This window comes from Nonomuraea fuscirosea (assembly GCF_003001935.1).
GTDB classification, from domain to species: domain Bacteria; phylum Actinomycetota; class Actinomycetes; order Streptosporangiales; family Streptosporangiaceae; genus Nonomuraea; species Nonomuraea fuscirosea.
In genome coordinates, this window is the sequence record NZ_PVNG01000016.1 from 226,163 (window position 1) to 281,623 (window position 55,461).

Below are 55,461 nucleotides of genomic sequence, written 5' to 3' on the forward strand. Positions count from 1 at the left end.
TGCGGGACAGGCAGTCGATGCGCTCCTGGAGGCGCTCCGCCTCGGCCTCCAGCAGGGCGGCCAGGTCCGGGGTGAGGCACTGCGGATGCAGGTGGATCCGGCTGGGATCGTCCAGGAAAGGCAGGATGCGCCGGATGATCTCCGTGGTGAGGCCGGAGTCGAGCAGGCCGCGGATCTGCTGGACCAGGCGGACCGCCGACTCCGGATAGTCGCGGTAGCCGTTGTCGGCGCGCTCGGGGTGCAGGAGGTCCTGCTCCTCGTAGTAGCGCAGCAGGCGCGGCGGAACGCCCGTGCGCTGCGCCAACAGCCCGATCCTCATGCGTGCTTCCTCCGGATTTGCCTTCACATTGATGTGAAGGTTTCAGCATGGTCGCATGTCTGACGTAACCGCCGCCAGTTCGCGGAGACTTCCCTGGCCGGCGCTGCTGGCGCTCTTCGCGGCGGCGTTCACGGCCGTGATGACCGAGCTGCTGCCCGCCGGGCTGCTGCCGGGGATCGCGGGCGCGCTCGGCGTGCCGGAGGGCCGCGCCGGGTTCCTGGTGACGGCGTACGCGGTGGCGTCGTTCGTGTCGGCCGTCCCCGTGACGGCGCTCCTGCGCGGCTGCAACCGGCGTCCCGTGCTGGTGGGGACGCTCGCCGGGTTCGCCGTGCTGAACGGGGTGACCGCGCTCTCCTCCTCCTACCCGCTCACCTTCGCGGCCCGGATCCTGGCCGGGGTCATGGGCGGCGTCCTGTGGGCGATGCTGGTCGGCTACGCGGCCAGGATGGTGCCCGAGGAGCGGCGGGGGCGGGCGATCGCGATCGTCTCCGCGGGCATCACGGTCGCGCTGTGCGCCGGGATCCCGGCGGGAGCGGCGCTGGCGGCGGTGGCCGGATGGCGCGCGGCCTTCGGCGGCCTGGCCGTGGCCGCCGTCGTCCTGATCGCGTGGGTGCTGTGGCGGGTGCCGGACTTCCCCGGCGAGCCCGCCGCGGCGCGGGTGCCGCTGCGGCGGGTGGTCGTCCTCCCCGGTGTACGCGTCGCGCTCGGCGTGACCCTGCTGACGCTGCTCGGGCACCAGGCGGTCTACACCTACCTGGCGCCGCTGGCGCAGGCGTCGGGAGGCGGGCCGGCCGGCCTGGTGCTGCTGGTGTTCGGGGCCGGGACGGTGGCCGGCATCTGGGCGGTCGGCGCCGTCATCGACCGGTACGCGCGCCGCACCCTCATCGCGGCGCTGGCCGCCGTGGCGACGGCGATGGCCCTGCTCGGGACGTCGGGCTGGGTGCCTGGCGGAGCCGGCGGCGTGGTCCTGGCCGCCGCCGGGCTGTGGGGGGCGGCGTTCGGCGGCGTGCCGACGTTGCTGCAGACGGCGCTGGTGGACGCGGCCGGCGCCGCCAACGCCGACGTGGCCACCTCGCTGCAGACGACCGTCTACAACGCCGGCATCGCCGCGGGCTCGCTGGCCGGCGGGGTGGTGCTGGAGAGCGCCGGAGCCGGGGCGCTGCCGTGGACGGCGTTCCCGGTGGTGGCGGTGGCCCTGACGATCGTCGTGGCGGCCCGGCGGCACGCCTTTCCCGGACGGGCCGCCAGTGCGCGCCACCGCGACCTGCCCGGGCAGCCGGCGCAGGCACTGCGCGGGGCCGTGCGCTGACGGCCGGTGGGTGTCAGAGGCCGTGCCGCGCGAGGGGCTCGACCAGCTCATGCTCCTCGTACGACAGATGCGACAGAAGGGTGTCGGTGAGCAGGTCCACCGCGCCGCGCAGGTCGGCCAGGCCCGCCGGATCGGTGACGAAGGCGACCAGGGCGCGATCGACGCGTTCGAGGACCTTGTGGATGGCCTGGTGCTCCTCCCGCAGGCGGTCGAGCACCGGGGCGAGGCCGGGCTCCACCCGGCGCAGGTGCGGGAAGAGCATGGCGTCCTCGGCCGAATGGTGCATCGTCACCAGGCGGCAGTAGGACTCGCAGTAGGCGCCGAGCGTCCAGTTGTTCTGGCGCATGGTCATGGTGCTGATGTGGTCGCGGGCCGCACCCGCGTCCAGCGTTCCGGCGGCGACCTGGTCGGCCAGGTCGCGCAGCTGGGCCAGCTCGGCGCGCAGGTGGTCGTGCACGTCGATCAGGTGCCGTCCGGCGGCCTGCTCCCTGGGGGAGTAGCGGCGGTGCGGGTCGGGGGCCGGGCCGGCGGGGCGGGTGGACTCGTCCCAGACCCGGACGGAGCTGAGCCGCACCCCGTCGTCCGGCGTCGGCACGGCGGCCAGCGGCGCCCCTCCCGTCCGCGCGGACGGCGGCGGCTTTCCCGGTTCTGCGGGCATCGGTGACCTTCCTGCTGAGGCGGGGGCACGCTCGGAGGCGGCGGAGTGGCGTTCGGGCGTGGTGGGTGCGCGTTCGGAGGTGGCTGGGTGGCGTTCCAGTGTGGCAGGGGGCTCGGGTACGGCGGGGGAGCGGCCGGCGGCGACCAGGGCGCGGACGGCGGGCGCCGTCTCGGCGGCGAAGCGTTCGACGGTGCGCGCGTCGCGCGCCGTCAGGATGAAGACGCTGACGCCGTGGTCGAGGGCGAGCTCGGCGAGCTCCTCCGGCGCCCGCTCGCGGTCCAGGTTGAGCAGGCGGCGGATGGCGGCGGGCGAGCGGCCCGCCTCGGCGGCCGCCTCGTCGATGACCGCGTTGCCCGCCCCGAGCTCGGCGAAGGACCGGTAGCGGGGCAGGGACGGCAGCCAGCCGTCGGCGAGCCGGCCGGTGAGGCGGAGCATGCGCGGCTTGTACGCGCCGAGCCAGACGCCGATGTCGTGCGCCGGTCGCGGCCCCCGTGGCGCGTCCTCCACCCGGTAGTGCTCGCCGAGGTGCCGGATGCCGCCGGGAGCGTCGGTGTCCCAGGCGGCGCGGATGATCGCGATGCCCTCCTCCAGCGCGTCCACGGCCTGGCCAGGGGTGAGACGGGGCGCGCCCATGGAGGCGATGGCGTCCCAGTAGCCGCCCGTGCCGAGGGCCAGCTCGAACCGGCCATGGCTGAGCAGGTCCAGGCTCGCGGCGGCCTGGGCGAGCATCGCGGGCGGCCGGAGCGGCAGCGGGTGCACGTTGCCGGCCAGCCTGATGGTCTCGGTGGCGGCGGCCACGTAGCCGAGCAGGGTCCAGGTGTCGAGCAGGGCCGGCTGATAGGGGTGGTCCTGGAAGGAGACGAGGTCGAGTCCGGCGCGCTCGGCGAGCCGGGCGAGGGCTACGACGCCGTCCGCCTCCTGCGCGGACGGCACCACGCTGACGCTGAAGAGCAGGTCGTGGCCGTAGTCGGGCATGGAAGGGCTCCTGTGGCCGAGACTATAGTTGGCATTACGAACAGTTGGTGATGCGAAGGAAAGTAGTTCGTTTTACGAACTTTTGTCAACTAGACTCGGCCCGTGGTCACGACGAAAGAGCCGACGCTGTCCTTCACCTCCGCGCTGGTCCGGCTCGCGCACCTGGTGCAGCAGGTCTTCGGCGAGGTCAGCCGCGAGCACGACCTGACGCCGCAGCAGGCGCAGCTGCTCTGCCTGCTCGTGGGCGGGCCGGTGGGCATGGGCGAGCTGAGCCGTGCGCTGCACCTGGAGAAGTCGAGCCTGACCGGGCTCGTGGACCGGGCCGCGAAACGCGGGCTCGTCCGGCGTACCCGCTCCTCCCACGACCGCCGCGCCTGCCTCATCGAGCTGACCGGCGAGGGGCAGCGGATGGGCGAGCTGGCGCACGAAGGGGTGGCGGCGCGGCTGGAGACGCTGGCGGGCGACCTTCCCGCCGGTCACCGCGACTTGCTGGCCTCAGCCGTCGAGACCCTCCTGTCGCGGCACACGGCCGGCCCGCCGCGGGCGTGAAACCGTTGGCCCGCGGTCTGCCGCGAACCCGGCCCGCCGCGGGCGTGAAACCGTTTGCCTGCCGTCTGCCGCGAACCCGGCTCGCCGAGCGATTCGCGTGGATAGGGTGGAGCTCCCACCTCCGCGAAGGACGGCGCCATGGCCGAGATGATCGAGGTACACACGAATGTCGAGGGTGAGGACCGGGCCGTCGACCTGGCCCACGACCTCCTCAGCACCGGACTCGCCGTCTCGATCGACCTCGCGCCCGTCGCCGGATCGGGGAGCGAGGGCGGCGGCATGTGGAAGATCTCCGTCCTGACCACCGGTGACCTGCTGGCCGCCGTGGAGGAGCAGTTCGGCCGGGCGCACGGTGGCGCCGTGCCGTCGGTCCTCACGTTCCCGGGCGCCGGCTAGAGGTTCCCGAGAGGCTCGATCCGGGTTGGGCGGGGCCTGGGCTTCAGTAAACCCGGCCGCGCGTCATCGCGGCGTGTAGACGGTCAGGCGGAGACCGGGATCCTCGTTGGCCTGGAAGGTCGCGTAGTCGTAGGCGCGCCCGCCCAGCACCTTGCCGCCCGCGCCGCCCTGGGCGATGTCGTGGTGTTCCCACCAGCGGCCGAACTCGGGCGAGCCGCGCCGCAGCCTGGTGGCCAGGCCGGTGAAGGCCGCGTCGGGCGCCCACAGATCGAAGGCGGCGCGGAACTGGGCGGTGGCGTGCCGTGCCTGCTCGGCCCAGCCGTCGCCGAGCAGGTCGCGGGCCATCGGCGTGAGCAGCAGGTAGACCAGCACGTTGCGGTCGCCGGGCGGCAGCCGGTCGATCCCCGTGAACAGCTCGGCCGCGGCGGCGTTGACGGCCAGGACGTCCCAGCGGCGTCCGGTCAGGTAGGCGGGCCGGGCGAGGCCGTGCACCAGGCGGGCCGAGCCCTCCGGCGCCCGCTCCCTGACGAACGCGGGCCGGGCCGGGCGGCGGGCCAGCGTGCGCAGGTGGGCGTGCTCGGTCTCGTCCAGGCGCAGCGCGCCGGCCAGGGCGTCGATCGTGGCAGTGGAGGGGGTGACGGCACGGCCCTGTTCGAGCCGTACGTACCAGTCGATGCCGATGTCCGCGAGCTCGGCCACCTCCTCCCGGCGCAGGCCCGCCGTACGGCGGCGCGGGCGCGGCGGCAGCCCCACCAGCTCGGGCGTCAGCCGTTCGCGCCTGGAGCGCAGGAAGTCACCGAGCGCACGGCCGGCCGGTGCGGTCATGATCGCCGCCTCCCCGCAAGGTGGTATCGAGCTGTCCCATGACGATACCGGCCCTGGTTGCGCCACCCGCCGACGGCCAGGATGAAGCCCGCCGACGAGAGAGGAGCGTCACGATCATGAAGGCGGCTGTGCTGACGGAGTTCGGGTCACCGTTGTCGATGAAGCGGGTGCCGGAGCCCGTGCTGGGCTCGGGCGAGGTGGTGGTGGACGTCGTGGCGGCGCCGGTGCTGCCGTACGCGGCCGAGGTGTTCGCCGGAGCGCGGCGGTACCTGCTGACGCTGCCGGTGACGCCCGGCGCCGGGGCGGTCGGCCGGGTGCGCGCGTGCGGGCCCGACGCCACGAAGCTCGCCCCGGGCGACTGGGTGCTGTGCGATCCGACCGTACGCGCCCGCGACGACGCGCTGACCCCGGACATCACCTTGCAGGGCCTGAGCGCGCGCGGCGAGGGCGGGCTGCTCCTCCAGCGCCACTTCGGCCAGGGCTCCTTCGCCGAGCGCCTGCTCGTCCCCACGGAGAACGCCGTGCCGCTCGGCCCGCTCGACCCCGCCGAGGCGGGACGCTGGAGCGCGCTGTGCCTGTGTCTCGTCCCGTACGGCGGGCTGCTCGCGGGCGGACTCCAGCCGGGGGAGACGGTGCTGGTCAGCGGGGCGACCGGCAATTTCGGCGGTGCGGCGGTGGCGGTGGCGCTGGCCATGGGAGCCGCCCGCGTCATCGCTCCCGGCCGTAACGAGCGCGCGCTGGCCGCGCTGGAACGCCGGTTCGGTGAGCGGGCCGGCACCGTACGGCTCACCGGCGACGCCGACCAGGACCGCGAGCGCATGGTCGCGGCGGCCGGCGGCGCCCCCGTGGACCTCGTGCTCGACCTCCTCCCGCCCCAGGCCGGGACGGTCCCCGTGCGGGCCGCCGCGATGACCGTGCGGGAGCGGGGCCGGGTCGTGCTCATGGGCGGCGTCGGCATGCTCGGCGGCGACGACCTGGCGCTGCCGTACCCGTGGCTCATGCGCAACAGCGTCACGGTGCGCGGGCAGTGGATGTACCCGCGCGACGCCCCCGTCCGGCTGGCCGCCCTGGCCCGCAGCGGGCTGCTCGACCTCGGTCGGTTCGACGTCACCGAGTTCACGCTCGACGACGCGCCGGCGGCCGTGGCCCACGCCGCCGAGCACGCGGAACCGTTCCACCTGACCGTGATCCGCCCCTGAGAGCTGGTGGCTCGTGACGGTGATTTGTCCGTGTCGGTGTCCTGGGCGGGCCGCACGGCCGGTTGAGCCGGAAATCGGGAAAGATCGGATTCCGGTCCGCCGGTGGGTCCATCCTTGAGGGATGCGGATGACCGACCTCCTTCACCCCCTCTACGCCCGGCGCCTGCGGCGGCAGGTCATGACCGGCCCCCTGCCCCGCCACGTCGGCATCATCACTGACGGCAACCGGCGCTGGGCCAGGCAGATGGGCATGGCCAACCCCAGCATCGGCCACAAGTACGGCGCCGAGCACATCGCCCACGTCCTGTCGTGGTGCGAGGGCCTGGGCATCGACCACGTGACCGTGTTCCTGTGCTCGACGGAGAACCTGCAGCGCCGCGGCGACGAGGAGGTGGCCACTCTGCTGCGCGTCATCGAGCAGCTGGTGGCCGACCACTTCGACCGTCCCGACGCCCGCTGGCAGGTCCACGTGGCCGGGATGCTCGACATGCTGCCCGACACCACCGCCCGCGCGCTGAAGAGCGCCGTCGAGGCGACCCGCGACTGCGCCACCGGCTTCCACCTCACCCTCGCCATCGGGTACGGCGGCCGCCAGGAGGTCGTCGAAGCGCTGCGCGAGCTGCTGTACGAGCGGGCCGAGCAGGGCCAGTCGATGGTGGAGCTGGCCGCGGCGCTGACGGTGGACGACATCGCCCCCCACCTCTACACGGCCGGGCAGCCGGACCCCGACCTGGTCATCAGGACCAGCGGCGAGCAGCGCATGTCGAACTTCCTGCTCTGGCAGTCCGCCTACTCCGAGCTCTACTTCTGCGAGGCGTACTGGCCTGCGTTCCGCGAGATCGACTTTCTGCGCGCCCTGCGCAGCTTCTCCGCCCGGCAGCGGCGCTACGGCGGCTGACGGCGGCGCGGGCGTAAACCGGTTGCCCGGTGGCAGGGGCGGCTGGTGAGGTGTGCGGATGAATTCTGAAGAGGTACTGGCGGCGTTCGACAGGGAGCTGCGGCGCGAGGCCGCGCCCGAGGGCGCCGGCAGCGTGGTGGAGCGGGACGGCGACGTCGTGCGCATGGTCGGGCCCGAGCACGGCTGGAACGGGATCATCTGGTCCGGCCTCGGCGACGCCGGCGCCGACGCGGCCATCGCCGAGCAGGTGCGCTACTTCGGCGCGCTGGGACGGCCGTTCGAGTGGAAGCTGTACGCCCACGACCGGCCAGCCGACCTCGACCGCCGCCTCCTGGCCGCCGGCTTCACCCCGGAACCGGCCGAGACGCTCATGGTCGCCGAAGCCGCCGGCATCGCTGCGGAGCCCGACGCGGTGCCGGCGGGCGTGCGGCTGGTCCCCGTCACCGGTCAGGACGGCGTCGACCTGCTGGCCGACGTGCACGACCTCGCCTTCGACGCCGTCCACGAGCACCTCAGAAAGGCCCTGCCGGCCCAGCTCGCCGCCGGGACCGTCATCGCCGTCGTCGCCATGGCCGGCGACACGCCGATCAGTGCGGCCCGCATGGACCTGCACCCCGGCACCGCGTTCGCCAGCCTGTGGGGCGGCGGCACCGTGCCGGGCTGGCGGGGGAAGGGCGTCTACCGGGCGCTCGTGGCCTACCGGGCCCGCGAGGCGGTCGCGCGCGGTTACCGCTACCTCCAGGTGGACGCCTCCGACCAGAGCCGGCCGATCCTGGAACGTCTGGGCTTCGCATCGCTGACCACGACGACGCCGTACGCCCATCCGTGAGTACGCTGGCGAGCGACCCTACCCGTCACCCGCCAGTACGCTGGTGAGCCGCGCCACCCGTTGACCCCGCTTACCCGTTCACCCCCTTCACCCTCCTTGACCCGTTTAGGAGACCATCGCGTTGCCCGGAACCCATCCGCGCGAGCTCGGCCTGACCGCCGACTGCGAGAGCTGCTTCGGGCTGTGCTGCGTCGCGCTGCCGTTCTCGGCCTCCTCCGACTTCGCCGTGGACAAGGAGGGCGGGCAGCCCTGCCACAACCTGCGCGACGACTTCCGCTGCTCGATCCACGAGCGCCTCAGGGATCGCGGCTTCCCCGGCTGCACGGTGTTCGACTGCTTCGGCGCCGGTCAGAAGGTCTCGCAGGTCACGTTCGAGGGGCGAAGCTGGCGCGAGGCGCCGGAGACGGCCGCGCGGATGTACGCGGTGTTCCCGGTCATGCGGCAGTTGCACGAGCTGCTGTGGTACCTGGCGGAGGCGCTCACGCTGGAGGCGGCCGAGCCGATCCACGCCTCCCTGCGCCGGGCCTTCGACGAGACCGAGCGGCTCACCCGGGAGGAGGCCGGCACGCTGGAGCGGCTCGACGTGTCCGCCCACCGGGCCGAGGTCAACGAACTGCTGCTGCGTACGAGCGAGCTGGCGCGCGCCGGTCTCAAGGGCACGGAACGACGCGGGGCCGACCTCATCGGCGCCCGCCTGCGCGGAGCCCGGCTGAGGGGCGCCAACCTGCGCGGGGCGTACCTGATCGGAGCCGACCTGCGCGGCGCGGACCTACGGCAAGCCGACCTGATCGGCGCCGACCTACGCGGGGCCGACCTGTCGGGCGCCGACCTCACCGGCGCCGTCTTCCTCACCCAGGCCCAGCTCAACGCAGCCAAAGGCGACACCACCACCCACCTACCCCCCACCCTCACCCGCCCCACCCACTGGACCGAGGCATCGGCCAAGCCGACCCAGACCCCCCGCCCCCGGTCGCCCCGCCACCCGTCCCGAGGCCGCCGCCGCTAACCACCCACGTCACTGGGCGGGGGACCCGGCCGCTCCGGCCCCGACCCACCGCGCTCGGTCGAATCGGCGCCCGTCCCAAGGCCGCCGTCGCTCACCGGCCCCCGCACCGGCCCCCGGCGCCGGCCCTTGCGTCCGAATCGCTGCCGCTGTCCCCGCGCCAGCCCTTCCACCGGTGCGCGCATCGGACCTCGGGCTGGACTGGCGCCACGGCTTGACGGTGGTTCGTTCCCGGGGCGCGCGGTAGGGAAGTGGCCGCTGCGCATAAGGTCATGATCTGTACTTCTGCCATCGCCAAGGAGGGCGGCATGACCATCACCGCGCACCCCGTCACCGACCCCGTCGCCGACCACGGTGAAGGGCCCGTGTGGTCCGACCGCTGGGGCCTGCGGTGGGTGGACATGATGGCCGGGGACGTGCTGCAGCTCGGCGACGACGGGAACGTACGCCGGCGCCACGTCGGCACCGTGGCCGCCGTCGTACGCCCGCGCGTGAACGGCGGTTACGTCGTCGCCGCCGAGCGCGAGCTGCTGCTGGCCGACTCCGACGACCTGGACGCCCCGCTGCGCTCCCTCGGCGAGGCGTTCGGCGACCCGACGATCCGGATGAACGAGGGCGGCTGCGACCCCGACGGCCGGTTCTACATCGGCACCATGGGCTACGACGCGGGCCCGGGCCGCGGCTCGTTCTACGTGGCGGGTCCCGGCGGCGAGCTGAGCGTGGTGCTGGCCGGGACGACGATCTCCAACGGGTTCGGCTTCAGCCCCGACGGGCGGCGGGCCTACTACGCCGACACCGGGGTCGGGCGCGTGGACGTGCTCGACTACGACCCTGAGACCGGGCTGAGCGGGCGTCGGCCGTTCGCCGTCGTGGACCCCGAGCAGGGCGGCCCCGACGGCCTGACGGTGGACGCCGAGGGCGGCGTCTGGGTGGCGTTGTGGCAGGGCGGGGCGGTGCACAGGTACGACGCGGACGGCCGGCTCGACGCCGTCATCAGCCTGCCGGCGCGCAAGGTCACGGCGGTCACGTTCGGCGGGGACAACCTCGACCGGCTGTTCATCACCACTTCGGCCCTGGACGTGGATCGGGCGGAGCAGCCGCTGGCCGGAAGCCTGTTCACGGCCGAGCCCGGCGTGCGCGGCCTGCCGGTGCTCCCCACCACCCTCTGAGCCCACCCCCTCTGAGCCCGCACCCTTAAGGCCCGCGTGCTCCGCCCTGACGCTCTCTGAGCTCGCGCGGAAAGGATTTGCACCGCCTTGCCTAGGGGCTCTAGGTTGAAACTAGAGACCTTAGGCTACCGGAGGCGTTCCGTCATGACCCCCATCACCGAAGCCGGCATCCGCGCCAGCTTCGTCAACTGCTCCAAAGGCGAGGCCCGCCGCCTCGGCGTCCCCCGCGACCTGCTCCGCGCCCCCTGGCCCGATCTCGACTTCCTGGGCTGGCGCGATCCGGGGGCGCCAGAGCGCGCCTACCTGGTCGCCGAACGGGACGGCAGCCCCGTCGGCGTGGCATTGCGCCTGGCCCAGGGCGTACGCAGGAGCGTCACCAAGACCACGCTCTGCTCGGTCTGCGTGACACCGCACACCGGCCCCGGCGTCGCCTTGTTCACCGCGCCCCGCGTCGGCCCGGCCGGCCGTCAGGGCAACACGGTCGGCCTCTACATGTGCGCCGACCTGGACTGCTCGCTCTACATCCGGGACAAGAAGCAGACGGAGCTGGGGGAGCGGTTCGAGTCGCTCAACGTGGCGGAGCGCGTCGTCAGGGCCGCCGCGAACCTGGACGCCTTCCTCGAACGCGTCCTCGACGGCGACCTCGCCGGCACGCGCCAGGCGCGCGGGTAGCCCGTCGGCGGGAAGGACGACGCCCAGGCACGCTGGCGAGGTCGACGTTCGGCGCTCGAGACGCTGGCGGGGGCGATGTACGGCGGTTGAGACGCCTGGCGGGGCGATGTACGGCGGTTGAGACGCCTGGCGGGGCGACGTCTGACAGCTGGGACGTTGGCGGGGGGCGACGCTCAGCGCGCGCCCGCGGACGGGAAGGGCCGTCAGCGGCGTCAGCCGGCTCCGCGGGACCCGCGGCCGCTCACAGGCGGACGGCGGGCGGCGGGGCGCCGGCGTGAACGTCGCCCATGACTTGGACCGCCCGTCCACCCCGGCCGGTTCCATCGGTGCCGGTACCAGTTGAAGCTGCCGGTGCCCCGCCTGCCGTCATCGCCACGCGCACCGTCCGCGCGGCGGCGCACCACGCCCCGGGAGCCGGAGGTGCTGGGCCTGCTCGCGACCGGGATGAGCTGTGTCTGCTCGTGACGGGGTGAACTGCTCCTGCTCGCGACCGGGCTGAGCAACGCCGAGTTCGCAGGCCGGCTGAGCCTCAGCCCGACGACGGTGAAGACTCATGTCGCGCGGGTCGGGCTCCCGCTCCGGTGCGACGCCTGACGACATGTCGTGCTGGCAAGGGAAAAGTACGCCCCCGGAGGCGGTATTTGTCCTTCGACCCACCGGCCCGGCCCTTCCTACTCTGAGGTCAGGCCGACGGTGGGGGGAGGGTGTCATGCGAGCTCGTACGTGGACCGTTGTGGCGGTGCTGCCACTGGCGCTTACGGCCTGCTCAGCAGCCGGGATCGATCGTGCCACCCCGTCCGCGATCGACCCCGCCCCCACCTCGGCCCCCGCACCGGGCCGCGAGCCCGCCGCCCGGCCACCGGCACCGGACCCCTCGGGCGCAGGTCCGGCGGCGGGCTTTCCGGACGGAAGCCCTGGAGCGGATCCCTCGGGTGGGAGGCCGCAGGATGGGGCCGAGCCGGTGGCCGGAGCCACGTTCAAGGCCGGGACGGCGGGCAGTGCGGAGGTTGCGGTGATCGCGCTGCGACGTCGCGGCAAGCTGCTCGACCTGGTGCTGTCGATCACCGCGCACGCGAAGGGGGCGGGTTACGTCTCGGCCCAGGAGTTCACCGGCGCCGGCCCTTCGGCGATCACCCTGGTGGACAACGTCAGGCTCAAGCGGTACCTGATCGTCCGGGACTCGGAGAACCGGCCGCTGCAGCCGCCGAACTGGATCGTCAAGGCAGGCGAGCCCAGCGTGCGGACCTACACCTTCCCGGCTCCAGGGCCCGAGGTGAAGGCGCTCGACGTGAGCATCGGAAGCGAACCGCCGCTCCGCGACGTGCCGGTGACGCCGTGAGCCCCCTCGTCTTGGCGCTGGCGATCGCCCTGCTGAGCCCATCATCCGGGGCCGTGCCGCTGAGCCCACCGTCCGGAGTCGCGCCGCTGAGCCCGCCTCTTGGGGGCGTGTCGCTGAGTCCGCTGGCTGGGGTCGTGTCGCTGAGCCCGCCGGCCGAGGTGCCTGAGGAGAATCTGCGGGCCGCGGTGCTCGACCTGACGCTCACCGTTCAGCCGCTGCGGACCGAGACCGCCGAAGGGCGCGGGCGCAGGATCACGATCTCGTCGGACGTGCTGTTCGGCTTCGACCGGGCCACGCTGACGCCGCTCGCCGTCCGCCACCTGGCCGCCGTGGCCACTCGTCTGCGTACGGCCACCGGCACCGTACGGGTGGACGGCTACACCGATGCGCTGGGCACGACCGCGTACAACGTGGGCCTGTCCAGGCGCCGCGCCGAGAGCGTCAAGCGGGAGCTGGACCGCGTCCTCGCCGGCCGGCCGCGCGTCGTGGCGGCGGGCCACGGCGAAGCCGATCCGGTCGCCCCCAATACGGAAGGCGGCGCGGACAACCCGGCCGGCCGAGCCGAGAACCGCCGCGTGGTGATCCACTTCACCGGCTGAACCCCGTGAATCGGCTGGATCCGCGTGGACCGGCTGAGCCTTCGCAGCGGCTGCGAGTGCGGCCGGGTCACCCCCGTGGCCGGGTCACCCCCGTGGGCGGGCGCCGTCAAGGCCGGTCGCGCTGGGACGCGGCCGCGTGGCAGGCGCCGAAGCCCTCCGTGCGCAGGACGATGCGGCCTGAGCGGACCCGGATCGCGACCTCCGTCGTGTCCTCCGGCTCCGGGACCCCGGCCGCCGCCGCCAGCGCGCCCGACTCGTCGTACACGATCCGCAGCCTCGGCCACGCCGGCTTCGGGAACGCCTGGCGCAGGCAGGTGCCGACCTCGGCGATCACCAGCCGGGCCAGCGGAAGCACCTCCGCGGGCGTACGGGTGACGACCACGGCGGTGACCTCGGCCCCGGGCGGCGCGGCGCGTACGGACTCCTCGGCCGCCGAGAGCCGGTGCACCCCGAGCACCGCCACCACCCCGTCGCGCCCGAGCCGCGCCGCCTCGCCGTCAGCCAGGCCACGGACGGCGCGCGGCGGCGACCAGGGCTCGTCGGTCTGCTGCACCTCCGGGATCATGGGCGCGACCGTCCAGCGGTCGTCCAGGTCGAGCTCGGCCAGCCCCTCGCACACCCGGATCACGTCGAACGCGTCGACGAACCCCGGCGCCGCCGCCGAGAGCTGCCCGGCCCCCTGCAGCACCGTGAGCGCCGCCCCGGCCAGCCGCACCAGCCGCCCGTCCGGCTCCTTCGGCTTCCGCAGCCGCTCCATGGCCAGCCCCAGCAGGATCGCGTTGAGCCGGGTGAGCTCGGCGAAGGGCTTGTGCAGGGTCTCGTCGGCGAGGATCTCGGGCATCAGATCGGCCCCGAGCCTGCTGGGCGCGTGCCGGTCCTCGGTCATCAGCGGCAGCCGGGTCACCCAGGCGCGCGCGACCTCCCCGAGTGCCTCCCGTACGGTGAGCGCCGGCTCGTCGAGCGGGATCACCGGGGCGCGCTCGGCCAGGTCGGCGAGGACGGCGAAGTAGAGCGCCCGTTTGCCGGGGAAGTTCGAGTACACCGCACCGCGCGTCAGCTCGGCCCGATCGGCGATCTCGTCGATCTTGGCGTCCCTGAATCCGCGTTCGGCGAACTCCTCCCTTGCCGCGGCCAGCACCTTCGCGCGATTGCGCTCCTGGGCCTCCGCCCTCGTGAGCCGGGCCAACCGTCCTCCACTCGTTGCCGTACGCGCTCGAACCAAGATACCGTGGCCATTCGGATGATGGCATCATCCAAAATCTCTGAACATGTGAAAGTGGAGGCAAGGACATGACCGAAGTGCCGGAGATCGACCTGACCGACCCGGCGGTGCTGGCGGACCCGTACGCGGCGTACGCGCCGGTCAGGGAGGAATCACCGGTCGCGCGGCTGGTGGCTCCCGGGCTCGGCCCGTTCTGGGCCGTGACGCGGCATGAGGAGGCCCGCGCGATGCTGGCCGACCCGCGCATGGAGATCCGCGGCACCAGCTTCATGCGCCCCGACGTGCCCGAGCACTGCCTGCGCTACATGCGCACCATGTCCGAGATGAACGGCCCCGAGCACTCCCGCCTGCGCCGGCTGGTCGCGCCCGCGTTCACGCCGCGCCGGGCGGCCGAGTTCGCGCCGCGGATCGAGGAGATCGTCACCGGCCTGCTGGACGAGCTCCCCCAGGACGAGCCGGTGGACCTGCTGGCGCGCTTCGCCAGGCCGCTGCCGATGGAGGTCATCTGCGAGCTGGTCGGCATCCCCGCCGAAGACCGCCCGGCCTGGCGCGAGTACGGCGCCGCCGTCGCCGCGGGCCACGGCGAGACGTTCGCACGGGCCATCCCCGCCATCATGGAGGACGCCAAGGCGGCCATCGCCGGAGTGCGGGCCGAGCCGCGCGCAGACCTGCTCTCCGACCTGGCCCGTGTCAACGAGGAGGACGGCGACCGCCTGTCCGACGACGAGCTCGTCACCATGGTCTGGCTGCTGGTGCTGGCCGGCCAGACGCCGACGAACCTCATCGCCAACGCCGTCGCGGCCCTGCTCGCCCACCCCGCCCAGCTCGCCGCGCTGCGCGACGACCCCGCGCTCATGCCGCGCGCCGTCGAGGAGCTGGCCCGCTGGTGCACCCCGCAGCCGATGACCGTCCCCCGCTTCCCCGCCGAAGACGTGGAGATCGGTGGCGTACGCATCCCGAAGGGGGAGCGCGTCACCGCCTCGATCCTGTCCGCCGGCCGGGACCCGCGCGTGTTCGGCGACCCCGGCACCCTCGACATCACCAGGGAGCCGGGGCCGCATCTCGCCTTCGGGCACGGGCCGCACTTCTGCGTCGGGGCGTCGCTGGCCCGCGTCCAGACCGGCATCGCGCTCGGGGCCCTGCTGCGCCGCTTCCCCCGGCTGGAGCCGGCCGGCCAGGCCGCGTACCTGCCCGACCCGGGCACCCTGCGCCTGACCTCCCTGCCCGTCACCCTGCGCCCGGCGGACCCGGTCCGAAGTAGATCCGGTCCGAAGTAGATCCGGTCCGAAGTAGATCCGGTCCGAAGTAGATCCGGCCTAAGGGGCGTCCTCGCCGACGAACATGCGGCAGATCGGCACCGTCGGAGGCCCGGCCGCGGCCGCGTACGGCTCGCTGTCGTCGCGCGGCTCGTAGCCGAGCTTCATGGCCGAGGAGATGTCCCAATGCCGCCTCGTGTTCGCCGACATGCCGAAATGGGCGCTCCAGCCGGGACCGGCCCGCAGCGCGGCCGCCATCAGCGCGCCCGCGTCGCGGTCCGACAGCCACACGCCGAGGTAGCGCCGCTCGGACAGGGGATAACCGGTCGCGCCGAGGCGCAGGCAGACCACCGAGGCGCCGGTCCGCTCCGCGTGCAGCCGGCCGAGCGACTCGACGACGAGCTTGCTCAGCCCGTACGAGCAGCAGGGGCGCGGCTCCCACCCGGGGTCCACCGGGCGGTGCTCGGGCCGGTTGTACTCGCCCATCACGTGCACCGAACTAGCCAGGACCACCCGCGGCACGGCACGCGTCGCGGCGGCGTCGAGGAGCCGCTCGGTGAGGGCCACGTTGGCGCGGTAGACCTCCTCCCAGCGGGCGTCCGTCCTGGGATCGGCCGCCAGATGCACCACCGCGGACGCCCCGGCCAGCACCTCCTCGGCCAGCCCCGGCTCGGCCAGGTCGCCGGTCACGACCTCCTCGCCCGGCGCCGCCACGCCCGTCACCCGGTCGACGATCCGCAGCGGGTACTCCTTCAGCAGCGCCGGCCGCACCAGCCTGCCCACCCGCCCGAACCCACCCGTCACCACAACCGGCCCCATGCCCCGCCTTCCTCTCCTCTTCCCGACCGTACGCCGCCCCCCACCCCCTGACCACATTCCTCCGCGCCCGCACCGCCGGGCGGGTGGTCTCCATCGCCCGAACCCAGGAGGTGAGAACGGTTCTGATACTGTGACGGTCGTTCGACGAGATCGGCCGGAGGAGGTGAGCCCCATCAACGCTGTGTCAGGCTGGGTGCTCCCTTCCATCAGCCAAGCGGCCCACCAGGACTGAGGTGGCCGCGGGAGCGCCCATCGGCGTTCCGAAAGGCATTCATGTCGGTTTCTTCGTCATCTACCACCACCGCTGAGATCGTCCTGCGGCTCCGGGCCGCCGGATGCGTGTTCGCCGAGGACGAGGCCGCGCTGCTCGTCTCCGCCGCGCCCACTCCCGAGGCTCTGACCGCCATGGTCGCGCGCCGCATGGACGGGGAACCGCTCGAACACGTCCTGGGCTGGGCGGAGTTCTGCGGGCTGCGCGTCGCCGTGGCGCCCGGGGTGTTCGTGCCCCGGCCGCGTACCGCGTTCCTCATCGAGCAGGCGGTCGAGCTGGGGCGCGCGGCCGCCGGAGCGGCGGTGGTCCTGGACATGTGCTGCGGGACCGGCGCGATGGGCGCGGCGGTGGCGGCCGGCCTCGACCGGGCCGAGCTGCACGCCGCCGACCTCGACCCCGCCGCCGTGGCCTGCGCCCGCCGCAACCTGCCCGGCGCGTACGTCTACCAGGGCGACCTGTACGACCCCCTGCCCGTCACCCTGCGCGGCCGGGTGCACGTCCTCATCACCAGCCCTCCGTACGTGCCGACGGAGTCGGTCGGCCTGCTGCCCCCCGAGGCCCGGCTGCACGAGCCGCTGATGGCCCTCGACGGCGGCCCGGACGGGCTCGACGTGGTGCGCCGCGTGATCGCCGGAGCCCCCGGCTGGCTCGCCCCCGGCGGCCACCTGCTGGTGGAGACGAGCGAACGCCAGGCGGAGGCCACGGCCGGCGCGGTGACGGCGGCCGGGCTGGACGCCCGCGTGACCACCTCGGACGAGCTGGACGCCACCGCGATCATCGGCACGCGCCCTTCCTGATCCCTCGTTGATCGGCGATCATCGTCTCGAGGCCGGACGAAGGAGGCATCGGGTGCGGACCGCAGCGGTGATCGCCGCCGTGCTCGGAACCCTGCTCGCCGGAACGGGAGTCCCCACGGCGGAGGCGTCCACCAACGCGGCACCGGCCGCGACGACGCACGTGAGGACGGACGCGGCCGTGACAACGCATGCGACCGAGACGACGACCGTGACGACGGACGCGACCGAGACGACGACCGTGACGACGGACGCGACCGCGACGACGGACGACTACTGGGTGGTCGGCGGCGACCAGACCGGCAGGCGGCTGACCGCCTACGATCCCGCCGTCGCCGACTGGAACACCGTCCAGGCCGTGAAGTGGACCTGGCAACCCACCGTCACCCCCGGCGGCTTCAGCGCCGACGAGGTCTCGGCCTTCGGGCTGATCGCCGACTTCAAGCTGCGCCGCCGCCCCTCCGGCGCGCAGAGCCTCGTGGTGGCGGCCGGTGGCAGCAGGGGAGTGGCGGCCGTCGTCTCCTACCCGGGCGGCACCCGCCAGTGGGCGCGCGTCCTGCCGGGCAACCTGCACGCCGCCGAGCTGCTGCCCGACGGCAACATCGCGGTGGCCGCCTCCACCGGAGGCTGGATCAGGGTGTACGCCTCCTCGCAGGGGCCGGGCGCGGCCACGTACGCGGAGTTCAGGCTCACCGACGCCCACGCCGCACTCTGGGACCCGGCCGTCAGGCGGCTGTGGGTCATCGGCCGGGATCCCGGCTCCGACCGGCACATCCTCACCGCGCTCGCGGTCGAGGGCACCCCCGCCGCCCCGGCGCTGCGCGAGGACACCGGCCGCCGGGCCGAGCTGCCGACGGGCGGCGGCCACGACGTGTACGCCCACCCGCTCGACCCCCGCAAGCTCTGGCTCACCACCGGCTCGGCCGCCTACCTGTACGACAAGACGGCGAAGACCTTCACCCCCGCGCCCGCCGGGGCGGACAGGAACGCGGTCAAGTCCATCGGCAGCCAGCCGTCCGGCCAGATCGTCCAGACGCGGGCCGACTCCGCCAAGTCGCCGCCCGGCTCGTGCGTGGCCAGCACCTGGTGCACCGACACCGTGGACTTCTTCGCGCCCGCCATGACCCGCAGGCGCGTCGGCGCGGCCTTCTACAAGGCGCGGGTGTGGAGCCCGTACTACGGCGTCGTGGACCAGAGCCTGCGCGGCACCGTCTGGAGCCGTGCCCGCACGGCGTCGGGGGCGTGGGACGGCGGCGCGGCCCTGATCGACGACAACGGCGGCGTCTCGGCGGTGGCGGTGGCGGCGCTGCCGGACGGCGGGCTGCGCCTGCTCACCGTGGTGCCGGGCAGCGGCGTGTGGGACCGGGGCCGCAGCGCGGCCGGCGTGTGGGACGAGCACGCCGTCAAGATCGACGGTAACGGCGACATCACCGATATTTCCGCCGCCGCCCTGCCGGACGGCAGTCTGCACGTGCAGCTCGCCGTGCCGGGCTCGGGGGTGTGGGGCCGCGCCCGCTCCGCCGCCGGGGTCTGGGACGCGAGCGCCGTGAAGATCGACGACAACGGATTCGTCTCCGGGGTCTCGGCCGCCGCCCTGCCCGGCGGCACCCTGCACGTGCAGACCGTCGTGCCGGGGGCGGGCGTGTGGAACCGGACACGCTCCGCCACCGGGACCTGGGCCGCCGCCTCGGTGAAGATCGACGCCGGCCCGGCGGTGACGGCGGTCTCGGCCGCCGGCCTGCCCGACGGCAGTCTGCACGTGCAGCTCGCCGTGCCGGGCTCAGGCGTGTGGAACCTGGCCAGGAGCGCGGCGGGAGCCTGGGGCGCCCGCGCCAGGATCGACGCCAACGGCTCGGTGAGCGCCCTCTCGGCGGCCGGACGGCCCGACGGCGGCCTGCACGTCCAGACCGTGGTGCCCGGCGCCGGCGTCTGGGACCGCACACGCACGCCGGCCGGGACGTGGGGCACGTCCGCGACGAAGATCGACGCCAACGGCAGCGTTCTGGACCTCTCCGCGGCCGGGCCGCGCGACGGCGCCGTGCACCTCGTCACCCTGCCCGACATCGATTAGCGAATTCGCCCCTTTTACAGCGGGGCACGCGGATGTCCGTTCGTGGACTCGGCCGCCGAATCGCGCTTTCATGTCCTCCGTCGATTTTCATGACGGAGGATCAAATGGCTCGTTCGCGGAAAATACTACACCTCGCCATCGCATTCACGGCGGTAATGGCCGCAGCCCCGCCGGCGGCGGCGGAGCGGCGCGAGCCGGTACGGATCACCCGTTTCCTCGGGGAGCAGCGGATCCCGTACATGGAGCGCTTGGACGGCACCGTCGTGGGCGGCCTGTCCGGCATCGACCGCGACCCGCGCACCGGGACGTGGTACTTCGTCTCCGACGACCGCCACCGCTACAACCCCGCCCGCTTCTACACCGGAGAGCTGGACATCGACCGGGTGACCGGCGCGTTCACCGGCGTGCGGATGACCGGGGCCGTCACGCTGACCCGGCGCGACGGGACGCCGTACCCGGGCTACGGCAACCCGGAGGCGGCCGACCCCGAGTCGATCAGGCTCGACCGGTGGAGCGGGCGGCTGCTCTGGGGCGACGAGGGCGATCGGCCCGACCCGGCCCATCCGGATATTCCCCTTTCACGCGCAGCAGTACGCGGAATGGACCTGAACGGGCGGCACACGGGAGAAATGCGGACGCCGCCGAATTTGCGGCTGACGGACACCGAACGCGGCCCCCGGCGCAATTTCGGTTTCGAGGGACTGGCCGTAACAGCGCGTTCCATCACCGCCGTGACGGAAGGCCCGCGCTACGAGGACGGCCCGGTCCCGACCGCCGAGCGCGGCGCGGTCACCCGGCTGACCGTCTGGAACCGCGACGGTGAGGTACGCGGCCAGTACGCCTACCCGCTCGACCGCCTGCCCGCCGCCCCCAACCCGCCGACCGGGCAGACCGACAGCGGCGTGTCGGAGATCCTGGCCATCGACGACTACCGCTACCTCGCCCTCGAACGCGCCTGGATCCAGGGCGTGGGCTACCGGGTCAGGCTGTACGAGATCGACCTGCGCGGCGCCACGAACGTCCTCGACCGTGACTCCCTGATCCGCGGCGGCTACCGGCCGGTGGCCAAGCGCCTGGTCAAGGACCTGGGCGAGTTCCGTCCTCCCGTGCAGAACCTGGAGAGCCTGGCCTGGGGGCCGCGGCTGCGCAGCGGCGAGTGCACGCTGGTGATCGGCTCCGACGACAACTTCGACCAGCGGGAGATGACCCTCATGATGGCGTTCGCCGCCACGGGCTGCCGCTGACGACGACGCCCCGCCGGCACGGGCCGGCTGACGAGGGCCGCCTCGCCGGCATGAGCCGCCGCTGACGACGGCGATCACCACGGGCCGCGGCTGAGGGGCGGGCGCTCACATGGCATGGATGCGGCGGCCGGTGACCCGCTGCGGGATGATCCGGATGAAGAGCTTGCGGTCGCCGCCCGCCCACGGGGTCACCTCCGCCCCGGCCACGCTGGCCGCCTCCTCCTCCGGCACGTGGTGCGCCGGCCCCTGCACCAGCACGCTCCACCCCTCCCGGTTGGCCTCGTCGATGTTGTCGATCTGGAAGGCGATGACCAGTTCGACGCCTTCCGTCCCGGTACGCAGGTCCTGGTCCATGGCCCCGCCGACGGCCGTGACGAAGACGATCGCCCCGTCGTGCATCGTGTAGTTGACCGGCAGCACGGTCGGCCCGTACGAGCCGTTGAACGCCACCCGCCCGATGCCTCCCGGCTCGATCAGGCGCAGGCACTCGGCCTCGTCCATGGCCTCCAGCCTCGGGTGGGCCGTGGCGGGCCCCTGGCCGGGAGGCCGGTCCTGGCCGCCGCCGAGCAGTTCGTCGGTGGTCGTGTCTAGGGCGTCGGCCAGCCTGAACAGAGCTCCGGTGTCCGGGTTGTCGGCGTTCTCCTCCAGATATTTCAGGTAACCGGGTGACATGTCCGCGCGCTCGGCGACCTGCTCCTGGGTCAGGCCGAGACGCTCGCGGTGATGGATGATGCGACGGCCGAGATCGCCGGTGCCTGTCATGATCGGTTCTCCTCGCGTCATGGGTGCGGGCCGCGCCGTCGGCGCTCGCCCTGTGAGGACCCGCCCCCCGGCGGCGGACGCCGCGACCGGTATGCCCCGTTCCGACGGGCATGGCCCCCATGCGTGGACGGTACCCGCGCAGGCGCACCTCAGCCATGGCCGTAGGACCTCGCGGCAAGGGACCTTCGTCCCGCCGTTGGGTACGTCATCCTCGTACCGTCGGCACGTCACTGGAGGTATCCGCATGAGAGTGCTCGCCGTACGAACCCTGCCGCTGCTGATCGTGCTGGGAATGGGTGTGGCGGGCTGCGGGGACCCTCGGCCGGCGGACCCCCGGCAGGCCGAGCCGCCCGCCACCGCCACCTCCTCGGACCCGTCACCCGCCACGCCGTCCACCGCGGCCCCCGACCCGGCCGAGACCGCGGTCTCACCCGACCCGGGTGAGACCGCGGACGCGTCGCCCGGCCCGGGTGAGAGCCTGATCGCCGGGCACTACCACCCCCTGTGGCCGTTCGCCGGCCCGGCGGAGGCCGCCGCGTGGCAGCGCGCCCACCAGGCCGACGGCCGCGGGGCCTGGCACCTCGACGCCGGCCGCACCGCCGTCGCCTTCTCCCGCGACTACCTCGGCTTCACCGAGATCGACCAGGCCGTCAAGGTCGTCAAGGACGGCGAGCACGCCCGGGTGCACGTCGGCTACCGCGCCGAGGAGGGGCCGGAGCCGCTGGTGGCGGCCGTGGTGCACCTCATGCGTTACGGCAAGGGCAAGGACGCCCCCTGGGAGGTGGTCGGCACCGACGACACCTCGCTCACCCTCACCAAGCCCGCGTACGGCGCGTCCGCGTCCTCGCCGCTGACCGTCGGCGGGCGCATCACCGGCGTGGACGAGAGCATCAGGGTCCAGGTGCTCCACCCCGGCGCGGACGGCCCGCTGGGCGAGCGCTGCTGCCTGAGCGCCGGCGGGGAGAAGGCGGCCTGGACGGCCAAGGTGGACTTCACGGCGCAGCCGGGCGGGACGCTGACCGTCGTGGCCTCCACCGGCGGCCACGTCGCCACCGTCGAACGCTTCGCCGTCACGGGCGTGACCCTGCCGAGCTGAGCACTGGACCGGCGGCCAGGGTCGTGGGCCGGGTGTGGTGGTGGCCGTTAGCATCTCGGCCATGGAACTGCGGCAGCTCGAATACTTCGTGGCGGTCGCCGAGGAGGCGGGCTTCACCAAGGCCGCCGCCCGGCTGCACGTCGCCCAGCCGGGCGTCAGCGCGCAGATCCGCCAGCTCGAACGCGAGCTGGGCGAGCCGCTGTTCGACCGGTCGGCCCGCGCCGTGCGGCTGACGGCGGTCGGCGAGGCCGTGCTCCCGTACGCGCGGGCCGCCCTCGCGGCGGTCTCCGGCATGCGGCTGGTCACCGACGAGCTCACCGGGCTGCTGCGCGGCCGGGTCGTGATGGGCGGCGTCTCCACGCCCTCGGTGCTCGACCTGCCCGGCATGCTCGCCTCCTTCCACGACCGCTTCCCCGCCGTGGAGATCGCACTGGTGGAGAACGACCCGGACTCGCTGCTCGACGGCATCACCACCGGGCGGCTCGACCTCGGCCTGCTCGGGCTCGGGGCCCCGCTGCCCCCGGGCGTGGCGGTGCAGGTCGTCGTGGACCAGAAGCTGGTGGCGGTCGTGCACCCGGACCACGAGCTGGCCGGCGCCGGTTCGGTCACGGTGGCCGAGCTGGCGGGCCGGCGGCTGGTCAGCCTGCCCGTCGGCACCGGACTGCGGGCGGCGCTGGAGGACGCGTGCGCGCGGGCGGGGTTCGCGCCGCAGGTGGCGTACGAGGCCAGCGAGCCGTACGTGCTGGGTCAGCTGGCCGCGCGCGGCCTGGGCCTGGCCGTGCTGCCCGAGTCGGCGGTCGCCGGCGCCGCGTCCCAGCTGCGCGTCCTGGAGGTCGCCGAGCCGGCGCTGCGCGGGCGGATGGGCGTCGTGTGGCGCGCGGACGGCCCCATGAGTCCCGCCGCCAGGGCGTTCATCGAGCACGCCCGCCGCCACCTGCCCGACCTCGGGAAGCCCGGCGCCGCCGCCGCCTCCGCCGGCTGACGCGGGCGCGCCTCCGGCACGCGGCTCGGGCCACGGACACGGGCGCCTTCGGCACGCCGCTCGGGCCATGAACACGGGCGGCCCTCGTGAGCTTGATGCTCGACTCCGCGACGCTCCGGTCCGAGACTGGACCCGGACCCCCTCCGACAAGGGATGATCCTCGAAAGGACGACCCGGCGAGGTGCGTATGAGCCACGTGGAAGACCCGGCCCGCGAGTCACTGGCGGAGCTGGCCCGCAAGCACGGGCTGCGGCCCGCCATCGCGCGGCCCAGGTTCACCGTCTACCTCCGCCAGCTCTGGGAGCGGCGGCACTTCGTGCTGACGTACGCGACCTCGCGCAACGTCTCCAAGTACTCCGGCTCGGCGCTCGGGCAGCTGTGGCAGGTGATCACGCCGCTGCTGAACGCCGCCATCTACTACGTGATGTTCGGCCTCATCCTGGGCGGCAGCCGGGGCATCGAGAACTACACCGCGTTCCTGCTGACCGGCATGTTCGTCTTCACCTACACGCAGCGCACGGTCTCCGCCGGCGCCAAGTCGATCTCCGGCAACCTGTCGCTGATCCGCGCCCTGCACTTCCCGCGCGCCTCGCTGCCGCTGGCGTACACGATCCAGGAGCTGCAGCAGCTCGCGTTCTCGATGGGCGTGCTGCTGATCATCGTGGTCGTCACCGGGGAGCTGCCGAGCTGGTTCTGGCTGATGATCCCGCTCGTGCTGGTGCTGCAGACGATGTTCAACATCGGGGCCGGGCTGGTCCTGGCCCGGGTGGGCTCGTCGATGCGCGACCTCAACCAGTTGCTGCCGTTCATCATGCGGACGTGGCTGTACTCCTCGGGCGTCTTCTTCGCCATCCACGACAAGGTGGTCGGGTCCGCGGGGCTGCCGGAGTGGGTGGCCACGGTGATGTACCTGAACCCGGCGGCCTCCTACATCGAGTGGATGCGGGACATCCTCATCCCCGGCCACGCCCCGCCGCCGCTGGTGTGGCTGTCATGCCTGGTCTGGGCGTTCGTCGCGCTCGTGGCCGGGTTCTGGTACTTCTGGCGGGCCGAGGACCGCTACGGGCGGGGCTGAGGCCGCTCGGCTCGTACGGGATGAAGCCCGCGGGGCGGGCGGGTTAACGTTGCGACGCCCCGGGACCGCCCGGGGCCCCTGTCACGAGGAGAGCCCCCATGACCACGAACGCAGACCCCGCGGGCCGGCCCGCCGTCCGGCAGCTCAGGCTGGTCGTCGAGGCCGAGGACTACGAGGCCGCGCTGGCCTTCTACCGCGACGTCCTGGGCTTGCCGGAGGAGGCCGCGTTCACCGCGGACGGCGGCGCGCGGGTGGCCATCCTGGACGCCGGCCGGGCCACGCTGGAGATCGCCAACCCGGCGCAGAAGAAGATGATCGACGAGGTCGAGGTGGGCCGGCAGGTGGCGCCGAAGCTGCGGGTCGCGTTCGAGGTGGACGATGCGGAGGAGGCGACCGGCCGGCTCGTGTCGGCCGGCGCCAGCCAGGTCGCGCCGCCCACCCTCACCCCTTGGCAGTCGCTCAACTCCCGCCTCGACGCGCCCGCCGGCCTGCACATCACGCTCTTCCAGGAGCTGACCACCCAGGAGGAACGGGAACAGATGGACGGCTTCGGCACCGAGTCCTGACGCCGGCAGCCGGCCGGCGGAGGCGATGAGCGCGGCACCTGCGCGGTGCCGCCGGCCGGTGCCATGTCGCGGCACTCCGCGCGACGGCGTCCTGACGCCGCGGGCAGGCGGGTGAGTGCGATGACGCGGGGCACACCTGGGGCGGGTATTTGTGCGCGGTCGGCCGGGGTGGCGGGACGTTACCTTCCTCGGGTGCACGTGAGCCGGTGGGCGCCGCCTCGGCCAGCGACGGGCGTGCCGCGCCTCCCGCGATCCCGCGCGGGGCATCGCATCCACACCCTGGAGATTCGCATGACCATGTCGTCAACCGTTCCGTCCCGCCGTGCCGGGCGCCTGCGCCTCACCGTGCTGGCCGCCGCGGCGACCGCGGTGGCCACGGGCGCGCTGCTGGCGGGCAACGCCACGTCGGCCGAGGCGGTCCCGCCGGAGGTGATCAGCCGCTGGAACAACGAGCTGATCCACTCCGGCAGCCTCAGCCCCGGGTTCAACCAGTTCCTGGCGACCGGGCCGTACACGATCACCGCCAAGCTCACGGCCGTCAACACCGGCTCCGCGGCGATCGACTACACGTGCCTGATCAGCGCCGCCGGCGGCGCCGACACCGACAGGACGGACGTCACCCTGCCCGCCAACGGCAAGGTGAGCGTCTTCCTGAACGTCGTGCACAACTACACCAGCACCGGCCTGCTCAGCTTCGGCTGCACCAAGCCCGGAGGCACGGCGCAGGTGCGGATGCAGCAGGTGAAGATCACCGCGGTCAAGGTCAACTCGCTGGACAACCAGCAGTTCTGACCCGGCCCACCCCGGAGGCGCCGCACCCGGCGCTTCCGGGGCTCCGATCACTTCATGCCCGGGCGCGACCGGTCGGAGTGACCGTTGTGCGGGGTCTCCACGAGCGGCGTGTCCACCAGGTGCTCGACCAGGAACCAGGTCTGCAGCTCGCCCGTCCTGATGACGCCGGAGACCAGCAGGTCGTTGGTGCCGTCGTCGCCCATCTCCTCGGCACGGGCGGCGGCGTCGTGGCAGGCCACGAGGATCGTCTCGTGCGCCTCGATCAGGCGCGAGAGCATCGCCGGCACCTCCTCGGCGCCGTTCGGCGGGCGCGGGATGACCGTGATCTCCGCGACGTGCCGCGGGTCGCCGACCGCGATGCCGCCCAGGGTCTGGACCCGCTCGGCCAGCTGGTCCACGAGTTCGAGCTGCTCGCCGGCGTGCTTGTCCAGGAGCAGGTGGAGCTGGTAGAAGGTCGGGCCGCGCATCAGCCAGTGGTGCTTCTTGTACAGGGCGTACAGGATCTGCGTGTCGGCCAGGATCTGGTTGAGCCGGCCGCACGAGTAGCTGCGGGCCTCGTCCGACAGTCCGAGCGGCCACGATCGGACCGTGCCGAACTCCTGGATCTGGGTGCCGTCCACGTGCAGCCAGGGCTGGCTGCTCGTCGTCTTCCGCGACGCTTTGCTGGTGGTGCTGTTGCCTTTGGCGGGCACGATCATCTCCCGGTGCGGTGGTTTTGAGCCGATCTGCCGACGAACCTGCCCGTATGTCCGCCCTTGGAGCCCAGCCCAGGCTCAACGCCTGGCAAAGCTTGTCCCATCCGCGACGCCCCGCCGGGCCCCGAGCGGTCAGCCGTCGGCGGCGAGCCGGTCGAGCCACTCCTTCAGCAGTTCCCGCTCGGGGCCGCTGAGGGTGGTCTGCTCGGGCAGGGCCGCGCGCAGGGCGCGGGCGGCGCCGGCCGGGCCCGCGTCGCGGACGGCGGGCTCCAGGACGGTCACCGCGGTGACCATCGACTCCCTGAGTGTGGTCAGCAGGACCGGATCGCGCCGTTCCTCGGGCAGGGACAGCCAGGTGAGCACCGCGCCGCGCGCCGTGGCGTGGATGATCGCGATCGCGAGCTCCTCGCCCACGCGCAGCCAGCCGCCCGCGGCCAGGCGGCGGATGCGGCCCTTGAGGATCTCCATGCCGGCCTGGAACGCGGGGGAGGCGAAGGTGCTCGGTTCGCCGTACATCAGCGTGTAGAGGGCGGGGTTGGCCAGGCCGAACTCGACCGCCAGGTCCCAGCCCGCCCGCAGGTCCTCGATGGGGTCCGGCGGGTCGGGGTCGACGCGCTTGGAGGCGAGGAACTTGGTGAAGCCGTATTCGGCGACCGCTTCGAGCAGCCCCTCCTTGTCGCCGAACAGCCGGTAGATGGCCGGCGCCTGCACGCCCGCCGCGACCGCGACGGCGCGCGTGGTGACGGCGTCGCGGCCCTCCCGCGCCAGCAGGCCGGCGGCGGCCTCGATGACGCGGTGCCGGGTCTGCTCACGACCGGCGAGCGTGGCGTCGGACTCGTCCGCGGGCGGAGGTGGTGCCATATATCAACGATATCGCACCCTTGCTTCCGGCGTTATTATCAGTGCTAACGTTGAAGTGTTTCCACTGGAACCAATGCTTGGAGTGCATCATGATCATCGTGACCGGGGCCACGGGGCTGCTCGGACGTCAGATCGTCGAGCGGCTGCTGGCCCGCGTACCGGCCGGCCGGATCGGCGTCAGCGTCCGCGACCCCGAGAAGGCGCGGGCGCTCGCCGATCGGGGCGTACGGGTGCGCCAGGGCAGCTTCGCCGACGCGGGCAGCCTGGCCCACGCCTTCGAGGGGGCCGCCCAGGTGCTGATCGTCTCCGTCGACCTGATGGGGGAGGAGGCCGTGCGCCGCCACCGTACGGCCATCGACGCCGCCGTCGCCGCCGGAGCCCGCCGCGTCCTGTACACCAGTCACATGGGCGCCGCCGCCGCGTCGCGGTTCCAGCCCTGCCGCGACCACGCCGCCACCGAGGACGCGCTGCGGGCCTGCGGCGTGCCGTTCACGTCCTTGCGCAACGGCTTCTACGCCGCCAACGCGCTGCGCTTCCTCGGGGACGCGCCCAGCACCGGCCAGGCCGACCTGCCCGCGGACGGGCCGGTCAGCTGGACCGCCCACGAGGACCTCGCCGAGGCGGCCGCCGCCATCCTGGCCGACGAGGGCCGCTTCGACGGCCCCACACCCCCGCTCACGGCGTCACGGGCGCTGACCTTCGCCGACATCGCCGGCCAGGCCGCCGAGATCACCGGCCGCCCGATCACCAGGAACACGGTGTCCGACGAGCGCTTCGTGCACGGGCTGACCGGCCACGGCGTCCCGGCCGAGGCGGCGGAGCAACTGCTCGGCGCCTTCACCGCCGCCCGCGCCGGCGAGTTCGCCGCCACGGACCCGGCCCTGGCCACCCTCCTCGGCCACGACCTCACCGACCTGCCCACGCTCCTGCGCCGCCACCTGTCCACGCCCGCCCCGAGCGCCGCCCGGTAGCCGTGCGCATGACCACCGGGCGTCAGGAGGTGGCGCTCGATGGGGGATCCGTCTCGTCGATGAGAAAGGCGACATAACCGTCGGAGGGCGTCGTCCCCCGGGTGAGCATCCAGTGGACGCGGCGGCCCCCGTCAGCAGCGGCCAGACCCGGTCCCGCGGGCGGCAGCCCGCCGGCGCAGGCGATCGCACCGCCGCCGCGCCTTCCCTTTCCGGCCGGTTCCGGGCGGCATCCGGGCGGGGACGCGGGTGCGGCCGCGTCCCCGCCCGGGGCGTCAGACGCGGTCGGCGGCGATCAGCAGGTACTGGAAGCTGCCCCCCTTGTACGCCTCCAGGAACGCCTCCTCGATCCCCGTCGCCAGATGCGTCCTGGCCCGCAGCTCCCAGTACGGGATCGTGGCGGGAGTGAGGTCCACGACGCTGACCGGGACGAGGCGGTTGGCCGCAAGCTCCTTGAAGTACGTGCTGCGCGAGTGGATGTCGCAGATGTAGTGGGCGTTGATCTGGCTGATCGCCCTGGACGGCAGGCCGTAGGCGTCGTTGTAGCACCCGGTGATGCACACGTAGCGCCCGCCGCGCCGCAGCAGCCTGGCGTGCTCGGCGAACAGCAGCGACAGCTCCACGTACATGGTGCTCTCGTTGTTCCAGCTCGCCTGGAAGGCACCGGTCTCGAAGCCGGTGTCGAGCATGTTGCGGAAGTGGAAGCGCACCCGGTCGTCCACGCCGCGCTCCTTGGCCTGCTGGTTGGCGAAGGCGACCTGGGACTCGGAGATGGACACGCCGTCGACCTGGCAGCCGAAGCGCAGGTTGGCCAGGATGCTGGAGCCGCCCCGGCCCGAGCCGGCGTCGAGGACGCGGTGCTCGGGGCGCAGCGGCCCGAGGTGGGCCATCAGCGTGTGCGCCTGCGCGCTCTCCAGCCGGTGCAGCTCCTGGACGACGCGTTCCTCCCTGGACTCGGCGGGGGCGTCAAGGACGGACCAGTCCACGTCGCCGATGCCGTAGTGGTGGTGGTACAGGCCGTCCACCTCACCGAGCTTCAGGTTGACGGGATTCTCCTCGGTGTTCCAGTAGTCGGCGACGGACTGCTGATAGAGGCTGCTCAGAACGGGCGAGGCGTTGGACGTGACGGTCACGGCGGGCTCCTTGCGTCAGGTGGATCGTCAGGACTGGTAGCGGCTGGTGCTCTGGTGCCACTCGAGGCCCCCGGCCATCCACGCCTGCGCGCCGCGCAGGAAACGCTTGAGCTCGGGGGAGGGGAGGGCGGCCAGCGAACGCTGGCTCTGCTCGAACCCGCGCACGAAATGGTTGTGCAGGTGGACGGTGCGTTCGGTGGCCTCGCGGATCGAGCAGCCCTCTTCGGCGGCCATCAGCAGGATCACGTTGGAGTCGGGCAGCTCGTCCGCCGCCTCCCGCTCCACCGAGTGCAGGTCGTTGACCAGCACGCTCGCGGTGCCGGCCTGCATCAGCGCGGTGTGGAAGCGCGGCTCGCCGAACAGGTTCGCGGGCAGCTCGTAGCCGCCGACGACGTCGATGAGGACCATGGAGGTGTAGAAGCTGTCGTGCTGGCGGGCCGCGAGATACCGCCAGACGGGCGGCGGCGTCTCCAGGTAACGCCAGGCGGCGTAGGCGGCCCAGCTCACGTACATCTGACTCGTGATGCCGCGGATCCGCATCACCTGCGCCGGGGTGGAGTGGCGGGCCGCGTGGCTGGTGGCCGAGCGCAGCGCGACCAGGACGGGATCGCTCCTGATGTGCTCCTCCAGCTGCGCGGTGTAGCGGCCGGCGTCGGGCGGGGGGTCCATGGCCGAGGTGACCAGCGCCAGCCGGGGCGGCAGCTCCGTGGGGGTGGCGCCGAGGTCGCTCTCGTCGGCGTAGTAGTCGTCGGCGGCCCACCACGCCGCGTTCAGCTGGGCGGCGATCAGCAGGTGGTCGGGGTCGTCGCTGTCGGCGTGGGTGAGCATGGCCAGCCGCCCGTAGCCGGTGGCGGCGAACTGCTCCATCCGCCCCTCGTGCACGCCGGTCCGCTCCGCCCACGCCACCAGCCGCCGATCGACCTCGGCGCCGAGGTCGTCGTCGACGCGGACGGTCTCGGGCACGTAGAGCGGCGGGTAGGTGCCGTCGCCCCACTCCCGCTCGCGGCAGGCCAGCGGGGCGAGGCTGAGGCCGCGGTCGCCGCCCGACGGGCGCGGCCCGCCGGGGACGCCGTCCTCGTGCCCGTCGCCCTCCTCGAAGCCCGGCCGGTACGGCCGCAGCGCCGAACGCAGGCTCAGCGTGTACGCGCCCAGCCCCGTCGGCCCGGCGGGCACCGGCGTCGCGGAGGGATCGAATGCGGAGAAGTCCAGCATGTCGGGTCTCTTCCAGGCTCGGCGGTCAGGATCTTCCCAGGGGTCGGCGGGTCAGGAGCGTGGGGCCGCGATGTCGACGTCCTCCAGGATGCCGATCGCGTCGGGCACCAGGACCGCCACCGAGTAGTAGGCGCTGACCAGGTAGGACATGACGGCCTGCTCGTTGATGTCCATGAAGCGCACGTTGAGGCCGGGTTCGTACTCCTCGGGGATGCCGGTCTGGTGCAGGCCGACGACGCCCTGATCGTCCTCGCCCGTACGCAGGGCCAGGATCGAGGTGGTGCGCCCGGCCGAGATCGGGATCTTGCCGCAGGGGAAGATCGGGATGCCGCGCCAGGCGGGCACCTCGTGGCCGTTCACCTCGATGCTGCCCACGACCAGCCCGCGCTTGTTGCACTCGCGGAAGAACGCGGCGATCGCCTTGGGGTGGGCCAGCAGCAGGCGGGTCTTGCGGCGCATGGCGATCAGCTCGTCGAGGTCGTCCGGCGTCGGCGGCCCCGACCAGGGGTAGATCCGCTGGTCGTAGTCGGTGTTGTGGAGCAGCCCGAACTCGCGGTTGTTGAGCAGCTCCCACTCCTGGCGCTCGCGCAGCTCGTGCACGGTCAGCCGGAGCTGCTGCTCGATCTGGTTCATCGGGTCGTTGTAGAGGTCGGCCACCCGGGTGTGCACGCGCAGGATGGTCTGGGCGACGCTGAGCTCGTACTCGCGCGGGTGCAGGTCGTAGTCGACGAACGTGCCGTCGATGACGGGCTCGCCGGTGTGCCCCGCCGACACGGCCACCGCCGCCTCGCCGCGCCGGTTGACCGGCCGCAGCAGGCTCTCGCGGTGGCGGGCGACGTGCTCGCGCAGCGCGGGGGAGCGCTCGGCCAGGCGGTGCAGCGCCTCGCGCGGCGCGAACAGGATCGTGCAGGCCGTGGCCGCCCGGTACGTGCACGGCCAGCGCGGATCGTCGTCCGTAAGGGCCTCGTCGCCGAACTGGTCGCCGTCGGCGATGACGCCGAGGAACTGGGCGTCGCCGTATCGGCCGGTGGCCAGCCGCTCCACCCGGCCGTGGGCGATCACGCAGGTCTCGCCGACCGGATCACCGGCCCGGGCCACGACCTCGCCTGGACGGTATTCGCGCGCCGTGAACGACTCCGCGACGGCCGCCAGCACGCCCGCGTCACCGAAGCCGCGCAGCGCGGGGATCTCCGTCAGCGTCTCCGGCACGATCCGCACGTCGCCGGCCCCGGCCTGGGCCACCGCGACGCGCCCGCGCCCGGCCCGGTGCGTCAGCCGGCGGTTGACGCGGTAGGTCCCGCCCCGAACGTCCACCCAGGGCAGCATGCGCAGCAGCCAGCGCGAGCTGATGGACTGCATCTGCGGGCGGGTCTTGGTGGTGGTGGCCAGGTTGCGCGCGGCCCGCGTGTCCAGGCTCAGCCGAGTGTCCGTGGGCTCGGTGGGCATTGCTCCTCCGGGGGGTCGGGCAAGCGGTCGCTACTCAACGTAGTTATACGGACACTAAGCGTAGAGTATCTTGGCAGTGAGGAATGCTGTCCCGGCGTAAAGACGATGTGACGTTACGGCCACTTACGGGCGGGGCGGCGGACCGGCCAGGTTCGCGGCCAGGGCGGACACCTGCCGGCGCAGTTCCTCGTCGGCCCAGAAGCCGGTGTGGGCGCCGACCCGCGGCAACGGCTGCCCGTACAGGAAACGGCTGGTCGGCGGGTCGGGCAAGCGCTCGTCCACGGTGCTGTCGCGCACGGGGCCGCCGATGTAGTCGGTGTCGCACCAGAAGTTCCGCCAGCACGCCACCTTGATCCCCGGCCCGTACGCCAGCCGCCGGAACAACGCCTCGCCGAAGTACGCCGGAAAGCCCCAGGCGTAGAGCGTGCGCAGCGGCGAGCCGAAGGTGACCAGGGCCACCCGGTCGCGGACGGGACGCGCGTCCGCCTGCGCCAGCGCCGCGACGGCGATGATCGAGCCCTGGCTGTGCGCGGCCAGCAGCGGGATCCCGCCGTTGTCGTGCAGCCACCACAGCCGCCGCTGCAACTCGGGCACCGCCCGCTCGGCGTACGACGGCGGCGCGAGCGGATGCGAGTGACGCGGCCAGAACGTGGCCACGTCCCACAGCACCCCGATGGAGCGGCGGTGGCGTTCGTCCTTCCAGCCCAGCCGCAGCAGCACGAGCAGCAGGGCGGGCAGCAGCATGGCGGCCCCCGAACAGGCGGTGATCAGCCAGTTGGGGTTCGCCGGCGGCCCGCCGGAGGTGCGCAGCCGCCACTGGATCCACACGAACAGCACGCCCCCGACCACCGCCACCGCCGTGAGCAGCAGATCGAGGTCGCGTGGCGCCCGGGCCAGCCGCCGTGCCCTGGCCACCCGGCCGGGCCAGCGGCGCACCAGCCGCCGCTGCCACTCGGGCACGGGGCCGCGGGCGACCGTGGAGACCCACCACTCGGGGTGCGGCTCGCGGGCGACGTCACGCGGGCAGTAGTAGTCGAACACGGCCTGCCGGCCCGTCCAGCCGCTGATCAGCCAGCGCGCCAGCTGGTGGAGCGCGAAGCAGGTCACCAGCAGCAGGGGGACGGCGACGAGGTAGGGGGTGATGTTCCTGATCAGCGGGAACACCGCGATCGGCGGCTCGCCTCCCGGCGGCGTGGCGACGTCCAGGCAGCCGCCGAGGCGCGGGTCGTGGCAGGGCCGCAGCGTGCCCAGCCACTCGGCGACGAGCAGCAGCGTGGCCAGCATGAACGTGTTGAGCACCGCCATGGCCACCCCGAGGACCACGAACGGCGCCGCCCACCGGAACCTCCCGCCGCCGGACCCGCCGTCAGAGCCGTCCCCGGACCCGGAGCGGCGCTCGGAGAGGGCTCCGACCGCGCCGACGGCGATCCCGAGCCCCGTGCCGATCCAGATCCACAGCGAGTCCGTGCCCCAGATCGCCAGCACGGCCACCCCGGCGGCGAAGGCCGCTGCCACCAGGGCGGTACGCCGGGCGACCCCCGCCCAGTTCTCCCTGGTCCACGCGCCCGCGACCAGCGTGACGGGGACGAGGAAGAGGGTGAGGAAGACGACCCCGTACACCGCGTCCATGAAGACCTGCAGACCGGGCAGCTCGTGCGGGCCCGGCCCCAGGGGATCCCCCGGCGGCCGGGTCACGGCCAGCACCGCCGCCCCCGCCACGGCCGCGCCCGCGACGCCCAGCAGCGCCCACGACCGCCACCGGCCGCCCGCGCCCGCCGTGTCGGCGCGCAGCTCGATCGCGCACAGGGCGACGACCGCCGCCGGCACCGCCAGGAGCGGCCAGAGCCAGGGCCCCGCCACCGGCCTGACGCCGTGCGCCGTCCACGCGACCAGCGCCGCGACGAGCGCGAGCGAGCCGGCGACGTGCAGGCGGGTGAGGACGCGGGTGTGCTGGACGCCGTTCCAGAACGCCGGGTCGGACAGGCCGGGGAACCCGTCCTCCGCGTTGGGGCGGCGCTCCTTGCCCGGGTCGGGGGCGGCCGGTTTGATCTGGTCGTAGCGGTTCTGGGTGGTGTGGGCGAGCAGGTACAGCGCGCCGATCAGCAGCAGCGGCGCCAGCGCCCCCACCAGGATCCGCACCGCGGGCAGGTCCGGCGGCAGCACCCAGGCCGGCCAGCGCGCGCACGAGGGCACGCCGCCGCACTGGTAGGCGACGTAGTCGATCGGTACGGCGGCGGCCAGCAGCACCAGGTTGAGCGTCAGGCCGAACGAGGCCAGCCGGGCCGCCCACCGGAACAGCCGGAACCGCACCGGGCGATCGGACAGCCACGGCGGGAACATGTGGGCCGCCATGTTGGCCAGCGCGAACGGCAGCAGCACCAGCCACAGCACCCGCCACGAGCTGCCCGAGGTCAGGCCACCCCACGAGTACGCCTCGACGTGCCGCCCCTCGTGGTCGGCCGTGCGGTAGAAACCGGCGATGCGGTCGCCCGCGACCTGCGTGGGCGCGAGGTCGCCGAGCAGCGATCCGGGCGAGGTCCCGCCCACCCCGTGCAGGCGCAGTTCGGTCACCCCCGACAGCCCGTCCGGGTGGTGACCTGTGGCGTGGGACGTGTGCTGCGGCATGGCGCGTCACCTCTCCCTCGGCGGGGGGACTCCATGATGAGGCCATCGGGCGCGCGCCGCATGAGTAATGTTCGCCGACCGTCGCTGAGTACGGTCGGCAAGGTATGGCCGAGGTCTCCCCGCGCCCGAGACGAGGCTCCCGCGCGGCTGAAGCCTGGGGGATCACCAGCCCTGGCCGCGCAGGAAGACGGCGCAGCGCCGGGTCCAGTCGGCGGCGACGGGCTCCTCGCCGGCCAGCCCGAGCCCGTGCCTGCCGCTGGGATACACGTGCACCTCCTGGCGGACGCCGTGCCGGGCCAGCGCCGTCGACAGCAGCAGGGTGTTGTCGAGCGGGACCCCGTCGTCGTCGGCGGTGTGCCACAGGAACGTCGGCGGCGTGCCCGGCCCGACCCGGCCGGGCAGCGACAACCGGTCGCGCAGCGACTCGGGCGCGTCCTCCCCGAGCAGGTTGGCCGCCGAACCCCGGTGCGCGGCCGGCCCGGTCAGCGTCGTGACGGGGTAGCAGAGCACGGCCAGGCCGGGACGGTGGTCGGCCTCGTCGATCGCGTCGTACGGGCCCTCCGCGAGCGCCGGGCCCGTCTCGGTGGCCAGCAGTCCCGCCAGGTGGCCGCCCGCCGAGAAGCCGAGCACGCCGACGCGGGCCGGGTCCACGCCGGTGCCGGCGGCGTGGTGCCGGACCCAGCGCACGGCCCTGGCGGCGTCGAGGAGGGGCAGCGGGTGGCGGTGCGGCGCGATCCGGTAGCGCACGACGAACGCGGCGATCCCCAGCGAGTTCAGCCACCGGGCGACCGGGGCGCCCTCGTGGCCGGCCAGGTGGTGGTACGCCCCGCCGGGGAACACGACGACCGCCGGGGCCGGCGCGTCCGCGCGTACGGGGAAGGCGGTGATGGTGGCCGCGCCGGTCGTGGGCCACAGAGGGTGCTCGCTCATGCCGGCCTTTCGTCTCGCTCGACGACGGATGGTAGCGAGCGAGTGAGCCGCGCCCGTACGCCGGGGGCTACGGAAGGTCGTCCTCAGGAGGGACGCCGCTGAGAGCCTCGACCTCGTGCCTGGAGTACGGTGAGCCGGGCCATTCGACCAGCAGGACCGTGGCGTCGTCGCGCAGCCGGTGCTCGTGGTAGTCGAGGTGGTGGTGGATCAGGCGGCGCAGCGTCTCGGGCACCGGCAGCTCGTCGGCCTGGTGCCGGATGAGGAAGTCGGCGAAGCGTTCCATGCCGAACTCCTCGCCGTGCCGGTTGCGTGCCTCGGTGATGCCGTCGGTGTAGAGCAGCAGCCGGTCCCCGCGCTGGAGCTGGGTGTGGCACACCGTCACCGGCAGGCCCAGCCCGGTGCCGGCCGGCGGCGCGGGGGAGCAGCCGAGCTCGACGGTGGCGCGCCTGCGGACGATGACCGGCGGGTAGTGGCCGCAGCTGGCCCATTCGAGGTGGCCGCTCATGATGTCGAGCGTGGCCACCACGCAGGTGGTGAACCGGTCGCCGCCGAACTGCTCGGTCAGAGCCTGGTCGATCCTGGCCGCCGACACGGCGAGCCCGTCGCCCTCGTGGCGGCTGTTGCGCAGCGTCGTCAGCGCGAGGTTCGCGGTCAGCCCGGCGCCGGTGTCGTGGCCCATCGCGTCGAAGATCGCCAGGTGCGCCTTCGTGCCGCCGAAGGAGTAGTCGTACACGTCGCCGCTGACGTCGTAGGCGGGCTCCATCACCGCGCTGATCACCAGCCGGTCGGTGGCGAACGTGCGCTGCGGCATGAGCCGCCACTCCATCTCGGCCGAGACGCTCATCCGCCTGCGGCGCACCAGCTTGGCGTAGACGTCGCTCAGGGTGCGCTTGGACACCACCAGCAGCGCCACCAGCCCGGCCAGCCGTTCCATGTCCAGCAGCGCGTCATGGTCGACGGCGGGCAGGGTCACGCTCAGCACGCCCAGCCGGTCGGTGCCGTCCACCAGCGGCACCCACCACTGCAGCGGGTCGCGTACCGTCGCCGGCATGATCTTCCCGTGCTGGAAGGCCCGCCCCGCCACCGTGCCCTCGATGGCGATCTCGTCGCGCTCGCGCTCGCCGGCCGGGGCCGGCTCGGCGACCAGCGGGGAGAGCACCTCCTGCTGCAGGTCCGCGAGGTAGATCAGCACGTCGCAGAGCCCGACCCGGGCCGCGTGCTCGGACACCAGGCCGGGGACCTGCTCCAGCGTGGAGGTGTGGCTGGCGGAGATCAGCTCGCCGAACATCGCCGCCCGCGCCGCCGCCGACCCTGCCGTCGGGCGGGAATCGTGAGAGGACATGTACTCACCGTAACGATGGGGTACGGCGTTGGCGGCGTCCCGGGCGCGCGAACCGCCGGTGCGGACCCGGGCGGGACGGCCGGGCCCGCACCGGCCTGGCGGTGTCAGCGGCCGTGGCGGCGCTGCACGTACAGGCGGTTGCCCTCAGGCCCGGTCCACTCCACGCGGACGACGCCGGGCACGGCGGCCTCGGCGACGCGCGACGGGTCGGACCAGTAGCCGGCGGCGGGGTTGCGGAAGAACGTGGCCCACAACCGGCCCGCGTGGTCGGCGAACAGGTTGTTGTGGCCGGCCCCGACCCCCGCCGTCCACCTCTCGGAGTACGGCCCCTCGAACTGGTCCGCGACCGCGATCACCGCGTCGTACTGGTACTGCGTGCGGCCCGCGCCGGGCGGATCGTAGGCGTGCCGCTCGCCGCCGCCCGACACCCGGTCCCAGGCGGCGTGCAGCAGGTAGTACTTGCCGTGGTGCTTGAACACGTACGCGCCTTCGAGGTACGGCTCCGGCGTGTACGGCGTCTGCCGGAAGGCCGGCAGATCGGTCGCGGGGACGATGTCCTCCATGTCGTCCCTGAACTTCGCGTACAGGTTGTTGTGCAGCACGAGCCAGGCGTCGCGGCCCTCGGTGTAGAGGCTGCCGTCGATGTGGTGGTACGCGCCCGGCTTGATGAACGCGGGCCCGCCGATGAAGGAGTCGCCGAACGGCTTGTCGAGGTTGCCCTCGGCCAGCCGGTACGGCCCCTCGACGCCACCCTCGCTCACCAGCAGGAACGAGCCGACCTTCTGCGAGTGGTCGCCCATGCACGCGACGATGTACCACTTGCCGCCGAAGCGGTGCACCTCGGGAGCCCAGACGTTGCCGCGCTTGCCGAACTGCTCGTCGGTCCAGTACTCCTGCCACGGCGCCACGACCGTGCGGCCGGGACGGTTCTCGGCGGCGAACTCCGGCGACCAGACCTTGCCCTTCTCGGCGCCGGGCCGCACGCGGGTGGTGTCGGCCAGCCGCCACGGCCCGCGCAGCGACCTGGCCGTCCAGACGAAGATGCCGTCGTTCCACGGCCCGGCCGCGGGCAGGCCGGGGACGCGGGTGGTGCCCGTGGCCACGTAGAGCGGCCGGCCGCCGACGACGAAGCAGTTGACGTAGGTGTCGCGCATCCACACCCGGCCGAGCTCCCTGTCGCGGGGGCGCTGTTCGAGCGGCAGGACGAAGGAGTTGTCATCGCGCGGCCACAGGTCGGGCCGGATGTCGGCGAGGCCGTACGGCTCGGGGGCGGGCCAGTTCGGCGGATACCGCTTGGCCGCCTCGGCGCCCTGCGCCTGCCCCTGTGCTCGGGCCTGTGCGGCCGTGGCGGGCAGTGCGGCGGCTCCTAAGAGGCCGGCGGCGCCCGCCAGCAAGGAGCGCCGGCCGACGTCGGCTCCGGGCTCAGCACCACTCATCAGCCATGTCCCTTCAGATCGGCAACTGCCGGGTCTAGTCCGGCTATGTCCGGCTAGTCTGCCTAATTCGCGCTAATTCGGTCAATAACCCGGATTAATTCGGCGGGGAGCCAGCGGGCGTTGCAGGGTGGCCCGGAAGGCGTTCCCAGGTCTTCGGGTCAGACCCGGTCGAGGGGACGGTGCGGGCCGTCCGGAAGCCGTACCTCGATCGTGTCGCCGGGACGGACGACGCCGCCCGCCTTGACCACGCTCATGACGCCCGCGCGGCGCACCAGGTTCCCGGCCTCGTCGCGGCCGACGACCTCCTTGAGCAGGCCCTTGCTGAACCCGTCGATCTGCGGGCACGGGTTGCGCAGGCCGGTCACCTCCACCACGGCCTCGCCACCGATCAGCAGCAGCGTGCCCACCGGCAGGCCGAGCAGGTCGATGCCCTGGGTGGTGATGTTCTCGCCCAGTTCGCCCGGCGCGACCGCGAACCCGGCCGCGCGCACCTCGGCGAAGAGCTCCTCGTGGATGAGGTGCACCTGGCGCAGGTTCGGCTGAGTGGGGTCCTGCGCGACCCGGGAGCGGTGCTTGACCGTGACGCCCATGTGGGCGTCCCCCTCGACCCCGAGGCCCGCGAGCAGCGTGATGCTCTCGCGGGTCGGCTTGGAGAAGGAGTGCTCGCCGTTGCTGCTGACCGCCGTGACAGCGCCGCCCATCCTGTTTCGGCCCCTTTGTGTGGTGTCGACCCTTAGGGGCGCAGCCTATCGGCCGGACATCTCCGCCCGGCGCCGGCCCGCACGCGTCGATCTGCCGCCCGCACGCGTCGATGGTGCCGTTCAGGGGCGGTCGTCACCGTCGATCGCCGACCGCAGCACCCCGACCACCATGGCGAGCTCCGTCAGCAGCCCCGACACCGTCGTCCGATCGCCGCCGTTGAACGACACCATGCGCAGCTCATCCGGCTTCGGCAGCTTCGCCATGATCTCGGGCAGCGACTCGATCAGCCTGGCCTGCAGGCTGGCCGGCGTCTGCGCGTTGTCGATGTCGGCCCGTAACCGCGCCCGCTCCACCTCCAGCAGCGCCCGCTCGTGGTCGGCCAGCGCCCTGGACTGCGTCAGCCGCAGCTCGCCGTCGAGCTCCAGCCGCCTGAGCTCCTGCTCCCGCTCGATCCTGAGCCTGCCGGTCGCGGCCTCCTCCGCGTGCCGCTCACGCTCCATCCGCAGCCCGTGCCTGATCGTCTCCGCCTCCAGCTCCGCGACCGCCCTGGAGTCGTCGTGCTCGCGCCGGGTCCGCCGCAGCCGCTCGGCGACCTCGGTGTCGAACAGCACCGCCTCGTTGGCTGCCCGCAGCTCGGCCAGCTCCCGCTCGTGCTCCAGGCGCCGCGTCTCCTTCAGCCGGGCCGCCGCCATCTCCCGCTCGGCGATCGCCTCCTCGGAGCGCAGCTCGGCCAGCCGGGCCACCTGCCCCTGCTCGGCCCGGTACGGCTTCTGCAGGTTCTCCCACAGCTGCGCCGAGCTGACCACCGCCTCCTTGATCTGCACGGTGACGATGCGCAGGCCGAGCCCCTGGTCGCTGTGGTCCTCGCCCTCGGCCACCGCGCGCAGCCGGGCGGTCAGCTCCTCGATGATGGGCTGCTTGTCGCTGAGCACGTCCCGCACGCCCATGGTGGCCACCTTGTCCTTGATGGCCGCCTCCGCCTGCTCGCGCAGCTGGAGGTTGACCAGCCGCATCGGGTCCTCGGGGTCGCCGAAGTCCAGCTTGCGGTAGGCGATGGGGAAGGCCTGGATGCCCCACTGCACGTACCCCTGGACGAGGACGCCCTGCAGCTCGCGGCAGACGCAGTACGCGTTGATCAGGATGGTCTGGGTGGCGCCCGGCACCACCAGGAACGAGTCGATCGCCGGGTTGAAGCGGAAGGAGACGCCGAGACCGATGTGCAGCGGCCGGTCCCGCCCGCGCCTGGTGTGGACCACGTACGCGTTGGGCGGCACCAGCACGTTCTTCCACCGCCAGAAGCCCGTGATCCGCACGTCCACCGGGCCCGGCCCGGAGCGGTCCGGCTGCCCGCCGCCGAGCGCGCGCTCCCGCTTGGCCAGCGGGCCGGCGGCCATGGGCGGCTGCTCGGCGGGGGCGCGGCGGGCCCTGAGATCGTCCTCCAGCACCGCCTGCTGCGCCACGACCTGGTCCAGATAGGCGTTGCCCTTGCCAGCGGTGCTCATCGACCCCTCCGCCCACCTCGACTGCGGACGAGTCTCGCCTACGCCGGCGAAGCGCCGCAACCGTCATGCCCCACCGCGATCACGACTGGGTAATGTGAGACCACGGCGCCGCCCGTGTCTTGAGCGCAGGTCAGGAGGTGATCACGGTGCATCCGGTCCCATGACAGCCCCATCCCGGGGTGTCACGGAGCCGAAAGGTGACCGTATGAGCAAGACCGACAAGACCCGGCCGTGGTGGGTGCGGCTGGCCGACGCGCCCATGGTGACCTGCGCGCCCGTGCACGACCACCGCTTCGGGCCGTGCACGCTGACCGAGGAGGTCACCGCCGCGAGCGCGTCACTGAACCGCCGCCTCAGCGGCTGCCACTGGCAGGCCACCTCCTTCTACCTGTTCGACCTCGGCGGCGCGGGCGGGGCCGGGGAGTGGGCCTTCATCCGGCGTGAGGACCGCCGCCGCGACCGCCGCGCCGCGCGCCGTGAGCTGCGCGCCCACCGGCACGGTCGCTGACCGCGACGCGGGTCGGGCCGGAGCCCGCCGTCACAGGGCGGCGGGCTGTCCTGTCCTTGTCGGTACGGACGTCACGTAGCGACAGGAGCCAGACCCTTGCCACCCGCCAGCCCCCCGTCCCGGATCCGGATCCGGATGAGCGCCCGTCCCATCGACGAGCCGCACCGCGTCGCCAGCCAGCTGGAGCTGCTGTTCGACCTCACCTTCGTGGTCGCCGTGGCGGCCGCCACCGCCGAGCTCGCGCACCACATCGCCGGCGGTCACGGCCTCGCCGGGCTGATCCCGTTCCTCCAGGTGTTCTTCGCGATCTGGTGGGCGTGGATGAACTTCACCTGGTTCGCCTCGTGCTACGACACCGACGACGTCGCCTACCGGCTGCTGACCATGGTGCAGATGGCCGGCGTGCTGGTGCTGGCCGCCGGGGTGCCCGCCGCGGCCGGCCACGACGACTACGCGATCGTCACGCTGGGCTACTTCATCATGCGGCTCGGCCTCGTCGCCCAGTGGGCGCGGGCCGGGCTCGAGGACCGGGAGCGGCGTCGTACGGCGCTGCGTTACGCGGCCGGCGTCGGGCTGCTCCAGGTCGGCTGGGTGCTCCGGCTCGTCCTGGACGAGGCGGGCGTGCTGCCGCCCTCGCTCCGGCTGCCGTTCTTCCTCTGCCTCGCCGTCCTGGAGCTCGCGGTGCCGCGCTGGGCCGAGCGGGTGAACCCGACCACCTGGCACCCGCACCACATCGCCGAACGCTACGGCCTGTTCACCATTATTCTGCTCGGCGAGAGCGTCCTGGCCGCGAGCAGGGGCGTGCAGGGAGCACTCGAAGCGGGCCGGGGCGGCGGCGCCCTGGTGGTGGTGGCCGGCTCCGGGCTGGTGCTGCTGTTCGCCCTGTGGTGGCTGTACTTCCTCGTCGAGGCCGGTGAGGGGCTGACCGAGCGCCGCCACCGCTCGTTCCTGTGGGGCTACGGCCATTACGGGATCTTCGCCGCGCTGGCGGCGCTCGGCGCCGGGCTGGAGGTCGCGGTGGAGCAGGGCGGGCACCGGCTGGAGGTCTCGCCCCTGGCGGTCGGCTACGCGGTCGCCGTACCCGTCGCCGTGTTCCTCGTCCTGATCGCGGCGCTGCACGCGCTGCTCACGGCGCGGGCCGCCGTACGCCCGCCCGTGGTCGCGGCCGGCGTCGCGGCGGTCCTGCTGCTGCCCCTGGCCGCGCCCGGGATCGGCGTGACCGCCGTGGTCGCGGCCGTCGCGGCCGTCTGCGTCCTGCTGGTCGCCGTCACGATCGCGCGCGGGCGCCGCTCAGCGGGCCACGTCCATGCGCTGGGTGCCGACCACGGACAGCAGCCTTAGCGCCTGCTCGGACGGCGAGCCGGGAACGGCGGTGTAGATCACGACCCGCTGGTCCCGGCCGGAGATCTCCAGCACGTCGCAGTTGACGGTGATCGGGCCGACCAGCGGATGCTGGAAGGTCTTGCACAGGACGGGCTCGGCGGCCACGTCGTGCGAGGCCCACAGCCGGGCGAACTCCACGCTGCCGGCCAGGAGCTCGGCCACCAGCCCGGCCAGCTCGGGGTCATCGGGGTAGCGGGCGGTGGTGGCGCGCAGGTCGCGGGCCGCGGACCGGGCGAACTCGGCCACGTCGGAGACCCCGTACAGCCGCCGCCCGTCCGGCCGCGGGCCGAGGAAGGCCCGGCGCACCAGGTTGCGGTCGCGCCGCGGCACCGCGGAGAAGTCCTCCATCAGCGCCGCCGCCAGGTCGTTCCAGGCGAGCACCTCGAACGCCGCCGACGTCACGATCGCGGCCGCCTGCGGCAGCCGCTCCAGCAGGTCGAGGATGCTCTGCCGCACCTCGCGCGACGGGCCGGGCGCTGGTCCGGGCGGCGCGCCGGCGAGATGGTGCAGATGGGCGCGCTCGGCGTCCGACAGGCGCAGGGCGCGAGCCAGCCCCGCCAGCACCTCGCGCGACGGGCGCGGGGCGCGGGCCTGCTCAAGCCGGGTGTAGTACTCGGTCGAGATGAAGGCCAGGTTCGCCGCCTCCTCGCGCCGCAGCCCCGGCGTACGGCGGCGCGGCCCGGCGGGCAGCCCCACGTCGGCCGGCGCGATCCGCTCGCGCCTGCTGCGCAGGAAGGCGGCCAGCTCTCTTCTGTCCATGCTCCCAGTCTGCCCGGCCGCCGCCGGCGTCAGCCAGGTACCACCGGTGCCTGGCTAACCCCCTCGCGTCGTGGCCACCGGCGCGGGTCACAGGCCGCTGAGGGCCCGCATGGCCTCCCGTTCGAGGCGGGTCAGGTCGTGCAGGACGGCGCCGGCCTGCTGGAGGGGCGCCGCGTCGCCGCTCTCCCCGGCCTTCGCGACCAGGGCGGCCACCTCCGCCCACAGGACGGCTGCCTCGCCGTACAGCCGGTGGCCGGTACGCAGGGCGGCGGCGTCGATCAGGCCGGCGCACTCGCCGAGGAAGTCCCGGTACAGGGCACGGAACAGGCCGCCGCCGGTTCCGGCCCGTTCCATCAGGTCGGCGGCCAGCGCCAGGTCCCGCCCCGGCCGCTCCGCGCGGGCGAGCCAGCCGGGCAGCAGCCCGGCCGCCTTCTCGATGCCGCGATGACCCAGGTTCGCGATGGGCGGGGCCAGGAACGCCTCCGCGCAGGCCCTGATCGCGGGCACGAGCCGCTCCTGCCAGCGGGGCGCGTCCCCGGGGACGGCGACGGTGAACGACCGGTTCCGCGCGGTCATCGGCCCCCGCTCCGCCCGCGCCAGGGCCAGGGAGGCCAGGCTCGTCCGCACTGCGCCGCCCTGCTGCGCGGTGTCCACCAGGTACGCCTCGTGCTCGTCGTAGCCGTACATCGCCACGACATGACCGCCGAAGTGCGTCCTCGTCCCGAAGTACTCCAGGTGGTAGCAGTCGAGCTGCAGGCCGACCGGCCGGCCCGCGTCGATCGGCCCGGCCACGTTCCGCCACGCCCTGCCCGCCGATGTCGTCTCCTCGGTGCGCGACGTCAGCCCCAGCCGGGCGGCCAGGTTCACGGTCAGCGCGTACGGCTTGACCCGGCCCCCGAGGAACGGGAACGGCTGGTTCCTGCTGTCCCAGTAGACGAACGACAGCCCGGAGCCGAGCCCGAACAGCATCGGCTCGGACAGGTCGAGCCCCTCGTGCCGCAGCAGCACGCCCAGCGCCGTCGTCTCGCAGTGGTGCCCGCCCCGGGCGTCGATGTCCGGCACGATCGTCATGTCCTGCTCCAGTGGTGCGTCGGGTCGAAGGGCACGGGACCGAGCATGCCGTCTCCCCCGGGGGGAGAGTCCAGCCGGGTCCCGCCCCTGGCTCGATCCCCGGTAAGGGATCACCATGGCATGGAGGTGATGAAGGTGAGCAAGCGCACATGAGGAACGAACGACCCAGGCCGGCGCTCTCGTACGAACCCCTGACCCCCACGAGCTTCCTCCAGCGATCGGCCGCCGTGTTCGGCCCCAGGACGGCGGTCGTGGACGGCGAGCTGACGCTCACGTACGCCCGGCTGTGGGATCGGGCGCAGCGGCTGGCCGGCGCCCTGGCGGCGGCCGGAGTGCGGCCGGGGGACCGGGTCGCGGTGCTGGCCGCCAACGGCCACCAGCTGCTGGAGGCCACCTTCGGCGTCCCCGCCGCGGGCGCCGTCATGGTGCCGATGAACATCCGCCTGTCCGCCGCCGAACTGGCCTACATCCTCGGCCACGCCGAGGTGTCCGTGCTGCTGCACGACGACGCGTCCGCGGAGCTGGCCCGCGCGGCGGCCCGCGGAACGGCGGTGCTGCTGGTGCCGTCCGCCGAGTACGAGCAGCGCGTCGAAGCGGCCGACCCCCTCCTCGTTCCGGTCGAGGACGAACTGTCGCCCCTGTCGATCAACTACACCAGCGGCACCACGGGGCGCCCGAAGGGAGTCGTCTACCACCACCGGGGCGCCTACCTCCAGTCCCTGGCCATGGCCCTGCACACCAGGCTCGACGCCGGCAGCGGCTACCTGTGGACGCTGCCCATGTTCCACTGCCACGGCTGGTGCTTCCCATGGGCGGTGACGCTGGCCGGCGCCCGCCACATCTGCCTGCCCAAGGTCGAGCCGGGCGAGGCGTGGCGGCTGATCCGCGCCCACCGCGTCACCCACCTGTGCGGCGCCCCGACCGTCCTCACCTCGCTGCTCGCACATGACGACGCGCCCGCGGCCGAGCTCGACCCCCGCCTGCTGGCCTGCGTCGGCGGCGCGCCCCCGAGCCCCGCGCTGCTGCGCCGCGCCCTGCGCGCCGGGATCGACGTCATCCACCTGTACGGCCTGACCGAGACCTACGGCCCCGCCGTCATCTGCCAGCCGCAGCCCGAGTGGAGCGGCCTGGACGCCGAGGAGTCGGCCGCGCTGACCGCCCGCCAGGGCGTGGGCAACGTGATCGCCCAGCGTGTGCGGGTCGTCGGCGAGGACGGCTGCGACGTGCCGGCCGACGCCGCCACGATCGGCGAGATCGCGGTCCGCGGCAACGACGTCATGGTGGGCTACCACCGTGACCCGGAGGCCACGGAGCGGGCCGCGCCCGACGGGTGGTTCCGTACCGGAGACCTGGGGGTGGTCCACCCCGACGGCTACGTGCGCCTCGTCGACCGCGCCAAGGACGTGATCATCTCGGGCGGCGAGAACATCGCCTCCGTCGAGGTGGAGAACGCGCTGCTCAGCCATCCCGGCGTGGCGGAGGCCGCGGTCGTCGCGCGGCCGGACGAACACTGGGGCGAGGTGCCCGTCGCCTACGTCACCCTCGCACCCGGCGCTCAGGTCACCGAGGGCGAGCTCATCGAACACGTACGCACCCGCCTGGCCCGCTTCAAAGCCCCCAAGGCGGTCCGCTTCGGCGAGCTGCCGAAGACCTCCACCGGCAAGATCCAGAAGAACGTGCTCCGCCGGCAGGCCGCCTCACCTGCGGACATAGGTTAAGGAACACCCAGCGGGGAAGATCGCATCCACGGGGAGACGATCGGCAGTGGGGGCGTCATGGTCACTTCGCGCAGCATGTTCCGGCGCAAACCGGTCGACCGGATCGCCACCGAACACGAGGGAGAGCTGGAAAGGTCGCTCGGCCTGTGGCAGCTCACCGCCATCGGGGTCGGCGGCATCATCGGCGCGGGCATCTTCGCCCTGGCCGGCGCCGTCGCCAACGAGACCGCCGGGCCCGCCGTGCTGGTGTCGTTCCTCATCGCGGGCATCGCCAGCGCCGCCGCCGCGCTCTCCTACGCCGAGTTCGCCGGGCTCATCCCGAAGGCCGGCTCCGCCTACACCTACGGCTACGCCGTCCTCGGCGAGATCGTCGGCTGGTTCATCGGCTGGGACCTGCTGCTGGAGTACACCGCGATCGTCGCGGTCGTCGGCATCGGCATCTCCGGCTACTTCGGCTTCCTGCTCCAGCAACTCGGCCTCGGCCTGCCCGCGTGGATGCTCGGCGCGCCCGGCACCGGCGAGGGACACGTGGTCGACCTGTTCGCGGTGGTGCTCTGCCTGCTCATCGCCTTCCTGCTGAACCTCGGCATCCGCGCCGCCGCCCGGTTCGAGACCGTCGTGGTCGGGATCAAGGTCGCCGTCGTGCTGCTGGTCATCGTCGTCGGCTTCTTCCACATCAACACCGCCAACTACACGCCGTTCTTCCCGTTCGGGATCGGCGGGGCCATCACCGGCGCCGCCACCGTCTTCTTCGCCGTCTTCGGCTACGACGCGATGAGCACCGCCGCGGAGGAGTCACGCGACGCCACCCGCCACATGCCGAGGGCCATCATCTACTCGCTCATCATCGCCATGATCCTGTACGTGCTGGCCACCCTCGTCCTGACCGGCATGCAGAACTACCGGGAGATCGACCCGGAGAGCGGCTTCTCCACGGCCTTCGCCTCGGTCGGGCTCTCCGGCCTGGCCACCCTGATCGCGGTCGGGGCCATCATCGGCATCCTCACCGTCATGTTCACGTTCATGCTCGGCGTCACCCGCGTCTGGTTCTCGATGAGCAGGGACGGGCTGCTGCCCGCCTGGTTCGCCAAGCTGCATCCGGTACGGCGGGTGCCGACCCGGGTCACCTGGATCGTCGGGGCCGCCTCCGCGGTGATCGCCGGCTTCCTGCCGATCCGCGAGGCGGCCGAACTGACGAACATCGGCATCCTGCTGGCGTTCGTGGTCGTGTGCGTGGCCGTCATCGTCCTCCGCTACCGCCAGCCCGACCTGCCCCGCTCCTTCCGCACACCCTGGATGCCTGTGGTGCCGGCCGTCGGGGTCGTCTTCTCGATCTGGCTCATCACCTTCCTCGCCCCGGAGACCTGGCTCCGCTTCGGCGTCTGGTTCGTCATCGGCCTGATCATCTACTTCACCTACAGCCGCCGCCACTCGGCACTGAACGCCACCCCACCCGATTCCAGCGGCCCCACCCCCTGAGCACCCATCCTCCTCTTCCGCCGGTGGCCGCTGCCGCGGGCTCGTCACATCGGGGCGGTCGGGAACGTCAAAGCGGTGAAGGATCGCTATGACGAGGTAGGGCGCCATGAACGACGACGAATTCCTGGCCGGCCGGTTCGAGGAGCACCGGGGACACCTGAAGGCGGTGGCGTACCGGATGCTGGGGTCGCTCAGTGAGGCCGACGACGCCGTGCAGGAGGCGTGGTTGCGGCTCAGCCGAGCAGGTGCGGGAGATGTGGAGAACCTGGGCGGGTGGCTCACCACGGTCGTCGGGCGGGTGTGCCTCGACATGCTGCGCACCCGCACGTCGCGTCGTGAGGAGTCGCTTGAGTCGCGGCTGCCCGATCCGGTGGTGAGCCCGCCCGACGGCCTCGACCCCGAGCAGGCGGCCCTGGTCGCCGACTCCGTCGGGCTGGCGTTGCTGGTGGTGCTGGAGTCGCTCAGCCCGGCCGAGCGGCTGGCGTTCGTGCTGCACGACATGTTCGCGGTGCCGTTCGAGGAGATCGCGCCGCTCGTGGGGCGCTCGCCCGCCGCGGCCAGGCAGCTGGCCAGCCGGGCGCGGCGGCGGGTGCGCGGGTCGGCTCCCGTGCCCGACCCCGACATGGGCCGGCAGCGGGAGGTCGTCGAGGCGTTCGTGGCCGCCGCGCACCGGGGTGATCTGACCGCGCTGGTCGCCGTGCTCGACCCGGACGTGGTGCTGCGGGTCGACGCGGGCGCGCTGGCCGAGGCCGCGGGGCCGCGGGCCAAGGTGGGCGCGCTGGCCCAAGGCGGCTACGCGGAGCTGCGCGGCGCGGAGCAGGTGGCCGGGCAGGCGGTCACGTTCCGCCGCCATTCGCCGTCGTCGGCGCACCCGGCGCTGGTCAACGGCCAGGCTGGGCTGGTCAACACCATCGACGGCCGGCCGTCCGCGGTGATGAGCTTCACGATCGAGAACGGGCGCATCGTCGGGATCGACATCCTGGCCGACCCGGACCGCCTGGCCACCCTCGACCTGACCGTGACGAGGTGATGACCGACTGACCGTGACAGTCGGCTGACCGGTGCCGGGGTGACCGGTGCCGGGGTGACTGGTGCTGGGTTGACTGGTGGCGGGTCGATCGGCCGCGGGTCGTGTGGCGGACCAGGTGGCGGGCTTACTTGGCGGGGTTACTTGGCGGTGGGGCGGGCGCGGACGTGCATGCGTTCGCCCTGGGGGCCGAACAGGGCCAGGACCTCGCTGGGCTCCTCGTCCGGGTTGACGAACGCGTGTGGCGTCCGCGTGTCGAACTCCGCCACCTCTCCCGCTGCCAGCGTGACGTCATGCTGCCCGAGCAGCAACCGCAGCCGCCCCGACAGCACGTAGAGCCACTCGTAACCCTCGTGGACCTGCTGCTCGGGCTCGTAGCCGGGCCAGCGCGGGGGATAGATCTGCTTGTACGCCTGCATCCCGCCCGGCCGCCGGCTCAGCGGGATGTACGTCATCCCGTGGCGGTCGATCGGGGTCATGTGCACGCGCGGGTCGCCGGTGACCGGGGCGTCGATCAGTTCGTCGAGCTGGACGTGGTAGGCCCTGGCCAGCAGGAGCAGCAGCTCCAGGGTGGGTTTGCGGCCGCCCGACTCCAGCCGCGACAGGGTGCTGACCGAGATGCCGGTGCTCTTGGAGACCTGCGCCAGCGTCGTGTCCCGCTTCTGCCGCAGCGCCTTCAGCCGGGGACCGACCGCCCGCAGCACGTCGTCGAGTTCCATGCGCTCCAGATTGCCATTTCGGCAATGAAGTTTGTCAAGCGGGCCCCCACGGACGGAAAGTGGCCGGAGCGCAGACAGGCACAGCAGACGTTCGAGAGGAATCGGGTGATGGACGCTACATACGACGTGGTGGTGATCGGCGGCGGGGCCGCCGGGCTGAGCGGGGCGCTCACGCTGGGGCGGGCGCGACGCAGGGTGCTGGTGATCGACGCGGGCAGCCCGCGCAACGCCCCGGCCGCGGGCGTGCACACGTTCCTGGGGCACGAGGGCGTGCCGCCGCGTGAGCTGCTCGCCACCGGACGCGAAGAGGTCGCCGGGTACGGCGGCGAGGTGGTGACGGGCACGGTGGAGAAGGCGGAGCGGACCGGCGACGGGCGTTTCCGCGTCGTCCTCGACGACGGCTCCGCCGTCGAGGCGGGCCGGCTGCTGGTGACCACCGGCCTGGTGGACGAGCTGCCGCAGGTGGCCGGCCTGGCCGAACGGTGGGGCAAGGATGTGCTGCACTGCCCGTACTGCCACGGCTGGGAGGTGCGCGACCAGATCATCGGCGTCCTGAACACCGGACCGCTCGCCACGCACCAGGCCCTGCTGTGGCGGCAGCTGAGCCAGGACGTGACCCTCTACCTGCACACCGGCCCCGAGCCGGGGGAGGAGGCGCGCGAGCAGCTCGCCGCCAGGGGTGTCACGGTGGTCGAGGGCGAGGTGGCCGGGCTCGCGGTGAGCGGCGGACGGCTGAGCGGCGTACGGCTGGCGGCCGGCGGCGAGGTGCCCTGCCAGGCCCTGGCCGTCGCCTCGCGCATGACCGGCCGGACCGAGCTGCTGGAGGGGCTCGGGCTGGAGACGGCCGAGCAGGAGATGGGCGGGCACGTCCTCGGCGTGTACGTGCCCTCGGGGCCCATGGGGGAGACCGCGGTGCCCGGCGTGTGGGTGGCGGGCAACGTGACCAGCGTGATCGACCAGGTGGTCGCCGCCGCCGCCGCGGGTGTGCGCGCCGGGGCGGCCATCAACGCCGACCTGGTCGCGCAGGAGACCCGCGAGGCCGTCGCCGCCCGCCGTACCGAGGAACTGGAGCGGCACTGGGACGCCCGTTACACCGAGAGCGGCCAGATCTGGAGCGGCGAGCCCAACGCGGTGCTCGTCCGCGAGGTCTCCGACCTGCCGCCGGGCCGGGCGCTCGACCTGGGCAGCGGCGAGGGCGGGGACGCGATCTGGCTCGCCCGCCGCGGCTGGCGGGTCACCGCCGCCGACGTCTCGGGCGTCGCCCTGCGCCGCGCCGCCGAGCAGGCCGAACGGGCGGGCGTGGCGGACCGGATCGACTGGCGGCGGCACGACCTCGCCGTCTCCTTCCCCGAGGGCGTCTTCGACCTCGTCTCGGCCTGCTTCCTGCACTCCACGATGGAGATGCCGCGCGAGAAGATCCTGCGCAGGGCCGCCGCGGCGGTCGCGCCCGGAGGGGTGCTGCTGGTCGCCGGGCACGCGGGCTGGCCGTCCTGGCACCCCGACCCGATCCCCGGCGTGCACTTCCCGACGCCGCAGGAGGTGTTCGACTCGCTGGAGCCGGCCGAGGGCGAGTGGGAGGTGCTGCGCAGCGAGGAGCAGGAACGCCTCCAGAACGATCCGGAAGGGCAGCCGACCACCCGTACGGACAACCTGCTCCTGCTCCGGCGCCTGCACTAACGGATCTACACTGTAAAGGCCCCGGGCCGGGCGCCGTAGGCGGTGCCCTTGCCGGAGAGCCGCGTCGAAGCGGCGGCGGCCACGAAGGCGGACTCGCCCGGCCGCAGCGTCAGGTCGTCGCCGAGCCTGGCCCCGCCCTCCACGCAGAGCACGATCCGCGGCACGCCCCCGGCCAGCTCGTGGGTGCTCTCGCCGGCCAGTTCGTAGCGGGTCAGGGCGAACTCGGGGGCCGGGGGACGGTAGTCGTACGCGCCGGCGGGGTCGCGCTCGGGCTCGACCAGGAACGGCTCGGACGGGCCGAAGTCGACGACGCGCATCAGCTCGGGCACGTCCACGTGCTTGGAGGTCAGGCCGCAGCGCAGGACGTTGTCGGAGTTGGCCATGATCTCGACGCCGATGCCGCCGAGGTAGGCGTGCGGCACCCCGGCGCCGAGGTAGAGGGCCTGGCCGGGAAGCAGTTCGACGTGGTTGAGCAGGAGGGCGGCGGTGATGCCCGGGTCGCCGGGGTAGGCGCGGGCGATGTCGCCGTAGGCGGCCAGCTCGGGCTCGTCCGAGTCGAGCAGCGCCCGTTCGATCAGGTCGCGCAGGGGGCGCGCGGCGTCGCCGAGCATCTCGGCGAACACGGTGCGCACCGCCCGCGCGGGCTCGCCGCCGATGAGCGTGTCGATCCAGGGCCGCAGGCCGGGCACGCCCAGCCGGTCGAGCAGACCGGCGGCGGAGGCGGGCGCGCGGAAGCCGCACAGGCCGTGGAAGGGGGTGAGGGCGCAGACCATCTCCGGCTTGTGGGAGGCGTCCTTGTACGTACGGGCGAAGTCGCCGAGCGCGATCCCGCGCGCGTTCTCGTCGGCGAAACCGGCCGCGGCCTGCTCGCTCGTGGGATGGACCTGGAGGGAGAGCGGGCGTTCGATGGCCAGGACCTTGAGCAGGTAGGGCAGCTCGGCCCCGAACCGGGCGGCGGTGCGCTCGCCGAGCGTGCCGGCGGGATCACGGGCGATGAGGTCGCCGAGCGGGACGTCCCCGACGGTCGAGGGGGCGCCTGGATGGGCGCCCATCCAAAGTTCGGCCTGCGGTTTCCCGGTCGGCTCCGTGCCGAACAGGCGCGGCAGGGCGGTGACCGAGCCCCAGTCGTAGGGGCGGACGGTGGTGGCCAGGCGCATGGGCGCGCTGGCCGGTGGCAGGTCGGGCTGTGGCACGGCGTCGGCTCCAATCGTCGTACTGGAGCGTAGAACGGTAGCGCCGCGTACGCGCGGCCGGGGGCGCCCGTTCGACGCCTGCTATACGTAGGTATAGTCTGCTTTCCATACGAATAGCATGCTGTACATACGGACAGGAGGCGCGGAGTGACGACCGCACCGGACCCAGCGGACCTCACGGCGCGTGCCCGGATCAGGGACGCGGCGCTGCGCCACATCGGCGAGCACGGCTACGAGCGGGCCACCATCCGCGGCATCGCCGAGACCGCCGGCGTGTCACCGGGCCTGGTACGCCACCACTACGGCTCCAAGCAGGCGCTGCGTGAGGCGTGCGACGAGCACCTGACGAAGACCATGCACCGCCTGCACGAGCAGGCCGGACAGCGGCCGCCGGTCGGGTTCAACCCGGTCGCGGTCATGGGGCCCTACCGGCGCTACCTGGCGCGGGCGCTGTCGGAGGGCTGGGCGACCCCGTTCTTCGACGAGATGGTGCGGGTCGGCGAGCGGTGGCTGGCCGAGGCCGACCAGGACCGGCCCGAGCCCCCCGACGTCGACCCGCGCACCCGCGCGGCGGTGCTGGCCGCGATGGCGCTCGCCCCCACCGTGCTGTCGCAGCTGGTCGAGCGGGGCATGGGAGCCGCGATCGACAGCGCGGAAGGCCAGGACAAGCTGCTGCGGGCACTGCTCGACATCCACTCCCATTCCCTGCTCACCCCCGAGGAGGCGGCGCGTGCCAGGGCCGCGCTCGAAGGAGCTCCGTCATGACCGACGCCATCGCCGTCTCCGGCCTGCGCAAGACCTTCGGCACGACCACCGCCCTCGACGGGCTCGACCTCGCCGTACGCGCGGGGGAGGTGCACGGCTTCCTCGGGCCCAACGGCGCGGGCAAGAGCACCACGATCCGCATCCTGCTCGGGCTGCTCCGCGCCGACGGCGGTACCGCCCGGCTGCTGGGCGGCGACCCGTGGACGGAGGCGGCCGAGCTGCACCGGCGGCTGGCGTACGTGCCGGGCGACGTGACGCTGTGGCCGGGCCTGTCCGGCGGGGAGGCCATCGACCTGCTCGGCCGGTTGCGCGGCGGCCTCGACCGGCGGCGCAGGGCGGAGCTGCTGGAACGGTTCGACCTGGACCCGCGCAAGAAGGGCCGCGCCTACTCCAAGGGCAACCGGCAGAAGGTGGCGCTGGTCGCGGCGCTGGCCTCCGGCGCCGAGCTGCTCATCCTGGACGAGCCCACCTCGGGTCTCGACCCGCTGATGGAGGAGGTGTTCCGCGACTGCGTCAGGGAGGAGCGGCGGCGCGGCGACCGTACGGTGCTGCTGTCCAGCCACATCCTGGCGGAGGTCGAGGCGCTGTGCGACCGGGTGACGATCGTGCGCGACGGCCGGACGGTCGAGACGGGCACCCTGGACGGGCTGCGCCGGCTGGCCCGCACCTCGATCGAGGCGGAGCTGGCCGGCCCGCCCGACGGGCTGGCCGAGCTGCCGGGCGTCCATGACCTGAGTACTTCGGGCGGGCGGGTGCGGTTCACCGTGGTGGCCGCGGCGCTGGACCCGGCGCTGCGCCGGCTGACCCGGGCGGGCGTCCGCGGCCTGGTCAGCCGGCCTCCCACGCTGGAGGAGCTGTTCCTGCGCCACTACGACAGGACCGCCCGCACGGGTTGAGGACCGCCGCCCCGCGCGAGCGCGCGAGGAAGGCGGCCCTGTGCGGGCCCGTGCGGCCCTGTGCGGCCCCGTGCGGCCCGGTCAGCGGGCGCGCGGGCCCAGGATGACCGGCATCGTGCGGGTGCTGTTGCCCAGCAGCGTGTCCAGCGGCGGCAGCTCGTCCGGCAACGCGACCGGCTTCATCGCCGGGAACGCCCCGAACAACGCCCTGAGCGCGATCTCGCCCTCCAGCCTGGCCAGCGGCGCGCCGAGGCAGAAGTGCGGCCCGTGCCCGAAGGCCAGGTGCGTGACCTGCGGCCGGGTGATGTCGAAGACGTCCGCCTGCTCGTACTGGCCGGGATCGCGACCGGCGGAGGCGAAGCAGGCCAGCACCGGCTCGCCGCCGCGCAGCCGGACCCCGTCGATCTCGACGTCGCGCACGGCGTACCGCATGGGGAAGTAGGCGATGGGGGAGTCCCACCGCAGCGTCTCCTCCACGGCCGCGCTGTAGGGGCAGCGCCCCGAACGCAGCAGCTCCAGCTGGTCCGGCTCGCTGAGCAGGACGCGGATGGCGTTGGTGATCAGGTTGACGGTCGTGACGTGACCGGCGATGAACAGCAGCTCGATCGTGGCGAACAGCTCGTCCTCCGACAGCCGCCCGCCGTCCTTCTCGTGCAGCTCGAACAGGTCGGTGATGAGGTCCTCGCCGGGCGTGCCGCGGCGCTCCTCGATGATCTCGTCGAGCAGCTCGCGCAGCTCCCTGCGCAGGGCGGGCGAATCCTCCAGGCCGCCGACCTGGGCGATGGCGTCGCTGAGCCGGTGCAGATCGTCCTGGTGGGCGGCCGGGATGCCGATCAGCTCGGAGATGACCTCGCGCGGCAGCGGATAGGCGAACTCCAGCCGCAGGTCCACCGGCGCGTCCGCGGGCAGCTCTGCCAGCCGGTCGATCAGCCTGGCGGTGAGCTCCTCGATGCGCGGGCGCAGCCCGTTCAGCCGCCGCTGCGAGAAGGCGGCGGTCAGCGGCATGCGCAGCCGGCGGTGGCGCTCGCCCTCGGCGTTGAGCATGGACGTGTCGGTGACGATGCGGTCGATGGCCGTGCCCGGCGGCAGCGTGTGCCGGTCCGCCCAGTGGTGCAGCTCCCTGGACATGTCCGGATGGGTCAGCACGGTCATCAGCGTGGCGTAGTCGGTGGCGGCCCAGGCCCGCACGCCCTCCGCGGTCACGGGGACGAGCGGGCCCGCCTCACGCAGCCGCTCGTTGTCTCCGTGCAGGTCGGCGGTGGCCGGGTCGAGGATGAAGCGGCTGTCGTCGGTCATCTGAGGTCATCCCGTCCTTCGCGCGCTGACCGCCAGCGCGGCCACGTCCATGCCGGGGTCCTGGTCGAGGTAGAGGTCGCGGACGAGCTCGCCGGCGGCCGGCGCGTTGCACAGGCCGTGGCCGGAGAAGCCGGTCGCGTACAGGAAGGCCGGCGGGCCCGGCCGGTGCCCGATGAAGGCGGTCTTGTCCGGGCTGGCGTCGCGCAGCCCCGTGACGGCGGTGTGCAGCGCGAGCCCGGCCAGGCTCGGATACGTCTCCGCCAGCCGTTCCGCCACCTCGCGCCGCCACGACTCGCGGTCGGCGCCCGGATAGCCCATGCCGATGAGCAGCCGGTCGCCGCGCAGCCGCACCAGCAGGCCGGTGGCGGCGTGCAGGGTGACCGGGATGTCCGGCGTGGCGGGCGGGAGCGGGTCGGTGGTGAGCAGCTC

The 55,461-nt window shown here is 73.3% G+C and carries 53 protein-coding genes (2 of these 53 only partly in view); 30 read left to right on the plus strand and 23 right to left on the minus strand.

Going from position 1 to position 55,461, the window contains the following annotated elements:
• Positions 1-319, minus strand: the 5' portion of a protein-coding gene (locus tag B0I32_RS33960; protein ID WP_106246760.1) for a MerR family transcriptional regulator. Its footprint begins 62 nt before the window's first position; the window shows 319 of its 381 coding nt (coding positions 1-319); its start codon is at positions 317-319; its stop codon lies beyond the left edge, outside the window.
• Between the two features lie 55 nt (positions 320-374).
• On the opposite strand from B0I32_RS33960, the gene B0I32_RS33965 reads away from it, so the two are divergent.
• Positions 375-1,628, plus strand: coding sequence for an MFS transporter (locus tag B0I32_RS33965; RefSeq protein WP_106246762.1), 1,254 nt, complete (start codon positions 375-377; stop codon positions 1,626-1,628).
• 13 nt (positions 1,629-1,641) lie between these two features.
• Here B0I32_RS33965 and B0I32_RS33970 read toward each other — a convergent pair whose 3' ends face one another.
• Complete coding sequence (locus tag B0I32_RS33970; RefSeq protein WP_106246763.1) at positions 1,642-3,261, minus strand: LLM class flavin-dependent oxidoreductase; 1,620 nt, start codon at positions 3,259-3,261, stop codon at positions 1,642-1,644.
• A 102-nt stretch (positions 3,262-3,363) separates the two neighbouring features.
• Here B0I32_RS33970 and B0I32_RS33975 point away from each other — a divergent pair, with 102 nt between their 5' ends.
• Positions 3,364-3,810, plus strand: coding sequence for a MarR family winged helix-turn-helix transcriptional regulator (locus B0I32_RS33975; RefSeq protein WP_106246765.1), 447 nt, complete (start codon positions 3,364-3,366; stop codon positions 3,808-3,810).
• A gap of 138 nt (positions 3,811-3,948) precedes the next feature.
• Complete coding sequence (locus B0I32_RS33980; RefSeq protein ID WP_106246766.1) at positions 3,949-4,206, plus strand: hypothetical protein; 258 nt, start codon at positions 3,949-3,951, stop codon at positions 4,204-4,206.
• A 63-nt stretch (positions 4,207-4,269) separates the two neighbouring features.
• On the opposite strand, the gene B0I32_RS33985 is transcribed toward B0I32_RS33980, so the two are convergent.
• Positions 4,270-5,031: a helix-turn-helix transcriptional regulator gene (locus B0I32_RS33985; protein ID WP_106246768.1), complete on the minus strand. Its 762-nt coding sequence runs from the start codon at positions 5,029-5,031 to the stop codon at positions 4,270-4,272.
• Positions 5,032-5,147: 116 nt separating this feature from the next.
• On the opposite strand from B0I32_RS33985, the gene B0I32_RS33990 reads away from it, so the two are divergent.
• From B0I32_RS33990 to B0I32_RS58035, 9 genes are all read left to right on the plus strand, one after another.
• Entirely contained in the window at positions 5,148-6,230 is a 1,083-nt protein-coding gene (locus B0I32_RS33990) for an alcohol dehydrogenase catalytic domain-containing protein (RefSeq protein WP_106246770.1), read from the plus strand.
• Positions 6,231-6,351: 121 nt separating this feature from the next.
• A complete protein-coding gene (uppS, locus tag B0I32_RS33995; RefSeq protein WP_106246772.1) occupies positions 6,352-7,128 on the plus strand; it encodes a polyprenyl diphosphate synthase in 777 nt (258 codons plus the stop codon).
• A gap of 58 nt (positions 7,129-7,186) precedes the next feature.
• Positions 7,187-7,957, plus strand: coding sequence for a GNAT family N-acetyltransferase (locus tag B0I32_RS34000; protein WP_106246774.1), 771 nt, complete (start codon positions 7,187-7,189; stop codon positions 7,955-7,957).
• Between the two features lie 121 nt (positions 7,958-8,078).
• Positions 8,079-8,963, plus strand: coding sequence for a pentapeptide repeat-containing protein (locus tag B0I32_RS34005; protein WP_219912133.1), 885 nt, complete (start codon positions 8,079-8,081; stop codon positions 8,961-8,963).
• A gap of 305 nt (positions 8,964-9,268) precedes the next feature.
• Positions 9,269-10,129 carry an SMP-30/gluconolactonase/LRE family protein gene (locus B0I32_RS34010; RefSeq protein WP_106246777.1) on the plus strand — a complete coding sequence of 287 codons (861 nt, stop codon included), beginning with the start codon at positions 9,269-9,271 and terminating at the stop codon, positions 10,127-10,129.
• Between the two features lie 144 nt (positions 10,130-10,273).
• Positions 10,274-10,801: an FBP domain-containing protein gene (locus B0I32_RS34015; RefSeq protein WP_106246779.1), complete on the plus strand. Its 528-nt coding sequence runs from the start codon at positions 10,274-10,276 to the stop codon at positions 10,799-10,801.
• 480 nt (positions 10,802-11,281) lie between these two features.
• Positions 11,282-11,395: a LuxR C-terminal-related transcriptional regulator gene (locus tag B0I32_RS34020; protein WP_342751803.1), complete on the plus strand. Its 114-nt coding sequence runs from the start codon at positions 11,282-11,284 to the stop codon at positions 11,393-11,395.
• A 367-nt stretch (positions 11,396-11,762) separates the two neighbouring features.
• The gene (locus tag B0I32_RS58030) at positions 11,763-12,140 is read left to right on the plus strand and encodes a hypothetical protein (protein ID WP_181308064.1); all 378 of its coding nucleotides are present in this window, start codon (positions 11,763-11,765) and stop codon (positions 12,138-12,140) included.
• Positions 12,137-12,739: an OmpA family protein gene (locus B0I32_RS58035; protein WP_181308066.1), complete on the plus strand. Its 603-nt coding sequence runs from the start codon at positions 12,137-12,139 to the stop codon at positions 12,737-12,739. Before B0I32_RS58030 ends, B0I32_RS58035 begins: the two co-directional genes overlap by 4 nt.
• 106 nt (positions 12,740-12,845) lie before the next feature.
• On the opposite strand, the gene B0I32_RS34030 is transcribed toward B0I32_RS58035, so the two are convergent.
• Positions 12,846-13,925, minus strand: a complete 1,080-nt coding sequence (locus B0I32_RS34030) for a TetR/AcrR family transcriptional regulator (RefSeq protein WP_106246783.1) — start codon at positions 13,923-13,925, stop codon at positions 12,846-12,848.
• A 104-nt stretch (positions 13,926-14,029) separates the two neighbouring features.
• Here B0I32_RS34030 and B0I32_RS34035 point away from each other — a divergent pair, with 104 nt between their 5' ends.
• The gene (locus B0I32_RS34035; protein ID WP_106246785.1) at positions 14,030-15,238 is read left to right on the plus strand and encodes a cytochrome P450 family protein; all 1,209 of its coding nucleotides are present in this window, start codon (positions 14,030-14,032) and stop codon (positions 15,236-15,238) included.
• 39 nt (positions 15,239-15,277) lie between these two features.
• On the opposite strand, the gene B0I32_RS34040 is transcribed toward B0I32_RS34035, so the two are convergent.
• Entirely contained in the window at positions 15,278-16,036 is a 759-nt protein-coding gene (locus B0I32_RS34040; protein WP_181308068.1) for an NAD-dependent epimerase/dehydratase family protein, read from the minus strand.
• Positions 16,037-16,309: 273 nt separating this feature from the next.
• Between B0I32_RS34040 and B0I32_RS34045 the strand changes: the two genes are divergently transcribed.
• The 3 genes from B0I32_RS34045 to B0I32_RS34055 all read left to right on the plus strand — a co-directional run bounded on the left by B0I32_RS34045 (position 16,310) and on the right by B0I32_RS34055 (position 20,416).
• Positions 16,310-17,104 (plus strand): putative protein N(5)-glutamine methyltransferase, encoded by a 795-nt coding sequence (locus tag B0I32_RS34045; protein ID WP_106246789.1) that lies wholly within the window; start codon positions 16,310-16,312, stop codon positions 17,102-17,104.
• Positions 17,105-17,156: 52 nt separating this feature from the next.
• Entirely contained in the window at positions 17,157-19,172 is a 2,016-nt protein-coding gene (locus B0I32_RS34050) for a DUF6528 family protein (protein ID WP_106246790.1), read from the plus strand.
• 155 nt (positions 19,173-19,327) lie between these two features.
• Complete coding sequence (locus B0I32_RS34055; RefSeq protein WP_219912134.1) at positions 19,328-20,416, plus strand: esterase-like activity of phytase family protein; 1,089 nt, start codon at positions 19,328-19,330, stop codon at positions 20,414-20,416.
• A 105-nt stretch (positions 20,417-20,521) separates the two neighbouring features.
• Here B0I32_RS34055 and B0I32_RS34060 read toward each other — a convergent pair whose 3' ends face one another.
• Complete coding sequence (locus B0I32_RS34060) at positions 20,522-21,178, minus strand: helix-turn-helix domain-containing protein (RefSeq protein WP_106246794.1); 657 nt, start codon at positions 21,176-21,178, stop codon at positions 20,522-20,524.
• A 244-nt stretch (positions 21,179-21,422) separates the two neighbouring features.
• Between B0I32_RS34060 and B0I32_RS34065 the strand changes: the two genes are divergently transcribed.
• The 5 genes from B0I32_RS34065 (at position 21,423) to B0I32_RS34090 (ending at position 25,689) form a co-directional block, all read left to right on the plus strand.
• Positions 21,423-22,274: a hypothetical protein gene (locus B0I32_RS34065; RefSeq protein ID WP_219912135.1), complete on the plus strand. Its 852-nt coding sequence runs from the start codon at positions 21,423-21,425 to the stop codon at positions 22,272-22,274.
• 61 nt (positions 22,275-22,335) lie between these two features.
• Positions 22,336-23,256: a LysR family transcriptional regulator gene (locus B0I32_RS34070; RefSeq protein ID WP_106246909.1), complete on the plus strand. Its 921-nt coding sequence runs from the start codon at positions 22,336-22,338 to the stop codon at positions 23,254-23,256.
• Positions 23,257-23,443: 187 nt separating this feature from the next.
• Positions 23,444-24,331, plus strand: coding sequence for an ABC transporter permease (locus tag B0I32_RS34080; protein WP_106246796.1), 888 nt, complete (start codon positions 23,444-23,446; stop codon positions 24,329-24,331).
• A 98-nt stretch (positions 24,332-24,429) separates the two neighbouring features.
• Complete coding sequence (locus B0I32_RS34085) at positions 24,430-24,897, plus strand: VOC family protein (RefSeq protein WP_106246798.1); 468 nt, start codon at positions 24,430-24,432, stop codon at positions 24,895-24,897.
• Positions 24,898-25,188: 291 nt separating this feature from the next.
• A complete protein-coding gene (locus B0I32_RS34090; protein WP_106246800.1) occupies positions 25,189-25,689 on the plus strand; it encodes a hypothetical protein in 501 nt (166 codons plus the stop codon).
• A 47-nt stretch (positions 25,690-25,736) separates the two neighbouring features.
• Here the strand turns inward: B0I32_RS34090 and B0I32_RS34095 are convergent, their stop codons facing one another.
• Positions 25,737-26,381, minus strand: a complete 645-nt coding sequence (locus B0I32_RS34095) for a Dps family protein (RefSeq protein WP_245956197.1) — start codon at positions 26,379-26,381, stop codon at positions 25,737-25,739.
• A gap of 135 nt (positions 26,382-26,516) precedes the next feature.
• Positions 26,517-27,245 carry a TetR/AcrR family transcriptional regulator gene (locus B0I32_RS34100; protein ID WP_106246803.1) on the minus strand — a complete coding sequence of 243 codons (729 nt, stop codon included), beginning with the start codon at positions 27,243-27,245 and terminating at the stop codon, positions 26,517-26,519.
• 89 nt (positions 27,246-27,334) lie between these two features.
• On the opposite strand from B0I32_RS34100, the gene B0I32_RS34105 reads away from it, so the two are divergent.
• Positions 27,335-28,216: an NmrA family NAD(P)-binding protein gene (locus B0I32_RS34105; RefSeq protein ID WP_106246804.1), complete on the plus strand. Its 882-nt coding sequence runs from the start codon at positions 27,335-27,337 to the stop codon at positions 28,214-28,216.
• Between the two features lie 272 nt (positions 28,217-28,488).
• Here the strand turns inward: B0I32_RS34105 and B0I32_RS34110 are convergent, their stop codons facing one another.
• From B0I32_RS34110 to B0I32_RS34150, 9 genes are all read right to left on the minus strand, one after another.
• Positions 28,489-29,346: a geranyl diphosphate 2-C-methyltransferase gene (locus B0I32_RS34110; protein WP_106246806.1), complete on the minus strand. Its 858-nt coding sequence runs from the start codon at positions 29,344-29,346 to the stop codon at positions 28,489-28,491.
• A 27-nt stretch (positions 29,347-29,373) separates the two neighbouring features.
• Entirely contained in the window at positions 29,374-30,558 is a 1,185-nt protein-coding gene (locus B0I32_RS34115) for a family 2 encapsulin nanocompartment cargo protein terpene cyclase (protein ID WP_219912136.1), read from the minus strand.
• A 51-nt stretch (positions 30,559-30,609) separates the two neighbouring features.
• A complete protein-coding gene (locus B0I32_RS34120) occupies positions 30,610-32,004 on the minus strand; it encodes a family 2B encapsulin nanocompartment shell protein (RefSeq protein ID WP_106246808.1) in 1,395 nt (464 codons plus the stop codon).
• Positions 32,005-32,127: 123 nt separating this feature from the next.
• On the minus strand, positions 32,128-34,629 hold the full coding sequence (locus tag B0I32_RS34125) for a hypothetical protein (protein ID WP_106246809.1): 2,502 nt from the start codon (positions 34,627-34,629) through the stop codon (positions 32,128-32,130).
• Between the two features lie 162 nt (positions 34,630-34,791).
• Complete coding sequence (locus tag B0I32_RS34130; RefSeq protein WP_106246811.1) at positions 34,792-35,559, minus strand: alpha/beta hydrolase; 768 nt, start codon at positions 35,557-35,559, stop codon at positions 34,792-34,794.
• A 67-nt stretch (positions 35,560-35,626) separates the two neighbouring features.
• Complete coding sequence (locus B0I32_RS34135) at positions 35,627-36,901, minus strand: PP2C family protein-serine/threonine phosphatase (RefSeq protein ID WP_245956198.1); 1,275 nt, start codon at positions 36,899-36,901, stop codon at positions 35,627-35,629.
• 104 nt (positions 36,902-37,005) lie between these two features.
• Complete coding sequence (locus tag B0I32_RS34140) at positions 37,006-38,337, minus strand: family 43 glycosylhydrolase (protein WP_106246815.1); 1,332 nt, start codon at positions 38,335-38,337, stop codon at positions 37,006-37,008.
• 158 nt (positions 38,338-38,495) lie between these two features.
• Entirely contained in the window at positions 38,496-39,038 is a 543-nt protein-coding gene (locus B0I32_RS34145) for an MOSC domain-containing protein (RefSeq protein WP_106246817.1), read from the minus strand.
• 120 nt (positions 39,039-39,158) lie between these two features.
• The gene (locus B0I32_RS34150) at positions 39,159-40,541 is read right to left on the minus strand and encodes an SPFH domain-containing protein (RefSeq protein WP_106246819.1); all 1,383 of its coding nucleotides are present in this window, start codon (positions 40,539-40,541) and stop codon (positions 39,159-39,161) included.
• A 205-nt stretch (positions 40,542-40,746) separates the two neighbouring features.
• Here B0I32_RS34150 and B0I32_RS34155 point away from each other — a divergent pair, with 205 nt between their 5' ends.
• Both B0I32_RS34155 and B0I32_RS34160 read left to right on the plus strand, forming a co-directional pair.
• Entirely contained in the window at positions 40,747-41,049 is a 303-nt protein-coding gene (locus B0I32_RS34155) for a hypothetical protein (RefSeq protein ID WP_106246821.1), read from the plus strand.
• Positions 41,050-41,184: 135 nt separating this feature from the next.
• On the plus strand, positions 41,185-42,390 hold the full coding sequence (locus B0I32_RS34160) for a low temperature requirement protein A (protein WP_106246823.1): 1,206 nt from the start codon (positions 41,185-41,187) through the stop codon (positions 42,388-42,390).
• Here the strand turns inward: B0I32_RS34160 and B0I32_RS34165 are convergent.
• Together B0I32_RS34165 and B0I32_RS34170 are read right to left on the minus strand one after the other, a co-directional pair.
• The gene (locus tag B0I32_RS34165; RefSeq protein ID WP_106246825.1) at positions 42,340-43,191 is read right to left on the minus strand and encodes a helix-turn-helix transcriptional regulator; all 852 of its coding nucleotides are present in this window, start codon (positions 43,189-43,191) and stop codon (positions 42,340-42,342) included. The two genes, B0I32_RS34160 and B0I32_RS34165, sit on opposite strands and share 51 nt — an antisense overlap.
• An 87-nt stretch (positions 43,192-43,278) precedes the next feature.
• Complete coding sequence (locus B0I32_RS34170; RefSeq protein WP_106246826.1) at positions 43,279-44,262, minus strand: BtrH N-terminal domain-containing protein; 984 nt, start codon at positions 44,260-44,262, stop codon at positions 43,279-43,281.
• A 149-nt stretch (positions 44,263-44,411) separates the two neighbouring features.
• On the opposite strand from B0I32_RS34170, the gene B0I32_RS34175 reads away from it, so the two are divergent.
• From B0I32_RS34175 to B0I32_RS34185, 3 genes are all read left to right on the plus strand, one after another.
• A complete protein-coding gene (locus B0I32_RS34175) occupies positions 44,412-45,980 on the plus strand; it encodes a long-chain-fatty-acid--CoA ligase (protein ID WP_106246828.1) in 1,569 nt (522 codons plus the stop codon).
• Positions 45,981-46,037: 57 nt separating this feature from the next.
• The gene (locus tag B0I32_RS34180) at positions 46,038-47,459 is read left to right on the plus strand and encodes an amino acid permease (RefSeq protein ID WP_106246829.1); all 1,422 of its coding nucleotides are present in this window, start codon (positions 46,038-46,040) and stop codon (positions 47,457-47,459) included.
• Positions 47,460-47,565: 106 nt separating this feature from the next.
• On the plus strand, positions 47,566-48,489 hold the full coding sequence (locus tag B0I32_RS34185; RefSeq protein ID WP_106246831.1) for a sigma-70 family RNA polymerase sigma factor: 924 nt from the start codon (positions 47,566-47,568) through the stop codon (positions 48,487-48,489).
• 137 nt (positions 48,490-48,626) lie between these two features.
• Here B0I32_RS34185 and B0I32_RS34190 read toward each other — a convergent pair whose 3' ends face one another.
• Positions 48,627-49,205 carry a helix-turn-helix domain-containing protein gene (locus B0I32_RS34190; RefSeq protein WP_106246832.1) on the minus strand — a complete coding sequence of 193 codons (579 nt, stop codon included), beginning with the start codon at positions 49,203-49,205 and terminating at the stop codon, positions 48,627-48,629.
• Positions 49,206-49,313: 108 nt separating this feature from the next.
• On the opposite strand from B0I32_RS34190, the gene B0I32_RS34195 reads away from it, so the two are divergent.
• Positions 49,314-50,882 carry a bifunctional NAD(P)/FAD-dependent oxidoreductase/class I SAM-dependent methyltransferase gene (locus tag B0I32_RS34195; RefSeq protein WP_106246834.1) on the plus strand — a complete coding sequence of 523 codons (1,569 nt, stop codon included), beginning with the start codon at positions 49,314-49,316 and terminating at the stop codon, positions 50,880-50,882.
• 5 nt (positions 50,883-50,887) lie between these two features.
• Here B0I32_RS34195 and manA read toward each other — a convergent pair whose 3' ends face one another.
• Positions 50,888-52,075 (minus strand): mannose-6-phosphate isomerase, class I, encoded by a 1,188-nt coding sequence (manA, locus tag B0I32_RS34200; protein ID WP_245956199.1) that lies wholly within the window; start codon positions 52,073-52,075, stop codon positions 50,888-50,890.
• A 147-nt stretch (positions 52,076-52,222) separates the two neighbouring features.
• Here manA and B0I32_RS61075 point away from each other — a divergent pair, with 147 nt between their 5' ends.
• Together B0I32_RS61075 and B0I32_RS34210 are read left to right on the plus strand one after the other, a co-directional pair.
• Positions 52,223-52,840: a TetR/AcrR family transcriptional regulator gene (locus B0I32_RS61075; RefSeq protein ID WP_106246835.1), complete on the plus strand. Its 618-nt coding sequence runs from the start codon at positions 52,223-52,225 to the stop codon at positions 52,838-52,840.
• Positions 52,837-53,736, plus strand: a complete 900-nt coding sequence (locus B0I32_RS34210) for an ABC transporter ATP-binding protein (protein ID WP_106246837.1) — start codon at positions 52,837-52,839, stop codon at positions 53,734-53,736. Before B0I32_RS61075 ends, B0I32_RS34210 begins: the two co-directional genes overlap by 4 nt.
• An 81-nt stretch (positions 53,737-53,817) precedes the next feature.
• Here the strand turns inward: B0I32_RS34210 and B0I32_RS34215 are convergent, their stop codons facing one another.
• A complete protein-coding gene (locus B0I32_RS34215) occupies positions 53,818-55,032 on the minus strand; it encodes a cytochrome P450 family protein (RefSeq protein WP_106246838.1) in 1,215 nt (404 codons plus the stop codon).
• A gap of 6 nt (positions 55,033-55,038) precedes the next feature.
• Positions 55,039-55,461, minus strand: the final stretch of a protein-coding gene (locus B0I32_RS34220; protein WP_106246840.1) for an NAD(P)/FAD-dependent oxidoreductase. Its footprint extends 669 nt past the window's final position; only the last 423 of its 1,092 coding nucleotides appear in the window; its start codon lies beyond the right edge, outside the window; its stop codon occupies positions 55,039-55,041.

Excerpts from the sequence above, each read along its gene's own strand:
- B0I32_RS33965 (WP_106246762.1), top strand. The coding sequence starts at position 375 with ATGTCTGACGTAACCGCCGCCAGTTCGCGGAGACTTCCCTGGCCGGCG.
- B0I32_RS33970 (WP_106246763.1), bottom strand. The coding sequence starts at position 3,261 with ATGCCCGACTACGGCCACGACCTGCTCTTCAGCGTCAGCGTGGTGCCG.
- B0I32_RS33980 (WP_106246766.1), top strand. The coding sequence starts at position 3,949 with ATGGCCGAGATGATCGAGGTACACACGAATGTCGAGGGTGAGGACCGG.
- B0I32_RS33985 (WP_106246768.1), bottom strand. The coding sequence starts at position 5,031 with ATGACCGCACCGGCCGGCCGTGCGCTCGGTGACTTCCTGCGCTCCAGG.
- B0I32_RS33990 (WP_106246770.1), top strand. The coding sequence starts at position 5,148 with ATGAAGGCGGCTGTGCTGACGGAGTTCGGGTCACCGTTGTCGATGAAG.
- uppS (WP_106246772.1), top strand. The coding sequence starts at position 6,352 with ATGCGGATGACCGACCTCCTTCACCCCCTCTACGCCCGGCGCCTGCGG.
- B0I32_RS34000 (WP_106246774.1), top strand. The coding sequence starts at position 7,187 with ATGAATTCTGAAGAGGTACTGGCGGCGTTCGACAGGGAGCTGCGGCGC.
- B0I32_RS34010 (WP_106246777.1), top strand. The coding sequence starts at position 9,269 with ATGACCATCACCGCGCACCCCGTCACCGACCCCGTCGCCGACCACGGT.
- B0I32_RS34015 (WP_106246779.1), top strand. The coding sequence starts at position 10,274 with ATGACCCCCATCACCGAAGCCGGCATCCGCGCCAGCTTCGTCAACTGC.
- B0I32_RS34035 (WP_106246785.1), top strand. The coding sequence starts at position 14,030 with ATGACCGAAGTGCCGGAGATCGACCTGACCGACCCGGCGGTGCTGGCG.
- B0I32_RS34040 (WP_181308068.1), bottom strand. The coding sequence starts at position 16,036 with ATGGGGCCGGTTGTGGTGACGGGTGGGTTCGGGCGGGTGGGCAGGCTG.
- B0I32_RS34045 (WP_106246789.1), top strand. The coding sequence starts at position 16,310 with ATGTCGGTTTCTTCGTCATCTACCACCACCGCTGAGATCGTCCTGCGG.
- B0I32_RS34055 (WP_219912134.1), top strand. The coding sequence starts at position 19,328 with ATGGCCGCAGCCCCGCCGGCGGCGGCGGAGCGGCGCGAGCCGGTACGG.
- B0I32_RS34060 (WP_106246794.1), bottom strand. The coding sequence starts at position 21,178 with ATGACAGGCACCGGCGATCTCGGCCGTCGCATCATCCATCACCGCGAG.
- B0I32_RS34065 (WP_219912135.1), top strand. The coding sequence starts at position 21,423 with ATGAGAGTGCTCGCCGTACGAACCCTGCCGCTGCTGATCGTGCTGGGA.
- B0I32_RS34070 (WP_106246909.1), top strand. The coding sequence starts at position 22,336 with ATGGAACTGCGGCAGCTCGAATACTTCGTGGCGGTCGCCGAGGAGGCG.
- B0I32_RS34080 (WP_106246796.1), top strand. The coding sequence starts at position 23,444 with ATGAGCCACGTGGAAGACCCGGCCCGCGAGTCACTGGCGGAGCTGGCC.
- B0I32_RS34085 (WP_106246798.1), top strand. The coding sequence starts at position 24,430 with ATGACCACGAACGCAGACCCCGCGGGCCGGCCCGCCGTCCGGCAGCTC.
- B0I32_RS34090 (WP_106246800.1), top strand. The coding sequence starts at position 25,189 with ATGACCATGTCGTCAACCGTTCCGTCCCGCCGTGCCGGGCGCCTGCGC.
- B0I32_RS34100 (WP_106246803.1), bottom strand. The coding sequence starts at position 27,245 with ATGGCACCACCTCCGCCCGCGGACGAGTCCGACGCCACGCTCGCCGGT.
- B0I32_RS34105 (WP_106246804.1), top strand. The coding sequence starts at position 27,335 with ATGATCATCGTGACCGGGGCCACGGGGCTGCTCGGACGTCAGATCGTC.
- B0I32_RS34115 (WP_219912136.1), bottom strand. The coding sequence starts at position 30,558 with ATGCTGGACTTCTCCGCATTCGATCCCTCCGCGACGCCGGTGCCCGCC.
- B0I32_RS34120 (WP_106246808.1), bottom strand. The coding sequence starts at position 32,004 with ATGCCCACCGAGCCCACGGACACTCGGCTGAGCCTGGACACGCGGGCC.
- B0I32_RS34125 (WP_106246809.1), bottom strand. The coding sequence starts at position 34,629 with ATGCCGCAGCACACGTCCCACGCCACAGGTCACCACCCGGACGGGCTG.
- B0I32_RS34130 (WP_106246811.1), bottom strand. The coding sequence starts at position 35,559 with ATGAGCGAGCACCCTCTGTGGCCCACGACCGGCGCGGCCACCATCACC.
- B0I32_RS34135 (WP_245956198.1), bottom strand. The coding sequence starts at position 36,901 with ATGTCCTCTCACGATTCCCGCCCGACGGCAGGGTCGGCGGCGGCGCGG.
- B0I32_RS34140 (WP_106246815.1), bottom strand. The coding sequence starts at position 38,337 with ATGAGTGGTGCTGAGCCCGGAGCCGACGTCGGCCGGCGCTCCTTGCTG.
- B0I32_RS34145 (WP_106246817.1), bottom strand. The coding sequence starts at position 39,038 with ATGGGCGGCGCTGTCACGGCGGTCAGCAGCAACGGCGAGCACTCCTTC.
- B0I32_RS34150 (WP_106246819.1), bottom strand. The coding sequence starts at position 40,541 with ATGAGCACCGCTGGCAAGGGCAACGCCTATCTGGACCAGGTCGTGGCG.
- B0I32_RS34155 (WP_106246821.1), top strand. The coding sequence starts at position 40,747 with ATGAGCAAGACCGACAAGACCCGGCCGTGGTGGGTGCGGCTGGCCGAC.
- B0I32_RS34160 (WP_106246823.1), top strand. The coding sequence starts at position 41,185 with ATGAGCGCCCGTCCCATCGACGAGCCGCACCGCGTCGCCAGCCAGCTG.
- B0I32_RS34165 (WP_106246825.1), bottom strand. The coding sequence starts at position 43,191 with ATGGACAGAAGAGAGCTGGCCGCCTTCCTGCGCAGCAGGCGCGAGCGG.
- B0I32_RS34170 (WP_106246826.1), bottom strand. The coding sequence starts at position 44,262 with ATGACGATCGTGCCGGACATCGACGCCCGGGGCGGGCACCACTGCGAG.
- B0I32_RS34175 (WP_106246828.1), top strand. The coding sequence starts at position 44,412 with ATGAGGAACGAACGACCCAGGCCGGCGCTCTCGTACGAACCCCTGACC.
- B0I32_RS34180 (WP_106246829.1), top strand. The coding sequence starts at position 46,038 with ATGGTCACTTCGCGCAGCATGTTCCGGCGCAAACCGGTCGACCGGATC.
- B0I32_RS34185 (WP_106246831.1), top strand. The coding sequence starts at position 47,566 with ATGAACGACGACGAATTCCTGGCCGGCCGGTTCGAGGAGCACCGGGGA.
- B0I32_RS34190 (WP_106246832.1), bottom strand. The coding sequence starts at position 49,205 with ATGGAACTCGACGACGTGCTGCGGGCGGTCGGTCCCCGGCTGAAGGCG.
- B0I32_RS34195 (WP_106246834.1), top strand. The coding sequence starts at position 49,314 with ATGGACGCTACATACGACGTGGTGGTGATCGGCGGCGGGGCCGCCGGG.
- B0I32_RS34210 (WP_106246837.1), top strand. The coding sequence starts at position 52,837 with ATGACCGACGCCATCGCCGTCTCCGGCCTGCGCAAGACCTTCGGCACG.
- B0I32_RS34215 (WP_106246838.1), bottom strand. The coding sequence starts at position 55,032 with ATGACCGACGACAGCCGCTTCATCCTCGACCCGGCCACCGCCGACCTG.